Annotated in this window: 54 protein-coding genes and 6 tRNA genes (1 of these 60 cut by a window edge); 41 read left to right on the top strand and 19 right to left on the bottom strand. The window is 67.5% G+C overall.

The features are described from left to right. Positions 1-9, bottom strand: the 5' end (the start) of a protein-coding gene (gene pepF / locus DES52_RS19725; protein WP_110888546.1) for an oligoendopeptidase F. 1791 nt of this gene lie to the left of the window's left edge; the window shows 9 of its 1800 coding nt (coding positions 1-9); it begins with the start codon at positions 7-9; its stop codon lies off the left edge, out of view. Between the two features lie 24 nt (positions 10-33). On the opposite strand from pepF, the gene DES52_RS19720 reads away from it, so the two are divergent. Genes DES52_RS19720 through DES52_RS19705 form a run of 4 tightly spaced genes read left to right on the top strand, consistent with a single transcriptional unit; the run spans position 34 to position 3681 of the window. Beyond that, positions 34-915, top strand: a complete 882-nt coding sequence (locus DES52_RS19720) for a GntR family transcriptional regulator (protein ID WP_245901170.1) — start codon at positions 34-36, stop codon at positions 913-915. A 56-nt stretch (positions 916-971) separates the two neighbouring features. Continuing rightward, on the top strand, positions 972-2012 hold the full coding sequence (locus DES52_RS19715; RefSeq protein WP_110888545.1) for an SIS domain-containing protein: 1041 nt from the start codon (positions 972-974) through the stop codon (positions 2010-2012). Between the two features lies 1 nt (position 2013). After that, the gene (locus tag DES52_RS19710) at positions 2014-2874 is read left to right on the top strand and encodes a PfkB family carbohydrate kinase (protein ID WP_110888544.1); all 861 of its coding nucleotides are present in this window, start codon (positions 2014-2016) and stop codon (positions 2872-2874) included. A gap of 39 nt (positions 2875-2913) precedes the next feature. Then, positions 2914-3681 carry an ABC transporter substrate-binding protein gene (locus tag DES52_RS19705; RefSeq protein WP_110888543.1) on the top strand — a complete coding sequence of 256 codons (768 nt, stop codon included), beginning with the start codon at positions 2914-2916 and terminating at the stop codon, positions 3679-3681. 9 nt (positions 3682-3690) lie between these two features. Here the strand turns inward: DES52_RS19705 and DES52_RS19700 are convergent, their stop codons facing one another. From DES52_RS19700 to DES52_RS19675, 6 genes are read right to left on the bottom strand one after another with little or no spacing between them, the layout of a single operon-like run. Next, positions 3691-4203, bottom strand: coding sequence for an NUDIX hydrolase (locus DES52_RS19700; RefSeq protein ID WP_110888542.1), 513 nt, complete (start codon positions 4201-4203; stop codon positions 3691-3693). Between the two features lie 17 nt (positions 4204-4220). Next, on the bottom strand, positions 4221-5087 hold the full coding sequence (locus DES52_RS19695) for an ABC transporter ATP-binding protein (RefSeq protein WP_110888541.1): 867 nt from the start codon (positions 5085-5087) through the stop codon (positions 4221-4223). Next, positions 5051-6046 (bottom strand): FecCD family ABC transporter permease, encoded by a 996-nt coding sequence (locus DES52_RS19690; RefSeq protein ID WP_110888540.1) that lies wholly within the window; start codon positions 6044-6046, stop codon positions 5051-5053. The genes DES52_RS19695 and DES52_RS19690 overlap by 37 nt, the downstream gene beginning before the upstream one ends. Then, positions 6043-6969 (bottom strand): ABC transporter substrate-binding protein, encoded by a 927-nt coding sequence (locus DES52_RS19685; RefSeq protein WP_110888539.1) that lies wholly within the window; start codon positions 6967-6969, stop codon positions 6043-6045. The genes DES52_RS19690 and DES52_RS19685 overlap by 4 nt, the downstream gene beginning before the upstream one ends. A gap of 16 nt (positions 6970-6985) precedes the next feature. After that, complete coding sequence (locus tag DES52_RS19680) at positions 6986-8002, bottom strand: FecCD family ABC transporter permease (RefSeq protein ID WP_245901168.1); 1017 nt, start codon at positions 8000-8002, stop codon at positions 6986-6988. Next, on the bottom strand, positions 7999-8937 hold the full coding sequence (locus DES52_RS19675) for a sucrase ferredoxin (protein ID WP_110888538.1): 939 nt from the start codon (positions 8935-8937) through the stop codon (positions 7999-8001). The genes DES52_RS19680 and DES52_RS19675 overlap by 4 nt, the downstream gene beginning before the upstream one ends. A gap of 236 nt (positions 8938-9173) precedes the next feature. Here DES52_RS19675 and DES52_RS19670 point away from each other — a divergent pair, with 236 nt between their 5' ends. The 4 genes from DES52_RS19670 (at position 9174) to DES52_RS19655 (ending at position 12064) form a co-directional block, all read left to right on the top strand. Beyond that, the gene (locus DES52_RS19670) at positions 9174-9704 is read left to right on the top strand and encodes a sulfocyanin-like copper-binding protein (protein ID WP_110888537.1); all 531 of its coding nucleotides are present in this window, start codon (positions 9174-9176) and stop codon (positions 9702-9704) included. Between the two features lie 91 nt (positions 9705-9795). Beyond that, entirely contained in the window at positions 9796-10983 is a 1188-nt protein-coding gene (locus DES52_RS19665; RefSeq protein WP_110888536.1) for a cytochrome P450 family protein, read from the top strand. Positions 10984-10990: 7 nt separating this feature from the next. Beyond that, positions 10991-11599, top strand: coding sequence for an RNA 2'-phosphotransferase (locus DES52_RS19660; protein ID WP_342767096.1), 609 nt, complete (start codon positions 10991-10993; stop codon positions 11597-11599). A 24-nt stretch (positions 11600-11623) separates the two neighbouring features. Beyond that, positions 11624-12064, top strand: a complete 441-nt coding sequence (locus DES52_RS19655; RefSeq protein WP_110888535.1) for a hypothetical protein — start codon at positions 11624-11626, stop codon at positions 12062-12064. Between the two features lie 10 nt (positions 12065-12074). Here the strand turns inward: DES52_RS19655 and DES52_RS19650 are convergent, their stop codons facing one another. Further along, a complete protein-coding gene (locus DES52_RS19650) occupies positions 12075-13814 on the bottom strand; it encodes an AMP-binding protein (RefSeq protein ID WP_110888534.1) in 1740 nt (579 codons plus the stop codon). A gap of 128 nt (positions 13815-13942) precedes the next feature. On the opposite strand from DES52_RS19650, the gene DES52_RS19645 reads away from it, so the two are divergent. After that, positions 13943-16228 carry a PAS domain-containing protein gene (locus DES52_RS19645; RefSeq protein WP_110888533.1) on the top strand — a complete coding sequence of 762 codons (2286 nt, stop codon included), beginning with the start codon at positions 13943-13945 and terminating at the stop codon, positions 16226-16228. A 90-nt stretch (positions 16229-16318) separates the two neighbouring features. Next, entirely contained in the window at positions 16319-17659 is a 1341-nt protein-coding gene (locus DES52_RS19640; protein ID WP_110888532.1) for an MATE family efflux transporter, read from the top strand. A 24-nt stretch (positions 17660-17683) separates the two neighbouring features. Here the strand turns inward: DES52_RS19640 and trxA are convergent, their stop codons facing one another. After that, positions 17684-18112 carry a thioredoxin gene (gene trxA / locus DES52_RS19635; protein WP_110888531.1) on the bottom strand — a complete coding sequence of 143 codons (429 nt, stop codon included), beginning with the start codon at positions 18110-18112 and terminating at the stop codon, positions 17684-17686. A gap of 462 nt (positions 18113-18574) precedes the next feature. On the opposite strand from trxA, the gene DES52_RS19630 reads away from it, so the two are divergent. The 3 genes from DES52_RS19630 (at position 18575) to DES52_RS19615 (ending at position 22311) form a co-directional block, all read left to right on the top strand. Continuing rightward, on the top strand, positions 18575-20266 hold the full coding sequence (locus tag DES52_RS19630; RefSeq protein WP_110888530.1) for a tetratricopeptide repeat protein: 1692 nt from the start codon (positions 18575-18577) through the stop codon (positions 20264-20266). Positions 20267-20339: 73 nt separating this feature from the next. Then, positions 20340-21347: a helix-turn-helix transcriptional regulator gene (locus DES52_RS19625; protein WP_110888529.1), complete on the top strand. Its 1008-nt coding sequence runs from the start codon at positions 20340-20342 to the stop codon at positions 21345-21347. A 316-nt stretch (positions 21348-21663) separates the two neighbouring features. Beyond that, positions 21664-22311 (top strand): hypothetical protein, encoded by a 648-nt coding sequence (locus DES52_RS19615; protein WP_110888527.1) that lies wholly within the window; start codon positions 21664-21666, stop codon positions 22309-22311. A gap of 54 nt (positions 22312-22365) precedes the next feature. Here DES52_RS19615 and DES52_RS19610 read toward each other — a convergent pair whose 3' ends face one another. Both DES52_RS19610 and DES52_RS19605 read right to left on the bottom strand, forming a co-directional pair. Then, positions 22366-22812: a CHRD domain-containing protein gene (locus tag DES52_RS19610; protein ID WP_110888526.1), complete on the bottom strand. Its 447-nt coding sequence runs from the start codon at positions 22810-22812 to the stop codon at positions 22366-22368. Positions 22813-22823: 11 nt separating this feature from the next. Next, entirely contained in the window at positions 22824-23549 is a 726-nt protein-coding gene (locus tag DES52_RS19605) for a cupredoxin domain-containing protein (protein WP_170131182.1), read from the bottom strand. Positions 23550-23743: 194 nt separating this feature from the next. Here DES52_RS19605 and DES52_RS19600 point away from each other — a divergent pair, with 194 nt between their 5' ends. Next, positions 23744-24718, top strand: coding sequence for a GNAT family N-acetyltransferase (locus DES52_RS19600; RefSeq protein WP_170131181.1), 975 nt, complete (start codon positions 23744-23746; stop codon positions 24716-24718). A gap of 3 nt (positions 24719-24721) precedes the next feature. On the opposite strand, the gene DES52_RS19595 is transcribed toward DES52_RS19600, so the two are convergent. From DES52_RS19595 to DES52_RS19585, 3 genes are read right to left on the bottom strand one after another with little or no spacing between them, the layout of a single operon-like run. Then, on the bottom strand, positions 24722-25345 hold the full coding sequence (locus DES52_RS19595) for an NADPH-dependent F420 reductase (protein ID WP_110888523.1): 624 nt from the start codon (positions 25343-25345) through the stop codon (positions 24722-24724). Next, entirely contained in the window at positions 25342-25842 is a 501-nt protein-coding gene (locus tag DES52_RS19590; RefSeq protein ID WP_211317968.1) for a CDGSH iron-sulfur domain-containing protein, read from the bottom strand. The genes DES52_RS19595 and DES52_RS19590 overlap by 4 nt, the downstream gene beginning before the upstream one ends. Positions 25843-25860: 18 nt before the next feature. Continuing rightward, positions 25861-26067: a hypothetical protein gene (locus tag DES52_RS19585; protein WP_110888522.1), complete on the bottom strand. Its 207-nt coding sequence runs from the start codon at positions 26065-26067 to the stop codon at positions 25861-25863. A gap of 34 nt (positions 26068-26101) precedes the next feature. Between DES52_RS19585 and DES52_RS19580 the strand changes: the two genes are divergently transcribed. From DES52_RS19580 to DES52_RS19525, 12 genes are all read left to right on the top strand, one after another. After that, positions 26102-27520 (top strand): mercuric reductase, encoded by a 1419-nt coding sequence (locus DES52_RS19580; protein WP_110888521.1) that lies wholly within the window; start codon positions 26102-26104, stop codon positions 27518-27520. A gap of 61 nt (positions 27521-27581) precedes the next feature. After that, the gene (locus DES52_RS19575; protein WP_211317967.1) at positions 27582-28382 is read left to right on the top strand and encodes a glycosyltransferase family 2 protein; all 801 of its coding nucleotides are present in this window, start codon (positions 27582-27584) and stop codon (positions 28380-28382) included. 505 nt (positions 28383-28887) lie between these two features. Next, a tRNA-Asp gene (locus tag DES52_RS19565) sits at positions 28888-28962 on the top strand. A 275-nt stretch (positions 28963-29237) separates the two neighbouring features. Then, positions 29238-29309, top strand: a tRNA-Glu gene (locus DES52_RS19560). Positions 29310-29391: 82 nt separating this feature from the next. Next, positions 29392-29465 (top strand) — tRNA-Leu (locus DES52_RS19555). A gap of 4 nt (positions 29466-29469) precedes the next feature. Then, positions 29470-29543 (top strand) — tRNA-Leu (locus DES52_RS19550). A 6-nt stretch (positions 29544-29549) separates the two neighbouring features. Then, positions 29550-29672 (top strand) — tRNA-OTHER (locus DES52_RS19545). A 27-nt stretch (positions 29673-29699) separates the two neighbouring features. After that, positions 29700-29826 (top strand) — tRNA-OTHER (locus DES52_RS23180). Between the two features lie 170 nt (positions 29827-29996). Then, positions 29997-31589, top strand: a complete 1593-nt coding sequence (rsr, locus tag DES52_RS19540) for an RNA-binding protein Rsr (RefSeq protein ID WP_110888519.1) — start codon at positions 29997-29999, stop codon at positions 31587-31589. A gap of 122 nt (positions 31590-31711) precedes the next feature. Next, positions 31712-32599 (top strand): cation diffusion facilitator family transporter, encoded by an 888-nt coding sequence (locus DES52_RS19535; protein WP_110888518.1) that lies wholly within the window; start codon positions 31712-31714, stop codon positions 32597-32599. 68 nt (positions 32600-32667) lie between these two features. Then, positions 32668-34341: a sensor domain-containing diguanylate cyclase gene (locus DES52_RS19530; RefSeq protein WP_110888517.1), complete on the top strand. Its 1674-nt coding sequence runs from the start codon at positions 32668-32670 to the stop codon at positions 34339-34341. 95 nt (positions 34342-34436) lie between these two features. Then, the gene (locus tag DES52_RS19525; RefSeq protein WP_110888516.1) at positions 34437-35252 is read left to right on the top strand and encodes a polyphosphate kinase 2 family protein; all 816 of its coding nucleotides are present in this window, start codon (positions 34437-34439) and stop codon (positions 35250-35252) included. A gap of 4 nt (positions 35253-35256) precedes the next feature. Here DES52_RS19525 and DES52_RS19520 read toward each other — a convergent pair whose 3' ends face one another. Then, on the bottom strand, positions 35257-36042 hold the full coding sequence (locus DES52_RS19520) for an SDR family NAD(P)-dependent oxidoreductase (protein WP_110888515.1): 786 nt from the start codon (positions 36040-36042) through the stop codon (positions 35257-35259). A 119-nt stretch (positions 36043-36161) separates the two neighbouring features. Between DES52_RS19520 and DES52_RS19515 the strand changes: the two genes are divergently transcribed. The 6 genes from DES52_RS19515 (at position 36162) to DES52_RS19490 (ending at position 41631) form a co-directional block, all read left to right on the top strand. Next, positions 36162-37283 carry an MFS transporter gene (locus DES52_RS19515; protein ID WP_170131180.1) on the top strand — a complete coding sequence of 374 codons (1122 nt, stop codon included), beginning with the start codon at positions 36162-36164 and terminating at the stop codon, positions 37281-37283. Next, complete coding sequence (locus DES52_RS19510; RefSeq protein ID WP_110888513.1) at positions 37280-38095, top strand: DODA-type extradiol aromatic ring-opening family dioxygenase; 816 nt, start codon at positions 37280-37282, stop codon at positions 38093-38095. Before DES52_RS19515 ends, DES52_RS19510 begins: the two co-directional genes overlap by 4 nt. Continuing rightward, complete coding sequence (locus DES52_RS19505) at positions 38092-38565, top strand: GIY-YIG nuclease family protein (protein WP_146237392.1); 474 nt, start codon at positions 38092-38094, stop codon at positions 38563-38565. Before DES52_RS19510 ends, DES52_RS19505 begins: the two co-directional genes overlap by 4 nt. 69 nt (positions 38566-38634) lie before the next feature. Then, a complete protein-coding gene (locus tag DES52_RS19500; protein ID WP_110888511.1) occupies positions 38635-39267 on the top strand; it encodes an RNA ligase family protein in 633 nt (210 codons plus the stop codon). Then, entirely contained in the window at positions 39264-40517 is a 1254-nt protein-coding gene (locus tag DES52_RS19495) for an AAA family ATPase (RefSeq protein ID WP_110888510.1), read from the top strand. Before DES52_RS19500 ends, DES52_RS19495 begins: the two co-directional genes overlap by 4 nt. Continuing rightward, positions 40510-41631: an aminoglycoside phosphotransferase family protein gene (locus DES52_RS19490; protein WP_110888509.1), complete on the top strand. Its 1122-nt coding sequence runs from the start codon at positions 40510-40512 to the stop codon at positions 41629-41631. The genes DES52_RS19495 and DES52_RS19490 overlap by 8 nt, the downstream gene beginning before the upstream one ends. A 171-nt stretch (positions 41632-41802) precedes the next feature. Here DES52_RS19490 and DES52_RS19485 read toward each other — a convergent pair whose 3' ends face one another. Continuing rightward, positions 41803-42213 carry a hypothetical protein gene (locus DES52_RS19485; RefSeq protein WP_110888508.1) on the bottom strand — a complete coding sequence of 137 codons (411 nt, stop codon included), beginning with the start codon at positions 42211-42213 and terminating at the stop codon, positions 41803-41805. A gap of 368 nt (positions 42214-42581) precedes the next feature. Here DES52_RS19485 and DES52_RS19480 point away from each other — a divergent pair, with 368 nt between their 5' ends. Beyond that, positions 42582-45299 (top strand): GAF domain-containing protein, encoded by a 2718-nt coding sequence (locus DES52_RS19480; protein WP_110888507.1) that lies wholly within the window; start codon positions 42582-42584, stop codon positions 45297-45299. Positions 45300-45376: 77 nt separating this feature from the next. Here the strand turns inward: DES52_RS19480 and DES52_RS19475 are convergent, their stop codons facing one another. Together DES52_RS19475 and DES52_RS19470 are read right to left on the bottom strand one after the other, a co-directional pair. Next, positions 45377-45727, bottom strand: a complete 351-nt coding sequence (locus DES52_RS19475; protein WP_425451135.1) for a metal-sensitive transcriptional regulator — start codon at positions 45725-45727, stop codon at positions 45377-45379. Continuing rightward, positions 45727-45936: a CopZ family metallochaperone gene (locus DES52_RS19470; protein WP_110888506.1), complete on the bottom strand. Its 210-nt coding sequence runs from the start codon at positions 45934-45936 to the stop codon at positions 45727-45729. Before DES52_RS19470 ends, DES52_RS19475 begins: the two co-directional genes overlap by 1 nt. A 171-nt stretch (positions 45937-46107) precedes the next feature. Here DES52_RS19470 and DES52_RS19465 point away from each other — a divergent pair, with 171 nt between their 5' ends. After that, a complete protein-coding gene (locus tag DES52_RS19465) occupies positions 46108-48621 on the top strand; it encodes a heavy metal translocating P-type ATPase (protein WP_110888505.1) in 2514 nt (837 codons plus the stop codon). Positions 48622-48679: 58 nt separating this feature from the next. On the opposite strand, the gene DES52_RS19460 is transcribed toward DES52_RS19465, so the two are convergent. Continuing rightward, entirely contained in the window at positions 48680-49489 is an 810-nt protein-coding gene (locus DES52_RS19460; protein WP_110888504.1) for an SDR family NAD(P)-dependent oxidoreductase, read from the bottom strand. A gap of 159 nt (positions 49490-49648) precedes the next feature. On the opposite strand from DES52_RS19460, the gene DES52_RS19455 reads away from it, so the two are divergent. From DES52_RS19455 to DES52_RS19425, 7 genes are all read left to right on the top strand, one after another. Next, complete coding sequence (locus DES52_RS19455) at positions 49649-51223, top strand: ABC transporter substrate-binding protein (RefSeq protein ID WP_110888503.1); 1575 nt, start codon at positions 49649-49651, stop codon at positions 51221-51223. 58 nt (positions 51224-51281) lie between these two features. Then, entirely contained in the window at positions 51282-52220 is a 939-nt protein-coding gene (locus DES52_RS19450; protein WP_110888502.1) for an ABC transporter permease, read from the top strand. 22 nt (positions 52221-52242) lie between these two features. After that, complete coding sequence (locus tag DES52_RS19445; protein ID WP_110888501.1) at positions 52243-53097, top strand: ABC transporter permease; 855 nt, start codon at positions 52243-52245, stop codon at positions 53095-53097. Beyond that, positions 53094-54098 carry an ABC transporter ATP-binding protein gene (locus DES52_RS19440; protein ID WP_245901166.1) on the top strand — a complete coding sequence of 335 codons (1005 nt, stop codon included), beginning with the start codon at positions 53094-53096 and terminating at the stop codon, positions 54096-54098. Before DES52_RS19445 ends, DES52_RS19440 begins: the two co-directional genes overlap by 4 nt. Beyond that, complete coding sequence (locus DES52_RS19435) at positions 54095-55135, top strand: ABC transporter ATP-binding protein (protein WP_110888500.1); 1041 nt, start codon at positions 54095-54097, stop codon at positions 55133-55135. Before DES52_RS19440 ends, DES52_RS19435 begins: the two co-directional genes overlap by 4 nt. Beyond that, entirely contained in the window at positions 55135-56145 is a 1011-nt protein-coding gene (locus DES52_RS19430) for a GntR family transcriptional regulator (RefSeq protein WP_245901172.1), read from the top strand. The genes DES52_RS19435 and DES52_RS19430 overlap by 1 nt, the downstream gene beginning before the upstream one ends. Continuing rightward, positions 56135-56245, top strand: a 111-nt coding sequence (locus tag DES52_RS19425; RefSeq protein ID WP_146237391.1) for a creatininase family protein, incomplete at its 3' end; no start/stop codon positions are given. The genes DES52_RS19430 and DES52_RS19425, both read left to right, overlap by 11 nt.

The following is a 56245-nucleotide window of genomic DNA, read 5'->3' as shown; positions in this document are numbered from 1 at the left end:
GGCAGTCATGGGCCATACCGTACCATCCGCGAGATGAGCGTTCGCTGGAGTGCGCCTCGACAACGTGACGCCGTCCGGCGGGGCGGGGCGAGCGCGCGGTCCTACCAATTTCGCAAGCGGCGCGGCATGCTAGAGACGATGACGAAGCTGGACCGTTCCCCGTCCTCGTCGGCGCTCGAGTTCGCGCCTCGCTACTTGCAGGTGCAGCAGATGCTTCGCGAGATGATCGAGCGGGCCGAGTACGGACCGGGCGACAAGGTGCCGTCCGAGCGGGAACTCGCCGAGCAACTGGGCGTGAGCCGTATGACGGTCCGCAAGGCGATGGACAACCTCGTTCGCCTGGGCTTGCTGGAGCGGGACGGCACGGCGGGCACGCGGGTGAGCGCGCCGAAAGTCAGCCGCGTGCTCAACGACGACCGGCTCAACAGCATCACGCAGATGGTCGCGGCGACGGGCGGAACGGCCGGGGGACGTCTGCTGGACTTTCGCGTGGCGCCCGCTTCGAGCAAGGTCGCCGAGAAGCTGGAGGTGCCGCTTGGAAGCGCGGCCGTGGTGTTGCGCCGCTTGCGCTTGGTGAACGACGTGCCCTTCTGTCTGGAGACGAGTTACCTGCCGTCGGCCCGCGTGCCGGACTTGGCGGCCGAGGACTTGCTGGGCAACCAGTCGTTGTACGGAGTGCTGCGCGAGCGTTTCGGCATCGAGGTGGGCGTGGGCGACAGCAGCATCGCCGTGCGACCGGCGACGGGCGACGAGGCGGGCATGCTGGGCTTGGACGAGGGGCAGGCGGTGCTGCTGTACCGCTCGGTCGTGCGCGATCCCTCTGGGGTGCCGTTCGAGTACGTGAAGTCGGTGAATCATCCGCACCTCGTGGTGTTTCAAATTGGCGAGCGGGACCGTGGTGGCGCGGCACCTTGACTTTTCGGAGCTTCGAGGGCACTCTTGGTATATACCAAGAACCGCAAGGGGAACCAATGACAAGGACCACCAGCGTGACCGCCGTTCGAGCGGCCCCGATCGACCATGCCCGCATCACCGACGGCCTCGCCGAGGCCCTCCGCGTCAAGAACGAAGCCGCTCGGCTCGGCATGGCGCTCGCGCCGACCGTCGACCGCGTCTACCTCGTCGCCTGCGGCGCCCCAAACCGCGTCATGCTCGCTTTGGAGTACTGGCTCGACCAAACGCGCACCCAACTGCACGTCAAACGGTTCTTTCCCGCCGAATTCGTCACCCTCGAACCTCGGCTGGACGAGCGCACCCTCGTCATCCTCGCCTCGAAGTCCGGCACCACCCGCGAAACCGTCGACGCCGCGCGGTACCTGCAAGACAAGCCGTGCCAGACGCTCGCCGTCACGAGCACCGCCGACGCGCTCCTCGCGCGCGCCGCCAAGCGCACCTTGCTGATCGGTGACACCGAGCAGGCGCACACCGGCATCTTCATCGCCTTGCAAGCGCTCGTCGGGGGCCTCATGCACGCCCGAGACGGCTGGCCACACCTCGACGCCCTGCTGCGCTCGCTCGACGCGCTGCCCGAGGTGCTCGTCGAGGCCGCCCGCCAAAACGACGCGCGAGCGCTCGAGGACGCGCGCACGTACCAGCACGACCGCACGTTGTACCATCTCGCGTCCGGCCCCATGTTCGCCACCGCCTACGTCTTCGGCGTGTGCATGCTCATGGAGATGCAGTGGATGCACAGCATTCCCGTCGAAGCTGCCGAGTGGTTCCACGGTCCCTTCGAGATTCTCGACGCGTCCACGCCTGTCATGCTGCTCCTCGGCGAAGACCCCAGCCGTCCCCTCGCCGAGCGCGCGCTCGCCTTTTGCAAAAAGTACAGCTCGCGCCTCATGATCTACGACTCGCTCGATTACCCCATGCACGGAATCGATCCCGTGATTCGCCCGATCGTCGCGCCGTTCGTGCTGCAAGCCGCCCTCAACCGCTTCGCCGAGCACCTCTCGGAGTTGCACGGCCATCACCTCGACACCCGCCGCTACATGTGGGTCACCGAGTACTGACGTGCGCCGCCTCCTCGGACTCGGCGACAACACGGTCGACTTGTACCTCACGACCGGCCTCATGTACCCCGGCGGCAACGCCGTGAACGTGGCCGCCTTGAGCGCCCGGCTCGGCGAGACCGCCAGCTACCTCGGCGTCGTCGGGCAAGACGCGCCCGGCGACCTCGTTCTGCGCGCGCTTCGCCACGAGGGCGTGGACGTCACCCGCTGCCGCCAAGTCCCGGGAAGCACGTCGTGGTCGAAAGTCGTGCACCGAGGCACCGACCGGACGTTCACCGGCAGCGACCTCGGCGTCTCCACCCGCTGGGAACTCACCCTCGACGACTTCGACTTCGTCTCGGCCCACGACGTCACGCACGTCAGCTTGTACAGCGGCCTGAACGACCTGCTGCCCCGCATTCGGGAAGCGGCGCCGCGCTTGTCGTTCGACTTCTCGTCCGAATGGACGGACGCGCACCTCGAAGACGTCGCGCCGCTGCTCGACGTGGCCTTCTTGTCCGCCGCCGAGCACGACGAGCGCGGCTGCGTCGAGCTCGCGCGACGCGTCGAGCGCCTCGGCGCCCGCGTCGTCGTCGTCACGCGCGGAGAGCACGGCGCGCTCGCCGTCACGGGCGGCGAGCCGACCTTCGTGGCCGCCGAACCCGCCGACGTCGTCGACACGCTCGGCGCGGGCGACGCCTTCATCGCCGCGTTCCTGAACGTCTGGCTCGACAGGGGCGACCTGCCGTCCGCCTTGCGAGCCGGAGCGCGCGAAGCCGCCCGCAACTGCGCGACGCTCGGCGCCTTCGGGCACGGCACGCCCATCACCCCGGACGGCGACCTCGTCTTCGCCGAGGACCCCGGACTTCGCAACGCACGTTGACCGAGCGTCCCCGGACGTTTCGGCTTTCGAGGAGGACGTATGAACCGAACGCTTTTCCGCCTCTCGCTGGTCCTCGCCGCCGTCGCCTGTTCGAGCGCGGCGGCCCAGCCCGCGACCCTCGCCGAGATTCGCAAGACCGGAGTGCTGCGGCTCGCGACGGAAGGAAACTACCCGCCGTTCAACTACTTCAAAGGCAAGACCCTCACCGGATTCGAAGTCGACCTCGGAAACGCCATCGCCAAGCAGATGGGCCTCAAGCCACAGTGGACGACCATCGTGTTCGACAGCTTGCTCATCGGGCTGGCGCAGAACAAGTACGACCTCGTGATCGCCTCGCACGGCATCACGCCCGAGCGGCAGAAGGCCGTGAGCTTCAGCAATCCGCACTACTGCTCGGGCGGCGTCCTGGTGTCGCGTCCCGGCGGCCCGAAGACCCTCGCCGACCTCAAAGGCAAAGTCGTGACGCTTGGCGTGAACACGTCCTACCTGCAGTACGCCCAACGACTGCCGGGCTTGAAGGAAATTAAGACGCTGCCGACCACGAACGACCAACTGACGGCCGTGCTCGTGAAGCGCGCCGACACCATGGTTCTCGACCGCTTCAACGCCTTAGACGTCGTAAAGACGATGCCCGGCAAACTCCAAATCGGCGACGTCATCTTTCCCGAGCGCATCGGCATGGCGGTCGGCCTCGGCAACACCTCGCTCGTGAGCGCCGTGAACGCCGCGCTGGAGAAGTTGATGGCGGACGGAACGTACGCCAAGCTCAGCAAGGCGTACTTCGGTCAGGACGTGCGCTGCCCCTGATCGGCAGCCTCAAGCGAGAACGCGCGCCACGGCCAGCTTCAACCCGGCGTCCAAATCGTCGGGAAGCGTCCAGCGCACGAGCGGCAACACGCGGTCGGACGTGAGGCGAAAGGCGAAGCGCAGGTCGTGATGCACGTGCGCGCCCTCTTTGGAGTTCTCGGGAATGGCGTGCACGTCCACGCCGACGAGGTGCGGCGTCATGAGTGCCACGTCCGCCCGCGTGACGCCCGTCTCCTCTTGAAGTTCGCGCCACGCCGCTTCCAACACGTTCGCGTCGTCCGGCTCGACGTGCCCGCCGGGTTGAAGCGCTCGGCGAAGCTTCTCGTGCCAAATCAGGGCGACGCGCGTCGCGTCGGGAGCGAACAGCACCGCCGACGCCGTGACGTGGCCCGGTCGGGCGAACCGCGAAAACGGATCGGGCGAGCGCAGCAATCGGCGCGTCGCCAAGACGGCCGCCGCCTCGTTCGGCGTAGAGGGAGCGAACGCGTCGAGCAGGGCCCAGAGGTGCGCCGAGCGGGACATCACCCGCCCAGCATAATTCAACTCTTGGAGCGCGGCGCGGCGTCGAGGTGCGCTTTGCGGGCGATGCCGTACGGAATGACGTGCGGACGGCCCGTGTCGGGATCGGCGAGCAGGTGCGCTTCGAGGCCGAACACGTCGCGCAGCAGGTCCTTCGTCATGACGTCGCTCGGATCGCCCTGCGCGTACACTCGACCGTCGAGCACCGCCACGACCTCGTCGGAATACCTGACGGCCTGATTGAGGTCGTGCAGGACCATCACGATCGTCTTGCCTTGCTGCTCGTTGAGGCGTCGCACGAGGTGCAGCACTTCGAGTTGGTGGCTGAGGTCGAGGTACGTCGTGGGCTCGTCGAGCAGCAGGACGTCGGTTCCTTGAGCGAGGCTCATGGCGATCCACGCCCGTTGCCGCTGCCCGCCCGAAAGGGAATCGAGCGGCCGGGACGCGAAGATGCGCATGCCCGTCTGGTCGAGCGCCCACTCCACGAGGCGGCGGTCCTCGGCGGTGCGTCCGCCGAGCAGGCCTTGATGCGGATGCCGACCGAACCACGCGAGTTCCTCGACGGTGAGGCCTTCGGGCGCGCTCGGTCCTTGCGGCAGGATCGCGAGTTGCTGAGCGACCACCTTCGATGGCAGGCGGTGCACGTCGGCGCCGTTGAGCAGGACGGCTCCTCGGTCGGGAGCGAGAAGGCGCGACAGGGAGCGCAGCAACGTGGACTTTCCGCTGCCGTTCGCCCCGATGATCGTCGTGACGGCGCCTCCTCGCAAGGAGAGGTCGAGGCCTTCGAAGACGGCGCGATTGCCGTACTTGAGGCCGAGGTTGCGCGTCGCGAGTTTTGCGGTCACGTGCGTCAAGATAGCGCTCCGGAGGTGCGGCGCAGAAGCCATAAAAAGTACGGCGCGCCGACGAGGGTGGTCACGATGCCGGCCGGAAGTTCCAGCGGCGGCAGCACCGCGCGTCCGATCGTGTCGGCCACGACGACGAGCACCGCGCCGAGCAGCGCCGCCACGGGCAGAAGGCGTGCGTGCAGACCGCCGACGAGCAGTCGGGCGAGGTGAGGAGCGAGCAAGCCCACGAACCCGAGGATGCCCGCGCCCGTCACCGCCGCCGACGCCAGCCCCACGGCGACGGTGAGCGCGATTCCACGGGCGAGCCCCACGCGCGTTCCAAGAGACGTCGCGACGCTCTCGCCGAAGCTCAGGACGTCGAGGCGCCGCGCGAGCACGAAGCCCAGTGGAAGCAGGACCGCCGCCCAAGGAAGAACGCGCAGGACACGTTCGATGTCCGCGCCGTACACGGTGCCGGTGAGGAAGGCCAAGGCGCCCGCGATCCCGTCGGGCGCCCGAACGAGCACGAGTTGCTGCGCCGCGCCGAGGGCCGCGCCGACGGCCACGCCGATCAGGGCGAGGCGCACGGGCTGCACCGCGCCGCGTTCGCGCGCCAGCAAAAAGACGGCGGCGAATCCCAGCCAAGCGCCCGCGAACGCGCTCCACGGAAGCGCCCACGACGGCGCGCTCGGCAAGACCAAGAGCGTCACCGTGGCGGCGAGGCCCGCGCCCGCGCCCACGCCGACGATGTCGGGCGAGGCGAGCGGATTGCGAACGACGCCTTGCAAGATCGTGCCGCTCGCCGCGAACATCGCGCCCGCCAGGGCCGCGACGAGGACGCGCGGCAAGCGCAGCTCCACCAGGATGCGGCGGGTGAGCTCGTCGCCGCCGCCGAGCAGGACGCCGAGCACCTCGCCGGGAGGCGTGCGCACGGCGCCCAGCCCCAGCGACAGCACGCCGACGAGCAGCAAGAGGGCCGCCAAGGCGGGCACGAGGAGCAGGGCGCGCCGAGCGTTCACGGCTTGAACGCGAACTCCTTGGCGGGCGCCTTGTCTTGCAGAAGGCCCGAGTCGATGCTTTGCGCGAGCATCATCTTGAGGGCGATCGGTCCGCGCGCGCGCGTCCACAAGTCACGGTCGAACTCGTACACGCGGCCGCGCTGCACGGCGCTGATCTTCTGCCACAGGGGGTTCTTGGCCCACTCCCGCACGATCGGCTTCTCGTCGACTCCGGTGAACAAGACGAGCGTGCCCGGATTGAGGGCCACGAGGCCTTCGAGGCTCAATTCGTACTGCGTCGTCGTGCCTTGCGGCTTGACGAGGTTCTTGCGGCCGAGCTTCTCGATGAGGCTCCCGACGAACGCCTCGGTGGAGTGCACGGTGAAAGAGTTCTCGGTGGCGACGGCCATGACGGCGCCGGGCGCGCCGCGCTTCGCGAACGCCTTCGCCTTTTGCAGAAGTCGCGCCTGCTCGTCCACGATGCGCTTGGCCGCCGATTCCTTGCCGACGATGCGGCCGATGTCGAGAACTTGATTCATGATGTCGTCGTAACTGCCGCGACGACTTTGGAAGGCGGCGGTCGGCGCGATTCGGTCGAGTTGCGGATAGAGGTTGGTGTGCACGAAGGCGTCGGCGAGGATCACGTCGGGCTTCACCGCGAGGATCGCCTCCAGGTTCGGTTGGGCGCGCGAGCCGATGCTGGCCGTGCCTTTCGTGCGCGCCGCGAGGTACGGGGGAGCGCCTCGGTCACCGCCTTGCGTGCCGATCGCCGCGCCCGCCGCCTTCACGCCGAGCGCTTCGAGGGTGTCGAGGAAGCTGTACTCCAGCACGACGACGCGCTTGGCGGAAGCATTGAGGTCGAGGGTGCCGCGCTCGTGCTTCACGGTGATGGCGAAGGCGGGCGAGGCGAGCAGGGCGGCGAGCAGCAGAGGGGTCTTCTTCATGGAACACTCCGAGGAATTACTCCGCGCGCTTGAGGCGGCGGGCGAGCAGGACGAAGAAGGGCGCGCCGAACGCCCCGATGAGGATGCCGACGGGTGTCTCGGCCGGACGAGCGACGAGGCGCGCGGCGACGTCCGCCCACACGAGCAGGGCGGCGCCGAGCAGGGCGGACAGCGGCAAGAGCAAACGGTGGTCGACGCCGACGAGGCCGCGCGCGGCGTGCGGCACGACGAGGCCGACGAACCCGATCGGTCCGACGACGCTCACGGCGGCGGCGGCGAGCAACACGCCGAGCAGCGTGACGAGCAGCGTCTCTCGGGCGCTGTTCACGCCGAGGCCGCGCGCGAGGTCCTCGCCGAGCGCGAGAATGTTCACGCGCCGCGCGAGCGCGAAGGCGACGAGCAAACCGCCGAGCACCCACGGCGCCACGCTCGACACGTGCGCCCACGTACGGTTGGCGACGCTACCCGAGAGGCTGAACAGCGCGGAGGTCGCGCGCTCCTCGAACAGAATCTGCAGGGTGCGCGAGCCCGCGCCGACGAGGGACGCGACGGCCACCCCGGCGAGCGCGAGGCGCAGCGGCGTGAGGCCGACGCCGCGCGCGATGCCGAGCGCGAGCATCGCGGCGAGCAAGCCCCCCGCGAAGGCGAGCGGCACGAAGCCGGCCGCCGTGAGCCCCGGCAAGAACACCACCCCGATCAAAATGGCGAGGGCCGCGCCCGCCTCCACGCCGAGGATGCCCGGATCGGCGAGCGGATTGCGCGTCACGCCCTGCAACAGCGCGCCCGACACGCCGAGGCCCGCTCCGGCGAGGGCGGCGACGAGGGCGCGCGGCAAGCGCAGGGTCCACACGATGAGGCTTTGGGCGGAGTCGTCCGGAGCGAGCAGCAAGGCGAACGCGCGCGAGAATTCGATGTCGGTCGCGCCGAACGCGAGGGCGGCGACGAGGCCGAGCAGCAGCGAAGCGAGCGCGAGGATGAAGGCCAAGCCGCGCACGGCCGCCCTCGGACGGGCGAGGCGGCGCGCGAGGATCAAGAGCGCACCTCCAAGCGCGTGACGGCGTACTGCCGCGCCGTGACGAGGTCGGGTTTGTGGCTGCCGCCGGGCACGGTGACGGTGTGCGTGACCTCCACGCGCGCCTCGACGGCGCCGAGGGCGCCGTCGAGGCGCGCGAACGCCAAACGGACGTCGGCGCCGCGCTCGTCGGCGTGCAAGGTCTCGCCGCGCTTGGGCGTGTCGAGCCACGCCCAGCCTTCGCGCGCGAACATCTCGCGGTCCACGACTTGCCCCCACGCGTCGAGCCCCGCCCAGCCGCGCAGGTGACGCGCGACGACGCCCGGGTCGCCTTCGCGCCGCGCGATCATCTCGGCGACGCCGGGCGTGAGGCGGCCCCAGAAGCGGCCCGAAGGCAGTTCGATCATGGTAGGCGCGAAGCGGTGTCCGCCGATGTGGGCGGTGCGCCACGCGCGCGCGTGGGCGAAGCGTCCGTGCAAGGCGCGTTCGAAAGACGCGCCGAACTTGCCGCACGCGGCGTCGACGCGGCCGTGCGTGCACACGTGGAAGTCCAAGCCGGCGGTGGTCGACGTCGCGGCGGAGCTCACGTCTTGCAAGGCGGCTTCCACGAAGTCGGGAAAGGTCTGCTCGGTCGTTTGGACGTCGTGCCGAACGAATCCGGCGGCGAACGGTCCGGGGCGACGGTAATGCGTGACGTGGTAGGGCGGCAAGTCAGCGCCCGCGTCGTAAGCGAGCAGGCCGAAGCCGATCTTGGTGGTCTTGACGAAGTCGCCGAGACGTTCCCAAACGGCGCGGCGATGGTCGGACCAGCAGGTGACGTCCCGGAAATCGTCCCAGCGTCGCTGAGGCAAGGCGACGGCGAACGCGTGGTCCCAGCGCGGCGCCGTGCCGCCGAGGTCTTCTCCGGCGCGGAGGGACGCGGCGCAGCACAAGTCGAGGTGGGGGACGGTCGTCATCGTTCTTCTCTATTCCGAGCAAACTACTCGGGTTAACATAGAGCGAACGAATAGCCTTGTCAAGAAACCTCGTCCTGCACGAAAAAAACAAGAATCATTCCTGATAAGGGCCCAACGTGCACGCCCCCGACCAAAGTCGGGTGTCCGTCCCGCCCGTCGTCCGACTTTCGGACCTGGGCATAAACCGAGCGGTCGCTTACAATTCCATCAAGCTCGCACTTTCAGGAGGACCTCGTATGATCGGACGTCTCGCGCTGCCCGCCCTTCTCGTCGTCACCGCCGCCCTCGCCCAGATGCCGTCCATGCCGACGATGGCCCAAGCCGCCCCCTCCACGACCGCTCCCCTCCCGACAACGTCCGTCACGACCGACACCGCCACGAAGACCGTGAAAGTCGTGTTCGTCGCGGGACACGACACGGCGAACAACGGCTTGAACTACAACGGCGACGCCAAAGGCGAAAAGACCCTCACCGTGCCGCTCGGTTGGACGATCGAGGTCACGCTCGCCAACGGAGGCCGCATGCCGCACGACTTCGCTGTCGTGAGCGGGGCGAGCGTACCGAGCAACGTCGGCGGAGCCAAGCTCGCCTTCAAGGATGCCGCCACGCAAGTCACGATGCCCGGCATGGTCAGTCCCACCACGAAATTCGTCGCCAACCGCCCCGGTTCGTACCTCATTTTGTGCCGCGTCGGGCGTCACGCCGCCAACGGCATGTACGTCAAGCTCGTCGTCGCGAACAGCCTCAAAGAAGCAACGTACCGCTGACGCCTCGTTCGAGAAGGCGCCGACCCCCACTTGGGGGTCGGCGCCTTCTCGCGCCCGTGAATCCTGCTACCGTGCTTTTCGGAGGCTCGGCATGACCATTTCTTCGACGGCCGGTTTGTTCGACCCGACGATTCTCGACGATCCGTACGAGACGTACGCGCGGCTGCGCGAACAGCCCGGCTTGTTTTGGCAAGCGCACGCCTCGGACAGCGGCGGCATGTGGATGGCGACGCGTCACGCCGAAGTGGAGCAAGTCTTGAAAGACGCGCGCCTCACGAAGGACGCGCGCAAGGTGCGCGACGTGCCGCCCGACGTCTTGCCGAACCACATGCTCGCCACCGACCCGCCCGATCACACGCGTCTGCGCGGCCTCGTCGGTCAGGCGTTCACGCCGAGAACCGTGGAGCGCATGGAAGCTCCCATTCGCGCCATCGCGAGCACCTTGCTCGACCGCGTCGCCTCCTCGGGCCGATTGGAGTTCATGGACGACTTCGCGACGCCCTTGCCCGTCGTCGTGATCGCGCAACTCCTCGGCGTGCCGCCCGAGGACCACGACGCCTTTCGAGCGTGGAGCACGGACTTCGTGGACGGTAGCGACTTCGCGAACGCGACGCCCGAACACGCGGCGCGAGCGCAAGCCGCCATTCCCGCCCTCGCGGGCTTCTTGTCCGAGCTCGTCGCGAAGCGGCGCGCGAATCCCGCCGACGACCTCATCTCGCACCTCATCGCCGCCGAGGACGAAGGCGGCCGACTTCAACCCGGCGAGCTCATCTCGAATCTCGTCCTACTCGTGATCGCGGGGCACGAGACGACGGTGAACCTGCTCGGCAACGGATTGCTGGCCTTGCTGCGTCACCCCGAGCAACTCGCCTTCTTGCGCGCCCACCCCGACGCCTTGCCGAGCGCGATCGAGGAGATGCTGCGCTTCGACGCTCCCGTGCAACGCGCCTTGTTCCGCGCCGCGCTCGAAGACGTCGAGATCGGCGGGCAAGTCGTGCGCCGAGGCGAGCAGGTGAGCGCCGTGATCGGCGCGGGCAACCGCGATCCCCTCGTCTTTGCGCAGCCCGACTCGTTTCTCGTCACCCGCATGCCCAACCGCCACCTCAGCTTCGGGCGCGGCATCCACTTCTGCCTCGGCGCCCCTCTCGCCAAGCTCGAAGCGCGCGTCGCCTTCGAGGAGCTTGTGCGCCGCTTCGAACACCTCGAACTCGCCGCCTTCGAACGCCGTCCCAGCACGATGTTCCGAGGCCTGCGCCACTTGCACGTACGCACGAGTTGAGGGCGGCGTGAAGCGCGTACGCCACTTCACGCACGCGCCTCAGGGCTTGTTCGGCTACCCTGCGTTCATGGACGACCGCGCCCGCGTGAGGCTCAGCAAGACCCTCGCGCGCTTCCTGAGGCACGCGCCGCACGAGCTCGGCTTGACGTTGCAACTCGGCGGCTGGGTGGACGTGGAGGCCCTGCTGACCGCGCTCGGCGAGCGCGGTCAGTACGTCTCGCGAACGGACCTAGAAGAGGTCGTGCGTTCGAGCGACAAGCGCCGCTTTTCCTTCGACGCCCCGAAAGCGAGAATCCGCGCGAACCAAGGTCACAGCGTCGAAGTGGACTTGCAGCTCGCGCCGATCGAACCACCCGCCGTGCTGTACCACGGAACGAGCGCCGACAAGGTCGACGTGATTTTGCGCGAAGGCTTGCGGGCGATGCGGCGCCATCACGTGCACCTCTCGGCGGACGAGGAGACGGCGCGGCGGGTCGGCGCGCGGCATGGTCGAGCGGTCGTGCTGACGGTGGACGCGGCGAGAATGCACGCCGACGGCCGAGTCTTCTACCGCTCCGAGAACGGCGTGTGGCTCGCGGACGACGTTCCGAGCGCCTACTTGCGGCGCTCGTCTTGACAAGCGCTTGTCATACCATGAGTCATGCCCGTGTTGTTCGCGTTGATGACCGCCGCGCTCGTGCCGAGTTCGTACTGCAACGCCCGCTTCGCCTACTGCCTGACGGCGCCGTCGTTTCTCGTGGGGCAGGGCGAGTCGGACAACGGCGACGGGCAGGTGTTCCTCGATCGGCGCCGCGCCGTCAAGTTGACGGTGTGGGGCGACCTCAACGCGCTCGGTGACACGCTTGGCAAACGCTACGAGCGAGCCGCGCGCACCTCGGCGTCACGGCGCGTCACGTACAAGACGCTGCGTTCGTCGTGGTTCGTGGTGAGCGGCACCGAGGGCGGGCGGGTGTTCTACCAACGGACGATGCTCGACGCGCCCCGCAACGTCTACGCGACCTTCCTCCTGGAGTATCCGATCGGCGACAAGACGGCCGAAGCGGCGATCCGATCGTTGTCGAGCTCGTTCGTGTGGCGTTGAGGGCCGCGCTTCAAGGAGCGCGCAGCGACGGAAAGTCGGCGTCGGCGTACTCGCCGGAAGGACGATCGTTCGTGAACGTCTGCTCGCGTTGCCGAAGTTCCACGCGGCGAATCTTGCCGGAAATCGTCTTCGGCAAGTCGTGAAATTCGAGGCGACGCACGCGCTTGAACGGCGCGAGGTGCGCGCGGCAGTGCGCGAGGATCGACTCGGCGGTCTCGGCGTCCGCGTTCCAACCGGCGGCGAGGACGACGTACGCTTTGGGCACGGCGAGGCGCACGGCGTCGAACGACGGCACGACCGCCGCCTCGGCGACCGCCGCGTGCTCGATCAAGACGGACTCCAATTCGAACGGCGAGATGCGGTAGTCGGACGACTTGAAGACGTCGTCGGACCGCCCGATGTACGTGATGACTCCGCCTTCGAGGCGGCGCGCGACGTCCCCCGTGTGGTACAGCCCGTCTCGAAAGGCGTCGGCGGTCTTCTCGGAGTCACCGTGGTAGCCCACCGTGAGGCCGACGGGACGTGAATCGAGGCGCAGGCACACCTCGCCCTCTTCGCCCTCCATCCCGGTGAGCGGGTCGATCAAAACGACGTCGAAGCCGGGCAGCGGGCGACCCATGGAGCCGGGAATCATGGCTTGACCGACGGTGTTCCCGACTTGCAGCGTCGTCTCAGTCTGCCCGAAGCCGTCGCGAATGAGCACGCCCCACGCGCGCTGCACTTGCGAAATCACCTCGGGATTGAGCGGCTCGCCCGCCGCGACGACCTTGGCGGGTGGCTCGCGCAGAGCGCTCAAATCCGCTTGGATGAGCATGCGCCACACCGTGGGCGGCGCGCAAAAACTCGTGACGCCTTCACGGTCCATCTGCTCCATGAGCGAGCGGGCGTCGAAACGAGCGTAGTTGTACACGAACACGGTCGCCTCGGCGATGAAGGGCGCGAAGAAATTCGACCACGCGTGCTTCGCCCAGCCGGGCGAGGCGACGTTGAGATGCACGTCGCCCGGCTCCAGACCGATCCAGTACATCGTGCTGAGGTGGCCGACGGGGTACGACGTGTGCGTGTGCTCCACGAGCTTCGGGCGAGACGTCGTACCGGACGTGAAGTACAGCAGCAGCGTCTCGTCGCCGCGCGTCGGCTCGCGCGGCGTGTACGCGTCGGACGCGTTTCGAGCGTCCTCATAAGCGTGAACCGCCCTCGAGCCGACGAAAGCGGGCTCCGCGCCGATCAAAACGACCGTGAAGTCGCCGTCGACAGCGTCGAACTTCGCCGCGTCCTCACGCGCGACGACGACGCACGAAACGCGTCCGCGCCGAACGCGGTCGGCGAGGTCGGCCGGGGTGAGCAGGACGGTCGTCGGGATGAGCACCGCGCCGATCTTGATGCACGCCAGCATCACCTCCCACAACTCCACGCGGTTGCCGAGCATCACGAGCACGCGGTCTTCCCGGCGCACCCCGATGGACTCCAGCCAGTTGGCGACGCGTGACGAGGCGCGCGAAAGCTGCGCGTACGTGCGGCGCTCGCTTCGGCCGTCCTGCTCGGTGACGACGAGGGCCAAGCGGTCGGCGGTCTCGGGCGTCCGCGCCACGGAATCGAACCAGTCGAGAGCGAAGTTGAAGTGCTCGAAACGCGGCCACTCGAAGGCCGCGCGCGCGGCCTCCAAATCGGCGCGGTGCTTCACGAGGAGGTCGCGGGCGGCGCGGAAGCGGTCGGTAGCAGTGGAAGCGAACGGCGAGGACGTGTTCATAAAGCTCCAAGTCGGCGAGGACGAGACGCGGAGAAACCGGGGAGTGGGCTCAGCATACTCGTCTCGCGCCGCCTTCAGACGGCCTTCATGCGCCGAAGTCGAGCGGGCGCTCGCACTACCATGAGGCGATGTCTGTTCCCAGCGACGTCCGCTTCCTTTCGGCCGAAGTGTGGCGGAGCGTGTTCGACACCGTCTCCACGCCGACGTGGCTCGCGGACGACGACGGGCGGATCGTGCACGCGAACGTCGCTTTGGCCGCCCACCTCGGCCGCTTGATCGACTCGCTCGCCGGCTTCTTTCCCCTCGACGCGGCGCACGCCGACGACCGACGGGACATGTGGCCGCGCTGGGAAGCCGCGCGGCGCGAACGCCGTTCCTTCGAAGCCACGTGCCGCCTCGACGCGGGCCGCGGCCCGCGTTGGACACGCCTCGATCTTCGGCCGCTCGGCGGTGACGGCGCGCCCGCCTGGGTGGGGACGCTCGCGGACGTGCACGACGCCGTGACGGCGCGCTCGGAGGACGAGGTGCGGCGCGCTCGGGACGAATGGCGGGCGACGAGGCCGCTCGACACGCTCTTCGAGGCGTCTCCGGTCGGCATGGCCTTCCTCGACCGCGACTTGCGCTTCGTGCACGTCAACACCGCCCTCGCCGAGCTCAACGGTCTGCCCGCCCACGCGCACCTCGGACGCACGGCGATGGAGTTGCTGCCGGGCCTCGACGACGGCGCGTTCGCAGCCTTGCGGCACGTCGTCGTCTCGGGCGAGGCGCTTCGCAACGTGACGGTCGAAGGCGAGACGCCCGCCTTGCCGGGCGTGCGCCGCGCTTGGCGCGAGGACTTCTACCCGGTGCGCGGCATGGACGGCGAAGTGGCCGGCGTGGGGATCATGGCGGTCGAGATGACGCCGCAAGCGCGCGTTCAAGCGGCGCTCGTGGAAAGCGAGGCTCGCTTTCGAAGGTTGGTGGACGCCAGCCCCATCGGGATGGTGCTCGGCTTGCCCGACGGACGGATCACGCTCGCCAACGACGCGTACCTGCGCATCGTCGGGTACTCGCGCGAGGAGTTCGAGCTCGGCCTCGTGGACTGGGCGCGCCTGACGCCGCCCGAGTACCTGCCGCTCGACGTGCGGGCGTTGCGAGACGTCGAAGAGCGCGGGCACAGCGACTCGTACGAAAAGGAGTACGAGCGGCGCGACGGAACGCGCGTTCCCGTGCAGTGCACGATCGCCGCCTTCGAGGGAGACTCGGGGCAAGTGGCAGGCTACGTCGTCGACCTCACGGCGCTCAAGGAAGCCGAGCGCGCCTTGCTGGACCTCAACGCGACGCTGGAACGCCGCGTTCGCGAGCGCACGCAGCAGGCTCTGCAGTTGCAAGAGCAACTCGCGACGGTGGCGCGCAGTTTGCCGATCATCTTGTACGCCATCGACGAGCACGGACGCTTCACCTTGTCCGAAGGGCGCGGCCTCACGGACCTCGGATTGACGCCTGGCGAAGCGGTCGGGCGAAACGTCTTCGAGTTGTACGGCGCCGAGGACGGCGTCTTGGACGACGTGCGGCGCGCGCTCGCGGGCGAGGAGGTGCGTTCGCAGCAAACGGTGGGCGATCAGGTGTTCGACGTGACGTACGCGCCTAAGCTCGACGCGAGCGGACGCCCCGACGGGTTCCTCGGAGTGAGCATCAACGTCACCGACCGTGCGCGCGCCGAGCGTTCGCTCGCTCACCGCAACGAGGAGTTGCGGCGCAGCAACGAGGAGTTGGAGCGCTTCGCGTACGTCGCCAGCCACGACCTGCAAGCGCCCATTCGCGCGGTGACGAGCTTCGCGGATCTCGTCGCGCAGCGGTACAGCGCCGCGCTCGACGACCGGGGCCGCGCGTACCTCGCGCAGATCATGGAAAGCGGGCAGCACATGAAGCGCCTCGTGGACGACTTGCTGGCGTTTTCGCGTCTACACACCGAGCAGCGTCCCTTCGAGCCCGTGGCCGCCAACGACGTGTTCGACCGCGTCGCGCTTCGGTTCGCGGCGGACGTGGACGACGCGCTCGTCCACGTGACGCGCGACGACCTTCCGACGGTGCTCGCCGACGCGCCGCAATTCGATTCGCTGCTGCAAAACCTCGTGTCGAACGGGTTGAAGTACGCGCGCGAAGGCGTGACGCCGATGGTGCGGGTGTCGGCGACGCGCGACGAGGCGATGTGGCACTTTCGCGTGACCGACAACGGCATCGGCATCGAGGACAAGTACTTCGAGCGCATCTTCGTGATCTTCCAACGCCTGCACGGCCGCGAGCGCTTCGAAGGCACCGGGATCGGCCTCGCCGTGTGCAAGAAGATCGTCGAGCGGCACGGCGGGCGCTTGTGGGTGGAAAGCCGAGTCGGCGTCGGCTCCACCTTCCACTTCACCTTGCCCGCTCCGTGAGCTTCACGAGCGGCGCGCCTTCGTGGGCTACATTGCTGGGATGCTTCCGGTCGCCTTCCCTTTTCGGGCATCTTCTCGCGCGAGGCGCCCTTGAGCGCCGAGACAAACCGTGAAATCGCTCGCATCGCGCTTCCCGTCAGTCTCGAGTCGATGGTGCAACTCGTCCTCAACTTCACGAATCAAGTGGTCGTGGGAACGCTCGGCACGGCGACGATCGCGGCGGTCGGCTTGTCGAACAACGCGCTGTTCATAGGCATCGCGTGCCTCAACGTCGTCGGTTCGGGATGCGCGATCCTCGCGTCTCGGGCGCGCGGGCGAGGCGACGAGGACACTTTGGGCCGCATCGCGTTGCTGTCGGTCTTGTTCGCGGTCTTGCTGGCGTTGCTGCTGACCGTGCCGATCGCGCTGTCGGGAAGCGGCTTTCTGCGCTTCGTCGGCGCGAGCGACGAGATCGCCGGAATCGGCGGGCCGTACTTGGGTTTGTACGCCCTCGCGCTGCCGCTCGTCACGGCGAACGTCGTGATGACGTCGACGTTCCGGACGATCGGACGGGCACGCCTGCCCTTGATCGTGACCTTGAGTTCGCTGACCTTGACGCCGCTCCTCGCGTGGCTGCTCGTGACGCAGCTCGGATGGGGCGTGATCGGAGCGGCCGCCGCCATCGTCATGACGCAATCGCTGCGAACGGCGTTACTGGCGGGCTTCCTGTTCTTCAGCCGCTTCGGAATTCGCGTTCGCCTGCCGACCTTCTCGCAAGGACGCGGCGTGTTCGCCGAAATGGCGCCGCTCGTGCTGCCGTTGTTCGTCACGGAGATCGTCTTCAGCAGCGGCGTCTTTCTGTTCTCGCTGCTCGTCGGGCGCATCGGCACGGCGCAACTCGCCGCCTTCCAGATCGTGGCGACGTTCGAGAACATCTTCGTGGTGGGCGCGGTCGGCTTCAACACGGCCGCGACGATTCTCACGGGACGCGCCATCGGGCAGGCGAACGCCCGGGAAGTGTGGCGATGGTCGGGCGGGGTCTGGCGTCTCGGCGTGCTCGTCGGGCTGGGGCTGGGCGTGCTGTTCGCGGCGAGCACCTTCTTGATCGGCGCCCTCTTTCCGAACACGACTCCGGAAGTGAGGCAACTCGCGCAGTGGGGCGCGCTTTTGAACGCGCTGTTCCTCCCCGTGAAAGTGGCGAACATGATCGGCTTCGGAACGCTCGCGAGCGGTGGCGACACGCGCTACCTGCTGCTGTCGGACGTCGTGACGGTCGTGCTGGTCGGCTTGCCTTTCGCGTACCTGCTGGCCTTCCCGGCGGGCTTGGGGTTGTGGGGCGTCTTTTTGGGCCGTCTGCTCGGTGAGGAGATGGCGCGAATCGTCATGCTGGTGTGGCGTTACCGAACGGGCGCGTGGTTCAAGTTGGAGCCGCGCCCCAACCCGACCGATTGACGCGAAACTCCCGTCGGGCGCCGCTCACCCGTTCGAGCGATTCAGGCCGAGCCGATCCACCAGGGTCGGCTTGTTGACTGCGCCGACGATGCGGTCGGTGGGCTCGCCGCCTCGAAAGACGATGAGCGTCGGGATGCCTTGCACGCCGAAGCGCGCGGAGGCGCCCGGGTTTTCGTCCACGTTGACCTTCACGATTCGCAGCTTGCCCGCGTACTCACGTGCCATGTCCTCCAGCACCGGAGCGATCACTCGGCACGGTCCGCACCACGGCGCCCAGAAATCCACCAAGACGGGTACGGGCGCGCGCACGTCGGCCTCGAAGGACGCGTCGGTGCCCGCGTGCAGCCACGGCAGGGCCGCGCCGCAGCGAGCGCAGGCGGGCACTCGGGCGTCGGGCACGTTGCTCACACGATTCTTCGCTCCGCATCGTTCGCACGTCAAAATCGCGCTCATGCCTTCAAGGTAGCGAATCGAGCGAGCGTCACGGGATGTCGCGACACGGTGCCGAACGGCGCGACATGATTTGACGCCTCCGACCTCCATGCTGCGTGTCAGGAGGTGATGAGCTGGTTTGAACCCGAGGACTTCGACCTGCAGGCGTTCGGCAACCACAAATCGTAGAAGCGCGGACTCCATCCGCCAAGACTGATCCGCGCTTCGCCCCCTTCGGAGGCACCATGCAGCGTACCGCGAAAGCGGTGTGCCTGGCCTTGACGTTGTGCGCCCTCGCACTCACGTCGGTCACGCACTCCGTGTTCGGCCCTATCCATTCGAACGAAAGGCCCGCCGTCGTGGCGGGCGATGAACCGAAGCCGGCCGGCGGCTCGGGGTGAAGTCCGGCGCACATGACGACGCGGCGCGTCGTCATGTGCGCCGCGCTCGACGCTTCACGAGACGTAGACTGTCGGAGAGCTTATGAGCAAAGGCGCGAGGCGGTCGGTCGAGGCGAAGGAAGCGGTGGCGTCGGTGGAAGCGCTCGTGGAGCGCGGCGAGTTCGAGCTCGCTTACCGCACGGTGGAGGTCGCGCTTCGAGAGCCTCTCAGCGTCGTCGAGCAGCAAACGCTGCTCGACGCGGTTTCGCGCGTGCCGCTCGAGCAGCGGGCGGGCAGCGCGGCGGGCGCCCTGATCACGGCGCGGTTGCTCGGCAATACGCGGCAAGCGGCGGACGTGCTGCCCTTCACGGCGCTCGCGCGCCAAAAGCTCGGTTGGCCCGCGAGCGCGCCCGCCGCCGCCTTCGAAGCCTTCGCGCTCGTGCGCGAAGGCCGTCACGACGACGCCGTGCGTGTCGCGGACGAGGTGATCGCCGTTGTCGACGGCCTTCCGCTCGGCATCGCTTGGCGCGCGCGCGCCGAAGCGCTCGGGTGGTCGGGACGCGACGGGTGGCGTGAAGCGTTTCGCGTGGCTAGGACCCACTTGACGGGGCGCTCGCTCGGAACGTGCTGGCTGGCCGAAGGAACGCTGATGCACCGCGCCGGAGACGACGCGGGCGCGCAAGCGGCGTGGCGCGAGGCGCTGCTGCTGCTCGAACGCGATCCGCTGTACGCGGCGTGGCTGCGGCACGCGCTCGGCTTGTCGTACCTGCGGTTCGGCTTGCCGGAAGCCGAGGAGCACTTCTTGGCGTTGGAGCGCCTCTCGAAGCGCGAGGGCGCGGCGCACATGCGGGCGCGGGCGCTGTGCGGCCTGGGCACCGCGCGGCGAGTTCGGGGCGAGTGGGACCGAGCCTTGTCGAGCTACCGCGCCGCTTTGCGCGTAGCGCGCGAGGAGGACGACGTGCAGCAAGCTCGACGTAGTCTCGGGCACACTCTCCGCCTGCTGGGCAAGCCCGGCTTGGCGTTGGAAGAATTGCTGCGGGCGGCTCGGGCCATTCGGGTGGAAGCCGAGCGGGGAAAGTCGTGGGTGTACGTGGACGTCGCGGCCGCGCACCTCGCCCTCGGAAACGACGAGGCGGCGCGGGACGCCTTGGCGCACGTCGAGGACGGCAGCGAGGAAGACGCCCAACGAGGGTCGATCGTACGAGCGGAGCTCGCGCGGCGCGCGGGCGACGAGGAGGAGGCGCGCCGCGAATTGCGCAAGATTCGAACCAACATGATGTGGGCACGCGAGGAAGTCGTGCAGTTTCCGGCGCTGTTCGCGTTGATGGGAGGCGAGCGGCCCGTGCCCTTGACGCACCTTGGTGGAACGCGCGTGGAGGTGCGGGCGCTCGGAGCGCTCGAAGTGCAAGTCAACGGCCGCGTCATACCGATGCGCGCGACGGGCCGGGCCGGGGAGTTGCTCGTGGTGCTGCTGGAGAAGGGAGGGCGCGCCACGACCGAAGAGCTCACGGACGCCTTGTACCGTGACGACGCACCCGAGCGGCGCCGCGCCGGTCAGTCGTTGTGGGCCCTGGCGAAGACGTTGCGCGAAGCGCTCGGCTGGGAAGGCAGCGTGACCTTCGTGGGCGGCGCGTATCACCTCGACGAAGCGGCGCAGTGGTGGTACGACGTGCGAGAAGCCGTCGCGCGCGGCGAGCGAACCCCGGCTTTTTTGTCGGGCGTGTACAGCGCCTGGGCCGTCGAGCGGGCGCAAGAGCTCGCGTTGAGAGACGAAGCCTTGAGCGTTCCTCGTTAGATTTTGTGAGCACGTGGAAGCTTCCTCGTTTTTCTCGACAGGCACTCGACCGCTCTTCTCTACCCTGCTCGCAATGACGAACGACGCCCAACCCGAAGACCGCCCCGAACAGGAGCGCGCCACTTGGACGAAGGTGAAGCGTCTGCTCGAACTCATGGAACTCCTGCGGCTGCGCGAGCGCACGGTTCGCGAGCTCGCCGACTGGTTCGGCGTCGAGCAACGCCACATCCAACGCGACCTCCAGGACTTGCAGGAGATCGGCGCGGGCCTCGAGTACGTTCATCCGCATCGCTATCGCCTCGTCGGCACGCCCGAGAGCTTGAGGCCCGTGCAAGCCCTCGCCGTGCACGCTGCCACGCGCCTGCTGTACCACCACGCCGCCACCAAGAACAAGCAGTACCTCCTCGCCCTCGAAAAGCTCGCCCTCAGCTTGCCCAACAGCGTGCAGGACATCGCGCGGCGCTCCACGCAAGACTTCCGCCCGCAACTCGTCGACGACAGGGTCTTCGAGGCCGTCGCGAGCGCGTGGTTCGACCGCCGCGTCGTCGCTTTCGACTACGCTTCCCCGACGGGCGAAGTAGAGCACCTCGAACTCGCCGTGTACTTCGTGGAAGTGTCGCGCGACGATCTGGCGCCGTACGCGATCGGCTTCGAGCGTCTGAAGCGCGGCGAGATGCGGGCGTTCAAGCTTTCTCGCATGCGCTTCGTCACGCTGCTGACGGACACGTACGAGATTCCCCAGGATTTCGATCCTCGCGCGCACCTCACCGACGCCTGGGGAGTCGTCGGAGGACAGACGGATGTCGTGACGGTGCGTCTTCGCTTCGCGGCCGAGGCAGCTTACCGCGTGCTCGAAGGCGGCTATCCCAGCCTCACCGTCGAGCACATCGGCGCGAGCGACGGATCGATCGTCGTCTCCGTGGTCGCGAGCGTCGACGAGACGGGCTTGCCACGCGAACTGCTGCCGTGGCTTCTCGGCTGGGGTCCGCGCGTGGAAATCTTGACGCCCGAAAACGTAAGGCGGCAGTGGCTGGAAGAGATGCGCGAGACGCTTCGGCGGTACGGCGGCGAAGCGAGTTGAGGCTTGCCTGCCCGCATAGTCCTTCTGCATAAGCGAGAAGCGTGGTATCCTGAAGTCATCAGCGGCCGAAAGGCCGCTTTTCTGCTTCGCGTGACCGCCGCGTACCATCGTGAGCCCGACGGTGAGGTCGTCGGCATGAAAACGCGTCGAGACGGGCTTCGTGAAGCGGTCGAGAACGCGACCACACGCCGAAGCTAGAGCGTGAGGTTCGGTCGGGCAAGGACGAGACTTCACGAGGGGGACGGCACGTCACGGTCAAGCGTGCTAACTGGACAAGGACGAAGCCCAACGATGAGCAATCTGCTAAGGTCGTCTCATGCTCAACTCACCGCTCTCGTCGTGGTTCTACGCACAGCCGCACGGCAGCGGCTTCACATTGACGCTTCCGACCCGCCTCGCGCGCTTTCTGCACGCTGCGCAACACCACTTCGGGCTGCGCGATCCGTCGTTCACGCTGCTCGGCGTCGAGTTCGGTCCTCACCCGTTTCCAAGGTTGTGGCATCCCGGGGTGCCCGAGCGCAGCGTCATCGTGCAGCTCAGTCACCTCACGCGCGGCGCGGTGGACCTCGACTATCAGCTCGCGCACGAAGCGGTGCACCTGCTGCGTCCGCCGTTCGAGTTACGCGCGTCCGTTCTAGAGGAAGGCGTAGCGACGTGGTTCGCCACGCAGGTCGTGCGCGAAGACCACGCGTGCGCGCCGCAGCCCGACACCCTCGAGTACGCGCGCGCGCTGGAACTCGTCGCTCCCCTCCTGGACCGAGATGCGGCGGGCATCGCCCGCCTGCGCGCGCGAAACGCGAGTTTGTCCGCCGTGACCGCCGAGGACATCCTCGCCGTGTGGCCCGAGGTCGGCGAGTCCTTGGCGCACCTTCTCGCGCGTCCCTTCGAGTGCGCGGCGAGGCCGGGCGGCATGGTCGACGGCTCGTTGACGGACGGCCGAGCGAGCGCGAACAGCGACGAATGAACGGTGTCATGGGCGAGGGCCGGGAAGACGTCTTCCCGGCCCTCACTCGTCCACTCAGCCTTTCGTGGTCTTGACGGGCGCGCAGATCGGCACGACGGCAGGCGCGTCGGCGTAGTGCACGTTGATGTACGCGCCGGCGTCCCCGGCGATCTTCGCGGCCTCCGTCATGAGGGTCGTGGTGCCGTTGCCGCTCGCGTCGGACGTGAACGAGGGGAAGCCGACGGAAACGGGACCGTTCGACGCGCAAGGATCGGTGTTCGACGCGGGGCCGAACGCGTGGTAGTGCGCGATGTAAGCCTTGTTCGGCGTGAGGCCGGTCAAGACGAGGGTCGTCTGAACCATGCCGTCCGTCATGGTCGTGACGCGTGCCGAGCCGGCCGCGTTCGGATCGGCCGTCACGGGATTGTGGCGAAAGGCGAGGTTGCGCGGTTGCCCCATCATCATGCAACCGCTCAGCAAGCTCAGCAACAAGACGCTCAATCCAAGATTCCGTGTATTCATATGCGTTCCTCCTATGGTCGGCCGACCACGGTGATCGTGGCGGTCATGCCCTCGTGGTACGAGCAGTAGTACGTCACCGTACCCGCTCGGTCGAACGTGTGGCGAAAAGTGTCGCCGTTTCGAAGTTCCGCCGATTGAAACGAGCCGTCGAGCGCGACGACGTCGTGCGCCGTCGCGCCTTCGTATCGCCAGGTGACGGTCGTCCCGATCGGCACGGTCAGAGAGGACGGGCGGAAGAAGTTGTCGCCGATCGCGACCTCGACGGTCGTCGCGGCGACCGCGCCGCCGTGATCGTGCGGCGCGGCTCGGAACAAGACGGCGCACAGCGATGTCACCGAGGCGTCGCGCGCGGGGTGAATGTCGACGTACGCGCCGGCGTTTCCCTGAACGGTCGCTTCCGGAACGCGCTTCTCGACGGTCGCGCGGCCGTCCTCTCCGGCGGTGAAGGGGGCGAAGGTGACGGTGACGGGACCGTTCGAAGCACACGGCTCATCGACGAAGCCCGCAGGCAACGCGTGATAGTGCGCGACGTACTCCTCGCGAGGAGTCAGTCCGGCGAGACTTAAGGTAGTGACGCGCGTGGCAGCGTCGGCATGTTCCACACGAACTTCGCCGCGCGGCGCGTCGCTCGCGTGCGACCCGTGCTCGAACGGTACGACGATCGACGTAACGTCCTCTCCCGACACGAGGGACAAGCCGGTGAGAAGAAACAGGAATACGCCGAACCGTACCGTCATGACGTCGCCTCCGGGAACTACATGAACCGAGCAGAACAAAGAGCAGGGGTCGATCTCCATCTGATCCCCGTAGCATGAGCAGAGCGCGAGAAAGATGTGAACAACGACTTCACTCTATGGCTGATCGGCCGACCGGACCTAGGCGACTCGGCGGATTCCGCAAGTCACGCCTCCTTCGTATGCTGCCGATGATCATGCCTGTCACGCTTCCCTTCCGACTTCGCGCCTTCACGCCAGATGACTACGACGCGTTCGCGTCTCTGCACGCCACCCTCTTTCCCGAGCATCCATCCACTCCGGACGAGTGGCGCGACACCGATCGGCAAGCCGAGAGGGACGAGCGCTTGAAGCAAGGGCGTCTCGTCGCCGAGCACGACGGCACGCTGGTCGGCTTCGCCGAGTACTCGCAAAACCCCGGCATGTACCATCCGCGCCGCTTCATCCTGGCGGGCGGCGTGCTGGAAAGCGTGCGCGGACAAGGCCTGGGCCGCAAGCTGTACGACGCGTTGCTGAGCCGTCTCGAGCCGTTCGATCCTCTCAGCGTCCGAGCGCGCGCCCGAGAAGACGCCGAGCGCGCCCTGCGCTTTCTCGCCGAGCGCGGCTTCGTGGAGACGCAGCGCGCCTGGGAAGCCACGATCGATCCACGCACCTTCGACTTTTCGCCGTACGAAGGATTGGAGGCGAACCTGCGCGAGCGAGGAATCACCCTCCACGCCCTGACCGAACTGATGCACCGCGACGATTGGCGCGAGTTGATCTACGACGCGTTCTCCGACACGCGCCTCGACGTGCCGAGAAGCGAGCCTGCCACGCCCTTGTCGTTCGAGCAGTTTCGCGAGTACATCCTCGAAGACTCGATGTTCCTTCCCGACGCGTACTTCGTCGCCCTGCAAGGCGACCGCGCGGTCGGCACGAGCGACTTGTACCGCAGCGGCGCCGCCGACGGACTGTTCACGGGGTACACGGGCGTGCGGCGAGAAGCGCGCGGCCAAGGCGTCGCGCTCGCCTTGAAGTTGCGGGCGCTGCGGTACGCGCGGAATCGCGGCGCGCCGTGGGTGCGGACCGACAACGCGTCCACGAACGCTCCGATGCTCGCCGTGAACGAGAAGCTCGGCTTTCGCCGCGAACCGGCGTGGCTCAGCTTTCAAAAAGTGCTCGCCGAGACGTGAGGCTCAGCGCGCGTCGCCCAGCCGTTCGCGCGCTTCGCGCGCCGTGACGTTCTGGTTGTACAGCGGCGTGTCGGGCTGGAAGCGCGCGCTGTCGGCGAGCGTTCCGCCGTCGACGGGCGCGAAGCCGATCTCCTCGATCAAGCTCGACACGACGCGCTTGGCGTCCTCGTCGTCCGATTCCACGAAGATCGCGCGGCGTTCCTCCAGCGGCTTGGACACGTCTCCTTGCTCGGCGAGGTGCTTGAACCAGATCGTGTTGAACGCCTTCACCACCCGCGCGCCCGGAACGAGACGCGCCGTGTACTGACTTTCGGCGAGCCCCTCCAGGTCGATCGACCCGTCGCGCCCCGGATAGTAGTTCGCGGCGGTCACGAGGATTTTTCCGGCGAGTTCGTCGCTCGGCAAGTCACCGAGCCTTCCGAACGGAATCGCCTCGATCACGACGTCTCCGTGCGAGGCGGCTTCACGCACGCTGGCGGCGCGCACGTTCGGTCCGAGGGTCGCGACGAGTTCGCGCAAGGAGTCCGGACCGCGCGAGTTGGCGAGCGCGAGCTCGTGGCCGCGCGCGGCCAACAGTCGGGCGAGCGTGCTGCCGATGTGTCCCGAACCGATGATCCCGATCTTCATACGTCACCTCGTGCATTCGACGCTTCGTCGTGCGCGTCTCCTCCGTCGCTTCGCCAGCCGACCTTCGCGTGCGTGCCGTCGCAAAACGGCTTGTTTCCGGACTGCCCGCAGCGGCACAAGGCCGCCCGCGTCTCTCGCAGGGGCGTTCCCGGCACTCGAAGCTCGAAGTCGCCGCGCACGATCAAAGGACCGTCGGCGAGAGGCGTGATGCTCGTCGGGGATTCGGGAAGCTCGGTTCCTTCCTGCGACGTGAAGTGCAGCGCGCCCGTCGGGCAGCGCGTCACGACCTCCGAGACGGCGCTCGGCTCGGCGAGCCACGCCCGAATCCAAGGGCGGGCGCTCGGATCGAACACTTCGGGCAGGCCGCGCACGCACTCCGCGAAGTGAAGGCAACGTCGCGCGTCGTAGTACACCGTCACGCCGTTGCCTTCGTACGCTTTGCCGGGCGGCGTGACGGGCAAGTCAACTTCGAATTCGTGGCGCGTCGAAGGCGTCATGGCTCATGGTAGCAGCGCTCACAGCGAGAACAAGGGAGGTTGCGCCCGGAGGCAGCCGTGAATCCGCTTGGCGACCGCGCGCACCTGCCGCTTTTGCTTCGGGCGCAATCCCGCCAGCGGCGACGCGATGAACACGGCGGCGTCGACGCGCAGGGCACGCTGCAAATCGGGACGACCCGCGAGCAGTTCGTCGGCGCGCTTCAACAGCCTCGTCAAGTCGTCCACGCCGCGAGTCTAGCGCGACGTGCTTTGATAAGGCATGACTCGAGCCGCGAACGACGGGCCGCCCCGACTTTTCGACGTCGTCATCATCGGGGCGGGGCAAGCGGGCGTTCCGCTCGCGCACGACCTCGCGTCCGCCGGGCGGCGCGTGCTGCTCGTGGAGCGCAAGCACCTCGGCGGGTCGTGCGTGAACTTCGGTTGCACGCCCACGAAGGCCGCCCTCGCGTCGGCGCAAGTCGCGCACGACGCGCGCCACGCCGCCGAGTTCGGCGTGCGCGTCGGCGAAGTCCATGTGAACTTCGCCGACGTCATGGAGCGCGCGCGGCGCGTCTCGCGAGAATCGCGCCAAGGCTTGGAGGCGTCGTTCGACCCAGGCGGCGACCCCGCGTTGCTGAGAGGACACGCGCGACTCGCCGGACGCGGCGAGCATGGCGTTCTCGTCCACGTCGGCGACGAGGTCGTCGAGGCACCCGCGATCGTCCTCAACACGGGCACGCGCAGCCTCGTCCCCGACGTGGAAGGTCTGCGTGACGGGCCGTTTCTCCACGCGGGCAACTGGTTGGAGCTCGACGAGCGACCCGAGCATGTCGTGATGCTCGGCGGAGGTTACATCGGCGTGGAGATGAGCCAATTCTACCGCCGAGTGGGCGCGCGCGTGACCCTCGTGGACCGAGGCGAGCACTTGCTGGGACGCGAGGACGAGGACGTCTCGGACGCGCTGCGCGGCGCGCTGGAAAACGAAGGCGTCGAGTTCCGACTCGCGAGCCACGTCGAGCGGATCGCGCACGACGCGGGCGCCGTGCGCGTTCACGTGACGAGCGGAGACCGGCGAGACGTGCTCGACGCTTCGCACGTGTTCGTGGCGACGGGCCGCCGTCCCAACACGGACGACTTGGGCTTGGAGACGCTTGGCGTGCGAGTGAACGAACAAGGCGTGATCGAGGTGGACGAGCGACTCTCGACGAGCGAGCCGGGCGTGTGGGCCGCCGGGGACGTGCGCGGCGGTCCTATGTTCACGCACACCGCGTGGGATGACTACCGCGTGCTCGCGTCGCAGTTGACGGGCGACGGTTCGCGCACGACGCGTCGCCTCGTGCCGTACGGGGTGTTCACCGATCCGCAACTCGGGCGGGTGGGGCTCTCGGAGCGCGAGGCGCGCGACGCGGGCCGCGCGGTGCGCGTCGCGCGGTACGACTTGAACCGCAACGGCAAGGCGAACGAGTTGGGACGCCCGGACGGCTTCATCAAGCTGCTCGTGGACGCGAACGACGACCTTCTGCTCGGCGCGGCCGTCCTCGCGTCGCAAGGCGCGGAACTCGTGCACGTCTACGTCGACCTCATGAACGCCGACGCGCCTCGCGCGGTCCTCGCCAACGCCGTCCACGTCCACCCGACGCTGTCGGAAGCCGTGCAGAGCGTGGCGCGCGAGTTCGACCGGGATCCGCAGCGGTCGTGAGCGCGCGAAACGGTGGCTTTCGCGATGGTGCGGCGCGCGCCTCGCGGTTAGCGTCCTCGTCATGATGTCCCTCGACGTTCTCGTGCCGACCCGCGATCGTTCCGGCGCGCTCGCCGCGACCCTCACGAGCTTGGCGATGCAAACGGCGCGGCCGTTTCGCGTGGTGATCTCCGATCAAGGCGACGAGTCCGCCACGTCGCGCGCCGAAGTTCGCACGGCCCTGCGCGTCCTCGAGTTGCACGGCTGCCTCACCGAAGTGCACCACCACCTGCCGAGGCGAGGCATGGCCGAGCAACGCGCTTTCCTGCTTTCACGGTCGAGCGCGCCGCGCGCGCTGTTTCTCGACGACGACCTCATCCTAGAGCCGTGGGTGCTGGACGTCATGACGAACACGTTGACGCGCGAAGGGTGCGGCTTCGTCGGAAGCGCCGTCATCGGCTTGAGTTACCGCGGTGACGTGCGCCCGCATCAGCAGGCGGTCGAGCTGTGGAGCGGGCGAGTCACGCCGGAAGTCGTGCGAGTCGGCACGCCCGCGTGGGAGCGGTACAAACTGCACAACGCCGCGAACTTGCTGCACGTGCAAGAAGCGCTCGGCGCGACGCCCCTCGCGCCCGTGGCGTACAAAGTCGCGTGGGTCGGCGGCTGCGTCTTGTACGACCGCGAAAAGCTGCTGGCCGTGGGCGGCTTCGACTTTTGGCGCGACTTGCCCGAAGAACACGCGGGCGAGGACGTCCTCGCGCAGCTTCGCGTCATGGCGCGCTTCGGCGGCTGCGGCGTCATGCCTTCGGGCGCCTACCATCAAGAGCTTCCCACGACCCTGCCCAACCGCGAGGTGGACGCGCCGCGCGTCTTGCCATGGTGAGGACGATGAGCCGAAGCGCTTAGCTCGTCGATAGGCGTTTCACCGCATGCGCCGCTCGAAGGCCGACGCTAGACTCGAACGCGAGGTGATTCTCGTGACGAACAAATTCAGTATGCTCGAACTTCAGGCCCGCCCTTCGTGGCTCCCCCGCCTGACCTTCGAAAATCGTCACGATCACGACGCACGAGATTCCCGGCGAGGTTTCTCACGACCAAGTTCCCTTTGACGGCCTTGCCCGCTTCGACCGGCTCGCCGCTGAGTGAGTCGGTTCGTTCGTGGTGATCGTCGTTCCAAGGAAAAGACGCCGCGTTGTGAACGCGCAAATTCAGAGTTCACCCGCCTTTGCTTCGGGCCGAAGATCGACGGTTATTGATTGAAAATCAAAACACGTCCGTCGGTCACCCCTTGCCCGAAGCGAATTCTTTCGGCCCCTGGCTCCGCTGCCGAAGCGTCCCGCCCTTGAGGGGACCGTCGCGGATTCGAGCTTTACAGGGTGCCTTTGCGAGGCCTCGTCGTTCAACGGTCAGGACACCCGGTTGTCTCCCGGGAAACGAGGGTTCGATTCCCTTCGAGGCCGCCACGTTCGCTCGCCTTCGGGCCGAAGCATCAGGGTTATTTCACCAAGTCAGGCGCGGGAAGCGTTCCGAAGGGAACGTCGAGGGTTCGACTCCCTCCGTCGAAGCGGCGCCGTTCCCTGATTCATCCTTGCCCGTGGGATTTCGACTTCTCGCGTCGGGCCGAACGTTCACGGTTCTCTTTCCTCGGTCAAAGACGTCTCCGCGTGAGGCGTGGGGGTTCGACTCCCCGGTCGCGAGACCGCTCCGTGAACTTCACCTTGTCCGACGCTCTTCGTTCGCTGCCGTCGTCTAGCGGTCAGGACGCTCGATTCTCAGTCGGGAAACGCCGGTTCGAGTCCGGCTGGCAGTTCCTCTCGCAGGTCTCGTTCAACGCAGGACGCCCGCGTTCCGCGCGGAAGATGGAGGTGCGAACCCTTCGACCTGCTTTTTTCGCTTCGGTATCCCAATCGGCAGAGGAGTCGCGTCGAGAGCGCGATCAGTGCGGGTTCGAGTCCCGCTCGAAGCATCATGCGCCTGTATCCCAAGCGGTAGAGGAACGCGGTTCAGAGCCGCGCCAGTGCGAGTTCGAGTCTCGCTGGGCGCACTTCGTGGGGCGGTAGCTCAGTTGGTAGAGCAGGAAAACCCCTCGGCATTCCTTGCCTGTAGGGCCGACGCTCGAGGGTTACCACTTCTAATGGCCTGGTCGCCGGTTCGAATCCGGCCCGCTCCACCAAGGCCGAAAGGCCGCACGCACAACTCGGGAACGGTGGCTCAGCGGGAGAGCGTACGACCGCTTCGGCGGCTCCTCGGCTTCACTCGCCCGTTCGGGCCGACGTTCGAGGGTGATCGGGATCGTAAGGTCGTGGGTTCGAATCCCACCCGTTCCCAACGTCTCTCGGGGTGGTCGCCCATCTTGGCGGGCAGTCTTCCTTCGGCATCCTCGCCCGCTTCGGGCCGACGCTCGAAGGTTCTCGGGTTCGATTCCTGGCCTCCCCTCATTCCGGCTGTTCGCGGCACACGCGGCGCAGCCCTTAGCCCGAAAGGAGGGCCGATTTCGATGAAGAACTACCTCAACGCGATCTCCCCGAAGCGCGCCACGCAGCGCGAGAAGATGCGCGCCGACCAAGTGCGCAACAATGCGGGCGGCTACGTGTTCGCGGTGTCCGACGAGACGCGCTTCCTGCGCTTCTTGATTCTCGGGACGGAGGGCGGCACCTTCTACGCCAGCGAGCGCGCGCAGACGAAGCTCGAGACGAGCTTCGTGACGAAGTACGCCCGCGAGAACGGTCTGCGGGCCGTGCAGCTCATCGTGGACGTGGCCAACGAGAACCGCGCGCCGAAGGCCGATCCGTCGCTCCTCGCCCTCGCGGCGGTCGCGAAGCTCGGTGACTTGGAGGCCCGCAAGGCCGCGTGGAACGCCCTGCCGATCTTGGCGCGCACGGGAACGCACCTGCTGCACTTCCTCGCGTTCGCCAAGGAGTTCGGCGGGTGGGGTCGCTTGACGCGTGAAGGCATCGCCAACGTGTACCTCGGCGTCCCGATCGAGAAGTTGGCCTTGTGGGCGGTGAAGTACAAGGCGCGTGACGGCTGGACGCACGCGGACGCTTTGCGACTCGCGCACCCGAAGACCGATGACGGCCTTCGCAACGCCGTGTTCAAGTTCATGGTGGACGGCGTGCTGGAAGGCGCGTCCGACGACGCGCTTCGCGTCATCGAGGGGCATCTGCTGGCCTTGCAGGCGGCGTCCGACGCGGACGCGGCGCACCTCATGCGCGCGTACGGCCTGCCGATCGAAGCGGTACCGACGCACCTGCGCGGCCGCGAGGTGTACGAGGCGGCTTTGGAGACGAACGGCGTCACGTGGACGTTGCGCAACCTCGGGAACCTCTCGCGCGTCGGCTTGCTGAAGCTCGGCGCGTGGGACGTGATCGAGCGTGTGACGAAGCGCCTCACGAACGAGAGCGCCCTTCGCAAGGGTCGTGTCCACCCCGTCGATGTGTTGAAGGCCCTGCTGGTGTACAAGGCGGGGCGGGGCGTGAAGGGCGGCGGCGAGTGGACGGCCGTGCCGCGCGTGGTAGACGCGCTCGAAGAAGCGTTCTATCTGGCGTTCGGGGCGGTTCAGCCCGCGAACAAGCGCTTCTTGCTCGGCATCGACGTGTCGGGCTCGATGAGCTGCGGAACGGTCGCCGGGGTGCCCGGTCTCACGCCGAACGTCGCGGCGGCGGCGATGAGCATGGTCACGTACCGCACCGAACGCTCCAGCGTCGCCATGGGCTTCACGAGCACGTTCGCCGACCTCGCGTTGCGTCCCAACGACTCTCTGGACGTCGTCACGAAGAAGCTGCAGCAGCACAACTTCGGCGCGACGGACTGCGCGCTTCCCATGCTGTGGGCGACGCGCAACAAGGTGGAGGCGGACGTGTTCGTGGTGTACACGGACAACGAGACGTGGGCGGGCAAGGTCCAGCCGATCATGGCCCTTCGCGAGTACCGCCAGAAGATGGGGATCGGCGCGCGCCTCATCGTGGTCGGGATGACGGCCACGCGCTTTTCCATCGCCGACCCGACGGACGCCGGGATGCTCGACCTCGTCGGTTTCGACACGTCCGCTCCGAGGATCATGACGGAGTTCGCCGCTGGGAAGTTGTGACGAACCCCCCTCCTCTCCTCGCGCCGGGAGAGGAGGTTCGGGGGAAAGGCGGCTCATTTGGAAGTGCTAGCTTGAGAGGACGCCCGGCCGGGCGATTTCCTTTTCCTTCGAGGAGCCTTCGCTTGAACCGCACCGCTCGACTCGCACTCGGCAGCATCGTCATCGGCGTGCTCGTCCTCGCCCTCAAGTTCGCGGCGTACTTCGTCACGGGCAGCGTCGCCTTGTTCTCGGACGCGTTGGAAAGCATCATCAACGTCGTCGCGGCGGTGGCGGCGTTCGTGGCGTTGTGGGTGAGTGCGCGGCCCGCCGACACGAACCACCCGTACGGGCACACCAAGGCCGAGTACTTCTCGGCGGTCATCGAGGGCGTCTTGGTAGTGATCGCCGCGCTCGCGATCATGCGCGAGGCGTACGGCGCGTTTGCGAATCCGAAGCCGCTCGACTTGCCGCTCGCGGGCCTCCTCGTGAGCGCGGCGGCGTCACTTCTGAACGGCGTGTGGGCGACGTTGCTGGCGCGAGAAGGGCGCCTGCGGCGCTCTCCGGCGTTGACGGCGGACGGCAAGCACCTCATGGCGGACGTCGTGACGTCGGTCGGCGTGCTGGTCGGCGTGATTTTGGCGAGCGTGACGGGCGTGACGCGTCTCGACGCGGTCTTGGCGGGTCTCGTGGCTTTGAACGTGTTGTGGTCGGGTTGGGGCCTCGTGCGAGACTCGGTCAGCGGTTTGATGGACGAGGCGGCTCCGGCAGAGACGGTGCAGCGCATTCGCGAGGTGATCAGCACGCACGCCGAAGGCGCCCTCGAAGCGCACGACGTTCGCACCCGGCACGCGGGCCGCGTCACCTTCGTGGAATTCCACCTCGTCGTGCCGGGCGACATGTCCGTGCGGGCCGCGCATGATATCTGCGACCGCTTGGAGGAAGAGTTGAAGCGCGAGTTGGAGGACGCCGCCGTGACGATTCACGTGGAGCCCGAAGGCAAGATCGAGCACAAGGGCGTGCTGGTGTTGTGATGTCGACGCGAGCGGCACCACGAAGCTCTCAGAATGTGAGAGCTTTAAACGGTTAGAATCAATAATCCATGAACGAACCCATCGGGTACGAGCAACGTCGATTGGAGGCGCTGGCCCGCTACGCCATCCTCGACACGCTCCCCGAGGACGCCTTCGATCGCCTCGCCAAACTCGCGGCGGCCGTGTTCGGCGCCCCCATCGCCTTGGTGAACTTCGTGGCGGATCAATACACCTTCTCGAAAGCGTGCTACGGCATCGACGTCTCGCACCACGACCGCTCGCTGTCCTTGTGCGCGCGCACGATCGAATCGAACGCCGTCCTGACCGTCTTGGACCTTTCGAGCGATCCGCACTTCGCGGCCTTCCCGACGGTCACGCAGACGAAAGGCGTGCGGTTCTACTCGGGCGCGCCCATCAAGACGCACGACGGCTTCAACATCGGCGTCATCTGCGTGCTCGATTACGCGCCGAGGGGCAGCGTGAGCGACGTAGAGCGCGAAAGCTTGGAGCACCTCGCGGCCATAGCGTTCGACGAGTTGGAGTTACGCCGCAAGACGCTGGAGCTGCAACGCGAAGCGAGCGCGAAAGAAGCGCTCGTGCGGACGCTGCGCAGCACACAGCTCATGAGCGACACGCTGCTCGGCATCACGAGCCTCGCGCAACTCGAGTTGCCGCCCGCCGAACTCGCGTCGCACGCGCTGGAACTGCTTTCACGCGCCATCGACGTCGAATGGTGCAACCTCAGCGCGTCGCGTGACGATTCGGTGACCTTCGAGACGATCTGGGCGAGGGACGACGCCGCCGACGCGCTCACACACGCGATTCCCACGCGGCGCGGCGAGACAGGTGGAGCGTCGTGGCGTGCGGCGAACGATTCCCGGCCCTCGTTCACGTCGGCGTACGAGCAGGAACGGGGCGCTCTGCCCGAACTCGTCGAGGCGGGCTTGCAGGCCGTCGCGTGGCTGCCCCTCGGCGAGTTCGACGGAGCGCACTACGTCTTGGTGCTGGGCCGGTTGCGAGAAGCGCGGCGCTGGACGGAACGCGACCGTCAGCTGTTGGCGACGGCGACGCGGGCCATCCGCTACGCTCTGGGCGTTCGCGAGCAGACGCGCGCCGCTCGGGCGGCGTCTCGCACCGACCTTCTGACGGGCCTCGCCAACCGTCGAGCCTTGGACGAAGCCTTGGAGCAAGTCGCCGAGCGCGCGCTTCCCATCGTGGTGGCGATGCTGGACGTGGACGGACTCAAGTGCGTGAACGACACGCGCGGTCACGCGGCGGGCGACGCGTTACTGCGCATCTTCGGCTCCACCCTCGCGGCGCATCTGCCCGTGGGCGTGAGCGCCTTTCGGCTTGGCGGCGACGAGTTCGCGCTGCTGCTGCCGCTCGGCGAGGAGGACGGGCCTTCGGGGGCACGCGCGCGCGTCTTGGCGTCGATCGACCCGGCCGTCGCGACCGCGCGCACGGCGGGCTTCCCCGAGGCGGGCGTGTCGTTCGGCGTGGCCTGCTGGCCTCGAGACGCCGAGACGCTCGAAGACGTCTTGGAGCGAGCCGACGCCGCCTTGTACGAAGACAAGCGCGCCCGCAAAGCCTTCCACGCCAATAGAGATGGAGAGCGAAGCGTGGAAGGCGCCTCGAATGCCACCAACGGCGCCCCGCTCGGCGACCTCGTGTTGGACGTCGAGGCAGCAACCCTTCTCGGAAGTTCGCCGAGCGCGCTTCCCAGCCCGAAGGAAGCGGACTAGGTCGCGCGGCCCCGAAAGGACCGGCGAGGACGATGGCGGCCGAATCGCAGGAAAGCGTCAAGGCAGACGACCGCGCGTCCCCTCTACAGTGAGGCATGTCGAGCGAACGGGTGAAGCCTGACGAGCGAGCGAACTTGCGGAAACGCGATCCGAACGAGCGTGGAGCGTACGCGGGCGAAGACGGCAAGGCGAGGGCGCGCGAAGAGACGCGCGTCCTCGTCGCGCGCCTCGCCGAGTGGCAAGAACGTCTCTACGCCGAGGGACGGCAAGCCCTCCTGGTCGTACTGCAGGCGATGGACGCGGGCGGCAAGGACGGCGCCGTGAAGCACGTGATGAGCGGCGTGAACCCGGCGGGCGTGACCGTCACGAGTTTCAAGCGACCCACGGACGAGGAGGCGCGGCACGACTTCTTGTGGCGTGTGCACGCCAAGACGCCGCCACGCGGGACGATCGGCTTGTTCAACCGCTCGCACTACGAGGACGTTCTCGTGCCGCGCGTGCACGGCACGCTGGACGAGGAGGCACTTCGGCAGCGCGTGGAGGCCATTCGTGATTTCGAGCGTCACCTCGCCCGCGAAGGAACGACGATCGTGAAGTTTTTTCTGCACATCTCCAAAGAGGAGCAGCGAGAACGCCTGCAAGCCCGGGTGGACGACCCCGAGAAGCGCTGGAAGTTCCAACTCGGCGACCTTGACGAACGCGAGCGTTGGGACGACTATCAAGCGGCGTACGACGACCTCATCGGAGATACCAGCGCCGAGCACGCGCCGTGGTACGTGATTCCGGCGAACCGCAAGTGGTACCGGGACCTCGTCGTGGCGCGCGTCCTCGTCGAAACGCTGGAACGCATGAATCCACGCTTCCCGAAAGAGCCCGAGGGTGTGGACTGGGGGACGCTGCGAGTGAAGTAGGAATTCAGGATCGGTAACGCGGCGCCACCTCGCCCGACCTCGGCGAGGCAGCGAGTTGCGCCTCGAAGACGCGCGCGATGACCTCCGGGTCCGGCTGGGCGGGCACGCACACCAACTCGCCGAGATCCAAGCCTTTCAAGGACGCGTCCACGAGGTCGGGCGCCTCCATGATCATGCCGGGCGGAAGACGGTCGAGGTCGGTGCCCGACGTGTCGTGGAACTCCGTGCGAATCACGCCCGGCACGAGGAGTTGCACTTTGACGTTCGTGCCTTCGACCTCCTCGGCGAGGGCCCGCGTGAAGTTGTTGACGAACGCTTTCGTGCCGCTGTACGTGGCGTTCGTGCGAAACGGGCGCCACGACAGGCCCGACGACACGTTGACGATCGTGCCTCGGCCGCGCGCCAGCATCCCCGGCAAGGCGGCGCGCGTGAGGCGGGCGAGCGCGAGGACGTTCACGAGGATCATCTCCTCGACGGTGTCCTCGGGAAGGTCCGCGAGCGGGCGGTACACCGCGAAGCCCGCGTTGTTCACGAGGAAGTCCGTGCCGTGCACGCGCAGGTACTCCTCGACGCGGCGCACGTCGGCCGACTCGGCGAGGTCGGCGGCGAGCACGTCCGCCGTGACGCCGTGCCGCGCCGACAAGTCGCGGGCGACGTCACGCAGGCGATCTTCGCGCCGCGCGAGAAGGGTGAGGTCGAAGCCGCGCGCCGCGAGGCGGTCCGCGTATACGACGCCGATGCCCGAGGACGCGCCCGTGACGAGCGCGTGAAGCCCAGAAGTCGCGGTCATGCATCATCGTACGTCAAGGACGATTCGCTTCGTCGGAGCGCGGTAGCATCAAGCCCATGTCGTCGTCGACTCGACCGCTCACTTCTTCTTCCTCGTTCTCGCTTCCGGCGGTAGGGTCCGTGACGCTCTCGCACGCGAGCGTGGACCTTCAGACGGGCGCCCTGCCCTTGCTGCTTCCCACCTTGCTGCTCGCCCTCAACCTCAACTACGCGCTCGCGGCGGGCGTGATCGCCGCCAATCAAATCGTCATCGCGGTCGCGCAGCCGCTGTTCGGGCTGCTGGGCGACAAGAAGTCCTTCACGTGGATGGTGCCCGTCGGGCTCGCCCTCACGGGCCTCGGGATGGCGACGGTGCTGTGGATGCCGTCGTATCCGCTCGTGTTGCTCGCCGTGACTTTGAGCGGCCTCGGCTCGGCGATGTTCCACCCCGAGGGTCTCACGCGGGTGCGCGCCAATTCCGGCGAGAAGCTCGCGAGCGGCACGAGCTTGTTCTTCTCGGGCGGCAACATCGGCTTCGGGCTCGCGCCGATCGTGACGGCGCTTCTGCTCGAACGGCTCGGCAAGCCGTCGGTGCTGCTGCTGCTCGTCCCGACGGTCCTGAGCTTGCTGCTGCTGCGCTCGCAGTGGCAAGACGTGCGCCGACCCGTTTCGACGCGCAAGGTGGGCGCGGGCGGCGCGGGCCGCGTGCGCTGGGGCCTCGTGGGCTTCCTGATGCTGCTCATCACCCTGCGCGGCACGGTCACCGGGGGCCTCACGACGTTCCTTCCGCTCGGACACGACGTCCTGAACCTCTCGAAGGACGCGGCGGCGACCCTCGTGACGATCATCAGCCTCTCGGGCATCGTCGGAACGCTCGTGGGCGGTATCGTCGCCGACCGCATCGGCAAGAAGCCGCTGCTCGTCGGGTCGGCGGCCATTCTCATGCTGGCGATGCTGGCGTTCGGTCACACGGACGGCTTCGCCTTGCACCTCGGGCTGCTCGCAGTCGTGGGGCTGTGCTCCAGCGCGGCGTGGCCGACGATCGTCCTGATGATTCAAGACGCCATGCCCGGCCTCACGGGCCTCGCGTCGGGCTTGTCGCTCGGCACGGTCTACGCTGCGACGGGCCTCGGCGTGGCCGCCTTGGGAACCTTCGCCGACCGCGCGGGCATCCCGGCGACCCTCTCGCTGCTGTCGTGGCTGCCGCTCGGCGTGCTGCTCCTCACGGCGCTTTTGCCCGTCCCGAAAGAGGCGAGCGCGTGACGGGCATCGTGTTCGCGTGCGTCGCGCCGCACGGCTCGGAGATCGTGGAGGACCTCGCCGGAAGCACGCCCGAGCTCATGGCGTCGACGCGCGCGAGCTTGCAAGCGCTCGGGAAGGCCGCGCGGGCAGCGTCCCTCGACGCCATGATCGTCCTCACGCCGCACGGAACACGCGTCGAGGGGCAGTTCGCGCTCGCCGACTCGGAGCGCATGGCGGGCGAGGTGGAGTCTCACGGCGTGACGTTGACGATGGAGCGCCGCGTGGACCGCACGCTCGCGCGAAGCGTCGCGCAGGCGGCCGAGGCGGACGGGCTTCGCGTCGCCTCCTTGAACTTCGCGACGAGCGAAGGGCCTTTCTCCAACTTGCCGCTCGATTGGGGCGTCATCATTCCGCTGCACTTCATGCCGGACGTGCCCGTGGTCGTGATCAATCCGCCGCGCGGAACGGACTTGGCGCCGCATGAGCGCTTCGGCGCCGCCCTCGCCCGCGCGGCGCGCGAGTCGGGAAAGCGCGTCGGCCTCATCGCGAGTTGCGATTGGTCGCACACGCACGACGCGTCGGGACCGTACGGCTTTCACGAGGCGGCCGCGCGGCTGGACGGGGCGGTTGTCGACGCGATGAAGCGCGGCGACCTCGAAGCGCTCGCGACCTTCGACGCCACGTTCGTGGAGGACGCGAAGCCCGACGGCTTGTGGCAGACGCTCGTCCTCGCCGGAGCGATTCCGAGGGAGGCGCGGCACGTGGACGTCTTGTCGTACGAGGCGCCCACGTACTTCGGACTGCTGTGCGCTCGGGTGACGTCCACCGCGTGAGCGGGCAGATCGCGCGAACGCGCGCCGAGTTCGACGCGTGGCTGTCCACCCACCGCCCACGAAGCGCCGTGATCGCCGTGCGTGCAGAGCCGCTGGACCGCCGAGCGGTGCTCGCCCGCGTGGCGTCGCTGACAGGCGCGCAACGCGACGACGCCTACGTCACGCTTCTGCTCGAGCGCCGTCCCGTCGAGGACACGCCCGCGTTCGTGGAGGCGACGCGTGAACCCTTGCGCCGCTGGGCGACCCTCGTGGACGGTCTGCTCGCCGGAGAAGGGGCGTTCGCTCGCTGGCGCACTCGACTGCTGTTCGAAGGCAAGACGACGTCGCGCTTCGACTTGCGCCTTTACGTCGTCGGCGAAGGCGCCCTCGGCGAAGCGACGGCGGACGAGACGGTCGAGGCGTTGGCGACGTGGGCGCGCGCCGCCTTTCCGCTTCGCCTGCTGGACCCCGTCGCTCCGCCGAAACGCTGATCGTGCCTGAGCCGATGCGTGGAGGTCGGGCGGGCTTCGCGGACGCTAAAGTGCCTCGTGGAGGCTCGGATGCAACAGCGCGTGAAGTACCCTCGCACGCCTCACCTCCCGTGGTCGCCCGGCGCGAGCGCCGACGACACCCGCATGATCGACACGCGCGCCTTCGAAGGGCGCGAAGTCGTCGTGACGGAGAAGCTCGACGGCGAGAACACGACCTTGTACCGTGACGGCATGCACGCCCGCTCCATCGACGGTCGGGCCCACGCGTCACGCGACTGGGTGAAAGGCTTGCAGGGGCGCGTCGGATACCTCATTCCCGAGGGGTGGCGCGTGTGCGGCGAGAACTTGTACGCGCGGCACTCCCTGGCGTACGAGGACCTCGAAGGGTACTTCTACCTGCTGAGCGTGTGGAACGAAACGAACACCTGCCTGAGTTGGGACGAGACGCGGCTGTGGGCTGCGGAACTCGGCGTGCCGACACCGCGCGAGCTTTACCGCGGGTCCTGGAACGAGGCGCGCGTTCGGGCGTTGAGAATCGACGAGGCGACGACGGAAGGCTACGTCGTGCGAACCGCCGAAGGCTTCGCCTTCCAGGACTTCGGTCGGCGCGTGGCGAAGTGGGTACGGCGAAACCACGTGCAGACCGACGAGCACTGGATGCACGCGGCGATCGAGCCGAACAAGCTGAGGGAACCGACGTGAAGGCTTTCCTGGAGGCGTTGCGCGGTGGCGCCGAGCCGGACTTCGCCGAGTTCGCTCGTGAACTCGGAGACGTGCTGCCCCTGCTGACTGACCTGCCGCGCACGCCTCAGGACCCCGAGTGGCACGGCGAGGGCGACGTCGGCACGCACACGAACCTCGTGCTGCGCGAAGCGTACGAGCTCGCCGAGCGAGAAGGGCTGGGCCCCCGCGAGCGCTTCGTGCTCGTGCTGAGCGCGGCCCTGCACGATCTCGGCAAGCCCCTCACGACGCGAACGACCCTCGACGACGCGGGACGAGCGCGCGTCGTGTCGCCTCGACACGCGGACCGGGGGCGGTCGTACCTCGCGTACCGCCTGCCGGAACTCGGCTTGCCGTACGACGTCGTTCACGCGGTCATGGGGCTCGTCGGGCATCACCACGACCTCGGACGGACTTTGGACGTCGGCACCGAGAGCGCGTACCGCCGTCTCGCCCGGCTCGCGGACGTGCGCTTGCTGTACCTGCTGGAAGTCGCGGACGTGCGAGGACGCGTCGCGGCGGACCGCGCGTCGAAACTGGAGGACTTGGAGCTGTTCAAGCTCGGCGCGCAAGAAGTCGGCGTGTGGCGCGGCGAGGACCCTTACGCCGCTTGGAGCGAGGTGATCGACGCGCAGCTGCGCGGCTTTCCCAGCGAGTACCGCGACTTCGTGTTCGGGCAAGGCGTGCTGGACTTCGAGGCGGGCGTCATCTCGACGCCGCACGAGGCGATCGCGCGAGGGTACGCGGCGAGAAGCGGCTTTGCGCGGCTCGTCGTGACGTGCGGCCCGAGCGGGGCGGGCAAGAGCGCGTGGGTCGCCGAGACGCTGGAGGACTTCGACATCGTGTCGCTGGACGTGCTGCGCGAGGAACTCGCCGGGAAGCGCGCGGACCAGAGCTTCAACGGGCGGGTGCTGCAAGAAGCGAAGGAGCGCCTGAGAATCGCCTTGCGCGCGAAGCGGGCGGTCGTATGGGACGCGACGAACACTCGGCGGGACTTTCGCGGCATTCCGCTGCGACTCGGCTTCGAGTACGGCGCCTCGACGACCCTGGCCGTGTTCCAGCCGCCGTTGGACACGATCTTCGAGCGCAACCCGGCGCGCGCTCACGCCGTGCCCGCGCGCGTCGTCGCGAGTCAGGTGGAGAACGCCGAGTTTCCGTACGAAACCGAGGCGCACCGAACGCTCGTCCTCGACGAGTTCCTGCGCGTCGTTCGAAGGGCGCCGCGTGGCTGACTTCGCCCCGTCGGACGTCACGGTCGGCGTGCGCGCGTTGCTGAGCGACCCGGACGCCCGCGTGTCGTCCTGGCAAGCCGAGGACGTGCATTGGCGCGTCGTGAGTGAGGTGACGGACGGCTTGCGGCGCTTGCGGGGCACGGCGCTCGGAAAAGGTGGACTCGTCGCGTGGTCGCTGATCGTGAAAACCGCGCGGCCCGCCGAACCGAGCGACCAGAGTTGGCGGCGGGAAGTCGAAGCATATACGTCGGGCTTGCTGAGGACGCTGCCGGAAGTGCGTCCCGCGCGTCTGCTGCACGTCACGCGAAGCGCGCCCGACCGGATCGCCCTGTGGCTGGAGGACGTTCCCGACGAGACGCCGGAGGTGTGGCCGCTGAAGCGGCACGTCGTGACGGCGCGGCACCTCGGGCAGTTCAACGCGGCGCACGAGGTCGACGTGGTGCCCGTGTGGGCGTGGCGCGACTGGCTGGACGGCTTGCATCCCCGCCTCGCCCCGGCAGACGACGAGCGCGTGTGGAGCGCGCCGATCGTGCGCGAAGCGTTCGAGGACGCCCCGCTCGAAGCGCTCGAACGCGTGCGTGAAAGCCACGACCGCTGGCGAGTGTTGCTCGACGCGCTTCCCGTGACGCTCGTGCACCTCGACGCGGGGCGGTTCAACGTGCGCGCCGAAAGCGAGACGCGCAGCGTGCTGCTCGATTGGCAAGCGCTCGGCGTGGGACCGCTCGGAGCAGACCTCGCCATGACGCACTTTCTGAACGTGTGCCGCTTCTACGCCGATCCGTTTCGCGTGTCGGACCTCGACGTGGAGGCGTTCGAGGCGTACTGGAACGCGGTCGAGCGGCCGGGTAGTTCGTGGGAAGCCGTCCGCTTCGCGTACAGTTCTGTGATCGCGGCCCGCACGGCGCTCGTCGTGCGGCTTCTGCTGCCGCGCCTCGCGGCGGGCGACGAGCGCCTGTGGGCGTCGTGGGGGGAGAAGCGCGGCTGGTCGGCGCGTGAGGCGGTGCGGGCTTGGGGCCGAGGCATGACGAGCTTGCTGTCGCTGGCCGAGGAGGCCGACCGCCTGGCGGGGCACTTGGCGGCGCTTCCCAGAAGCCGGCCTCCCGGCACGAGCTGATGAGCGGGCATGAGCGAGACGGTGACGTGCGCGGAAGGCCGCCGTCGCTTCGCTTTCATTCACGTCACGCTCCGAGGATCTCGTGATGGCGAAGTGACGTCCAAGCCGTCGAGAGCGGGCGCGGCACCGTGAGGGCGGGCAGTGTGCCCGCCTTTCGGACGTCGTCCCGAGTCAAGAACGCGGCGCGAGGATGTCCCGAAGGCGCACGAGGAGTTCCTCTCCGCGCTCGTAGCCGGGGCGCACGAACACCATGGCGAGGTTGCTCCAATCTTGCACGGCGGCGACTTCCTGTCCGTCTTCGTCGAGCTTGAGGTGCGGGTAGGCGCCGTACTCCACGAAGCAGTCGAACTCCTTCGCCACGGCCTCGAGGGCGCGGGTGTTCTCGTCGGTCCACGTCAGGAGGTACGGCAAGGCGAAGGCGGGCTTGCCGCAGGAGCCGCCGAGGCCCACGAGGGGCAGGCCCGCGACGCTGGGAACATCGTCGCGCAAGCGGGCGCGCGCGAGGAACGCTTCGCGGTCGCGCACGCGATCACGAGAGGTCTTCATACTGGCGACGTACGGGCCGACGGTGAGTTTGGGCATGGTGAGCCTCCTTAGCAGGCGACGCGAGCAAGACGTTGGCGAAGACCGGCGGGCCTTTCGGACGGTGAGCACTCCAGGTACGGTTGCCCGCCCATCGGTTCTCGACCTCGCGCACAGGGCCACAATCGTGCGGGGTGACGCCCGACCGCGTCAGGTGCCCTGAAGGCGGACGAGGGCGAGGCGCCCTTCGTGGTGGGCAGACCGCCGAGGTCGCGGGCGTTTTGACCGTTTCTCCACGCCAATCGGCGCTCGCTCGTCGTCATGACGTGATCCTCGCACGAGTCGGCGCTTCGGGAAAGGCCGGACGCCCCTTCTTCATTTCTTCTTCATCGCATCTTTCTTTCGTCGTCAATCGGTAGCATGAAGCGATGTCGGCTTCACAACGCGACGCCGAAGCGTCCTCGCCTCTTCCAGGAGAGTACGTTCATCATCCGCACCCGACGTGGTCGACGGACCGTGACGGACGAATCACCGTCACGAATCTCGCCTTGCAGGAATTTCTCGGAGTGGCCGACACGGACATCGTCGGCAGGACGCTCGGCGAGTTCGCGCATCCCGAGGACCGCGACGCTCTGCACGACCAAGAGCGCGCGTCGTACGTCCTGCGGCTTCGTCGGTACGACGGACAGCATCGCCGAGTTCGCGTGGACGCGCGAGCGACACCGGCCGGTCGGGTGTACGCGGCCGTGGACGTCGATTGGCTCGACGAAGCCGCCGAGTCAACGCGTCGAGAAGATGCCTGCGACGCCGCGAACGGGGAAGCAGTGCTGCACGAGCAGACGGAGATCCTGTCCACGTTGATTCGCATCAACGAGACGATCTCGGCGGAATTGGACCTCGGAACGCTCGTGCAAGCCGTGACGGACGCGGGCGTGGACCTGACGGGCGCGCAGTTCGGGGCGTTCTTCTACAACGTCGTGAACGAACACCAGGAAAGTTACACCTTGTACACCCTCTCGGGCGTGCCTCGGGCCGCGTTCGAACGCTTCCCTATGCCGCGCAACACGCACGTCTTCGGCCCGACCTTCGCCGGGGAAGGTGTCGTGCGAGCGGCGGACATCACCCTCGACGCTCGCTACGGACGCAACGCGCCGTACCACGGAATGCCCGAAGGGCACTTGCCCGTTCGCAGTTACCTCGCCGTACCCGTCACGTCGCGAAGCGGACAGGTGCTCGGCGGGTTGTTCTTCGGGCACGAGGTGGCGGACGTGTTCACGGAACGCGCCGAGCAACTCGTCGTGGGGCTCGCCGCGCAGACGGCCGTGGCGCTCGACAACGCGCGCCTTTACCAGCAGTTGCAAGAAAGTCACACGCAACTCGAACGGCGCGTGGAGGAACGCACCGGGGAACTCGAAGCGCAGGCGGTGTCGCTCGACGCGTTCGCGGCCTTCACGGAGGCGGTCGGAACGCAGACGGACGTCGGGGCGCTCGCTCGGCAGGCGGTGCAGACGCTGCACACGCGCTTCGCGAGCGGGAGCGTCGGTTATTACGGCCGCGTGAACGACCGATGGGTGTTGCAGGCGTGGACGCACGACATGGACGCCGAGTTGCTGGAAACCCTGCGGGCGGGCTTGCCGCTCGACACGCCCGTCTTCGCCGTTCCCATGGAGACGCGCGAACCGATGTTCGTGGACGCGTGGGACGCCGAGCGGGAAAAGGTGGAGCGCAGCGAGGAATACTCGTCCGTCAGCAACTATCCGGTGGTGGTGAACGGCGAGGTACACGGCTTCATCGCGATCGGCTTGCGAAGCGCTCGCCGTTGGACAGCGCGGGACCAGGCGCTCGTGAGCGCCGTCGGGCGCGGCTTGGCGCTCGCCTTGGAGCGCGCCGAGCAGACCGGAAGCCTCGAAGCGCAGCGTGACGCGCTGGTGGCCCGCACGCGCGCGCTGGAGGCGTTCTCGCTCTTGACGCGCGACCTCACGGTGGAGGCCGACCCGACCGTGCTGATTCGCCGCGCGCAGGAAATCGTGATGCCGCTCGTCGGGCAGGGGTACACCTTGTACTGGCAACCGGAGGGAAACTTGTGGCGGTATCGTTCCCTCGTCGGGCCACTCGGAAATCCGCTGTTGCAGGCGGTGGTCGACGCGGGCTTGCCGCGTGGTCAGGCGGATACCCTCGACCGCGCGTGGGCGTCGCGCTCGCCCATCTTCGAGGATCATTACCGTCAAGGCGCGGACACCGATCCGGAGTTGGTGCGGCACGTGCACGCGGCGGCGATGCTTCCGGTGTTCGTCCGTGGAGAGCCGCACGGCATGATCGGCATGGGGTTGTTCGAGCAGCGGCAGTGGAACGCCATCGACAAGGCCGTGCTGGAGACGGTCGCGCGCAGCCTCGGGTTGGCGCTCGAAGGCGTCGAGAGCGCCCAGGCGCTCAAGGAACGCACGCAAGAGCTCGAGCGCAGCAACGAGGAGTTGGAGCGCTTCGCGTACGTGGCGTCACACGATCTACAAGAGCCTTTGCGCACGATCGCGAGCTTCACGGAAGTGCTCAACCGTCGTTACGCGGACGCGTTCGACGACACGGGCCGCAAGTACCTGGGGCTCGTCACGCGCGGCGCCGAGCGCCTCAAGGCGCTCATCGACGACCTCTTGGTCTTCTCGCGCCTCAATTCCGTTCATGAGCCGCACCGCCCGCTCTCGCTGGAAGAGCCGTTGCAAGAAGCCCTTCGCCACTTGCACGCCGCCGTCGAGGAGACGGGCGCGGTCGTGACGCACGATCCGCTTCCGCAAGTGACGGGAGACGTGTCGGAGTTGACGCAGCTCTTCCAGAACCTGATCGGCAACGCCGTGAAGTTCCGCCGCGACGGCGTGCGGCCCGAAGTGCACGTGGGCTTGACGCGCGACGCGGGGGCGTGGCACGTGACGGTGCGGGACAACGGAATCGGCTTCGAGCCGCAGTACACCGAGCGGGTGTTCCAGATCTTTCAGCGCTTGCACGTGCGCGAGCGTTTCGAAGGCACGGGCATGGGGTTGGCGATCGTGCGCAAGATCGTCGAGCATCACGCGGGGCGCGTGTGGGCCGAGTCCGTTCCGGGCGAAGGCAGCACCTTCCACTTCACGTTGCCGCTCGATCGCGAAGACACCTGACGGTCCACGGCGCCGCGCCTTCTCGCGACACACGAGACAAAGTCGGCTCTACGAGAGAGCCGACCACGCCGAGAACGTCAAGTGTACTTGAAGACTTCCATGAGCTCGTCGACGATTTTCTGCTCGTCGCCGCGTTCGTGCGCGGTCGCCACGTGCGCTTCGAGGTGGCCGCGCAGAACGACGGCCGCCGCGCCGTCGATGGCACCTTGGATGGCCTTGAGTTGCTTGAGGACGTCGACGCAGTAGACGTGCGGATCCTCCAGCGAGCGGCGAACGCTTTCGAGGTGACCCCTGGCGATGGCGAGCCGCCGCGCCGCCTTCTTGCGCGCATCCTCAGGCATGCAGAGGTGGTGTTCGCCGTGCGCCGTCGCGCCTTCCTCGGGGGAGGGATGCTCGGACACGTGAGAGGCGGAGGCGGCGTCGGTCATCAAGCGCTCGCGATCGTGGCTTCGTAGCCTTCTTCGACGATGGCTTCGACGAGCAGGCGAGGTTCGACGTCGCCTTGAACGACAGCCTTGCCGCTCGTAAGGTCGACTTGGGCGTCGGTCACGCCGGGCACGGACTTGAGCGCCTTCGTGACGCCCGCTTGACAGTGGCCGCACGACATGCCGGAAACTTGCAGTTCGATTCGACTCATGAATGGAACCTCCTCGCCATCCATCTTATACCCACTGGGGGTGGGTGTCAATTCTGCGGTCGATAAAAGTGCTGTAGAACGCTAAATATTCTCCCAGTCTTGCATATCCCCTCGAGAAACCGCTATAGTGAGGCCAAGAAAATCCCCCGGGAGGGGATCAGGAGGATCGAAATGTCGAAGACCATCGAGCTCGGAGTTGGCGGAATGACGTGCGCGTCGTGCGTCGCCCGTGTCGAGCGCGGTCTCAAGAAAGTCGAGGGCGTCGAGAGTGCGAGCGTGAACCTCGCGACCGAACGCGCCACCGTCACCTACGACCCGGCCGTCGTCACCACGCCGCAGATTCTGCTCGAAAAGGTAAAGGACGTCGGGTACGAGCCCGTGACGAGCACCGTGGAGTTCGGCGTGGGCGGCATGACCTGCGCGGCATGCGTCGGACGGGTGGAGCGCGCCCTCAAGAAAGTGGACGGCGTTCTCGGCGCCAGCGTGAACCTCGCGACCGAGCGCGCCACCGTCACCTTCCTGCCTTCGAGCGCCCACCTCGGCCACCTCAAGGCGGCCGTGAAGGACGCGGGCTACGAGGTGCGCGAGGCGGACGCGGGGCGAGATCGCACGGACGTCGAACGCGAGGCGAGGGCGCGCGACGTCGCCGAATTGCGCCGCTCCGTTGCCTTCAGCGCGGTCTTCGCCGTGCCGCTCGCGATTCTCGCCATGGTTCCGATGCTCGTTCCAAGCGTCGAAACCTGGCTCATGAACACCTTCGGGCACGACGTCATGACCCGGCTGAACTGGGTGATGCTCGCCCTCGCCGTGCCCGTGCAGTTCGGACCGGGCCGCCGCTTCTACCGTCTCGGCTGGAAGTCGCTGAAAGGCAAGTCGCCCGACATGAACGCCCTCGTGATGATCGGGACATCCGCCGCGTTCTTCTACTCCCTGCTCGTGACGCTCGCGCCCGGCCTCTTTCCCGAGGGTACGGCGCACGTGTACTACGAAGCTTCGGCGGTCGTCATCACGCTCATCTTGCTCGGCAAGCTCTTCGAGGCGATCGCCAAGGGCCGCAGCAGCGAGGCGATGAAAAAGCTGCTGAGCTTGCAAGCGAAGACGGCCCGCGTCGTGCGCGGCGGCGAGGAGTTGGAGATCCCGACCGACGAAGTTCTCATCGGCGACCTCGTCGCCGTTCGACCGGGTGAGAAAATCCCCGTGGACGGCGAGGTCGTGAGCGGTCACTCCTTCGTCGACGAGAGCATGATCACGGGCGAGCCCGTTCCCGTCGCCAAGGCGAACGGAGCCTCGGTCGTGGGCGGCACGATCAACCAGAACGGAACCTTCACCTTCAAGGCGACGAAGATCGGCGCCGACACGGCCCTCGCGCAGATCATCAAGCTCGTGGAGACCGCGCAGGGCAGCAAGCCGCCCATCCAGGGCCTGGCCGACAAGGTCGTCGCCGTCTTCGTTCCGGTCGTTCTCGGCATCGCCGCCCTCACCTTCCTGATCTGGTTGCTGGCGGGCGGGCAGGAAGCGCTCTCCTTCGCGCTCGTCACGACCGTCGCCGTGCTCATCATCGCTTGCCCCTGCGCGATGGGCCTCGCCACCCCGACCTCCATCATGGTCGGCACGGGCAAGGCCGCCGAACTCGGCGTGCTCTTCCGCTCGGGAAGCGCGCTCGAGGCGTTGCAAGGCGTGAGCGTCGTCGCGCTCGACAAGACGGGGACCCTCACGAAGGGCAAGCCGGAACTGACCGACCTCGTGACCACGCCCGCCTTCCACCGCACCGACGTCCTGCGTCTCGTGGCGTCCGCCGAACGACCGTCCGAGCACCCTATCGCGCGGGCGCTGGGAGACGCGGCGAAGCGCGAAGGAGTCGCCTTGACGAGTCCCGACGCGTTCGAAGCGGTGCCCGGCTACGGCCTCACGGCGCGCGTCGACGGTCACGACGTGCAAATCGGCGCCGACCGCTTCATGGCGAAGCTGGGCGTCCCGACGACGTCGTTCGAAGAGCAAGCGCGGCAGCTCGGCGACGAAGGCAAGAGTCCGCTGTACGCCGCCATCGACGGCGAGCTCGCCGCGATCCTCGCCGTGGCGGACCCGGTGAAGGACGGAAGCGCGGACGCCGTGCGCGCCCTGCACCGTCAAGGCCTGAAAGTCGCGATGATCACCGGGGACAACGCGCGGACCGCGAACGCCATCGCCCGTCAACTCGGCATCGACGAGGTGCTCGCCGAAGTCCTGCCCAGCGGCAAGAGTGACGCCGTGCAAGCCTTGCAAGCGCAAGGGCGCAAAGTCGCCTTCGTCGGCGACGGCATCAACGACGCGCCGGCCCTCGCGAGGGCGGACGTCGGCTTGGCCATCGGAACGGGAACGGACGTCGCGGTGGAGACGGCGGACGTCATCTTGATGTCGGGCGACGTGCGCGGCGTGCCGAACGCCTTCGCCCTCAGCCGCGCGACCCTTCGCAACATCAAGCTGAACTTGTTCTGGGCCTTCGCGTACAACGTCTTGCTGATTCCCGTGGCGGCGGGCGTGCTCTTTCCGACGTTCGGCTTGCTGCTTTCACCCGTCCTAGCGGCGGCCGCGATGGGCTTTTCCAGCGTCTTCGTGCTGACGAACGCGTTACGGCTGCGGTCGTTCCGCCCGCCCGTGGCTTCGGAAGGCGGAGCGGTGGCCACGGACCTGCCCGCGCCCGCTTGAGCGCGGCCCTTCGCGAAAACGCCACTCCACGCGGAGTGGCGTTTTTCGTTTCCAGAAGTCAGTCGTAGTTGAACGTCGCCGTGCAGCCGCCGTCCACGGTCATGATGGTGCCCGTCATGAACGAGGCGTCGTTCGACGCGAGGAAGACGACGGCGCGGGCGACTTCGTCGGCGTGCGCTTGGCGTCCGAGGGGTTGGCGCGCGGCGTTCGCTTCGCGTTTGGCGTTGGCGGCGCGCGACGCTTCCGGAGAAAGGCTGGCGCGCCGCCCCCCCATGTCCGTGTCGATGTAACCGGGGCAGACGGCGTTGACGCGCACGCCGCGCTTGCCGTAGTCCACGGCGAGTTGCCGCGTGAGGTTCACGACGCCCCCCTTGGAAGCGCAGTAGGCGGGAGCGTTCGGCGCGCCGATGAGTCCGAAGGTGGACGCGACGTTCACGACGGCGCCCGCCCCGTTCGCCATGAGATGCGGCAAGGCGTACTTCGCGCACAGGAAGGGTCCGCGCAAGTTGACGGCGATGACGCGGTCCCACGTCTCGAGGTCGAGGTCGTGCGCGGCCGAGGCGTCGCCGCCGATGCCCGCGTTGTTCACGAGGACGTCGAGGCGTCCGAAGCGCCGCACGCTCGCCTCGACGAGCGCCTCCACGTCGGCGGCGTTCGATACGTCGCACGCAACGAAGACGGCTTCGCCGCCGCTCTGGGTGATGGTGTCGGCGGTCGTTTCGCCGAGCGTCTGAACGTCGGCGACGACGAGGCGGGCACCTTCGGCGGCGCAAGCGAGCGCGATGGCGCGTCCGATGCCGTTCGCGGCGCCCGTGACGAGCACGACGCGACCTTCGAGGCGACGTGCCGATTGTGGAGGTTGCTGCATGGCGACAGTGTACAAGGCCCTTCGCGCGCTTCTGTCCATAAACTTGTCTAAAGGACTCGTGAGGAGAGATTGCCACGGGCGGCGCAAGGTGTTATGCTCGACCATAACAGATAGAACAGGCATAACAGAAAGGGCGTTCCCGCGCCTTGGAGGTCACGTATGAAACGACTCGTCAGGACCACGCTCGCTCTCGGCGCCGCCCTCGTTCTCTCGCAATCCCTCGCCGTCGAGCGAGGCGGAACGCTCGTGTACGGCCGCTACGCCGACTCGCTGTTCCTCGACCCCGTCTTGAACGACGCGAACCTCGACATCTGGATTCTGACGAACCTCTACGACACCTTGCTGCAACCCAGCGCCAACGGCAAAGGCGTCCAACCCGGCCTCGCCTCGTCGTACACGGTGAGCAGCGACAACAAGAGCATGAAACTGACGCTGCGCTCCGGCATCAAGTTCGCCGACGGCAGCCCCATCACCGCCGCCGACGTGAAGTGGTCGCTCGACCGCGCCCGCAAGCCCGACAACGGTGATTGGAGCGGGTCCCTCGCGTCCATCGACAACATCACCACGAGCGGCAACACCGTCACCCTCAACCTCAAGCGACCCGACCCGACCCTCGCGGCGGCCCTCGCGACCTTCAACTCGGCGATCATGTCGCAAAAGCTGTTCAACGCGGCGGCCGGCAAGAACGACGCCGAAAAGGCCAAAGCCTTCGCCGAGAAGCCCATCGGCTCCGGTCCCTTCGTCCTCAGCGAGTGGAAGAAGGGCTCGTACATGGTCATCAAGCGCAATCCGTACTACTGGAAGAAAGGCGAGGACGGCAAGGCCCTCCCGTACCTGGACGCCGTGCGCTTCGAGATCATCCCCGACGACAACACCCGCATCCTGAAACTGCAAGCCGGTGAGATCCAAGGCGCCGAGTTCATTCCGCTCGCCCGCGTGAACGAGCTCAAGGCCAACCCGAAGATCAACATGGCGCTGTTCCCGTCCACCCAAGTCAACTTCATCACCATGAACAACCGTCCCAAGCTCAAGGACGGCAGCACGAACCCTTTGAGCGACGTGCGCGTGCGCCAAGCGCTGAACTACGCCACGAACAAGGACGCCCTCATCCAGATCGTCACGTACGGAGTCGGCAAGCCCATGAATTCGTTCATGTCCTCCACGACGCCCCTGTTCGACACGTCGCAAAAAGGCTTCCCGTACAACCTCGACAAGGCCAAGGCCCTCATGGCCGCCGCCGGGTACAAGAACGGCTTCGAGGTCACGAGCATGGCGACGAGCGGCAGCGCCAACGACCTCGCGCAACTGACGGCGTTGCAGCAGATGTGGGCGCAGATCGGCGTGAAGCTCAAGATCGAGCAGCTCGACGCCGCAACGAAGACCGCCCGCTACCGCGCCAACGACTTCCAGATGCGCACGGGCGGATGGACGAACGACATCAACGACCCCAGCCAGATCACGACGTACTTCGCGATCTACGCCACCGTCGAGTCGCTGCACACGGGCTTCAAAAGCGCGGAAATCGAAAAGCTTTTCGAGCAGAGCCAATCTGAGACGAGCCGCGTGAAGCGCGCGTCCATCTACCGCCGTATCCAAACGCTCTACCACGAGGCGGCGCCCATCGTGTACCTCTACGAAACGCCGTACCCCGTCGCGCTCGCCAAGAACGTCAAGGGCTTCGTGCAAATTCCCCTCGGCAACAACATCTTCGCGGCCACGTACCTCGACAAGTGACCTGACTCGGAAGGCCGGTCCGACGGCCGTCGGACCGGCCTTCCTCTAGGAGCAACCGATGCGCGCCTCGTACGTTCTCAAACGCCTGCTGCAGATCATCCCGACGTTCATCGCCGTGCTGATCCTCGTGTTCCTGCTCGTGCGCTTGTTGCCGGGCGATCCGGCGAGCGCCATCCTCGGAGACCGCGCCACGCCTGAAATCGTAGCGCGCAAGAAGCGCGAACTCGGCCTCGACCAACCCCTCGTCGTGCAGTTCTGGATCTTCGTGCAGCACCTCGTGCGAGGCGACCTCGGCGAGAGCACCAGCCTCAAGGTGCCCGTGCTGCGCCTCGTCGGCGAGCGACTGCCCGTCACGCTCTTCTTGAGCGTGTACGCGTCCATCCTCGGGGTGGTCATGGCGGTGCCGCTCGCGATTCTCGCCGCCGTTCGCAGGAACACCTGGGTGGACGGCGTCATTCGCGGCCTGTTCCAAATCGGCTTGTCGCTGCCCGTGTTCTACGTGGCGCTGCAACTCCTGACCTTGCTCGGCGCGAAGTTGCAGTGGTTTCCCATCGGCGGGTACGGCGACTCGTTCGGCGACCGCCTCTACCACCTGTTCCTGCCCGCCCTCACGCTCGGCTTCAACCTCGCCGCGATTCTCGTGCGAACGCTGCGCAACTCCATCTTGGAGGTGCTCACGGCGGAGTACGTGGAGTTCGCGCGCTCCAAGGGGCTTCGAACGCGCGTCGTGCTGAGTCGGCACGTGCTGCGCAACGCCCTCATCTCGACCATCACGCTGCTGGGCCTCAACATCGGCGCCCTCATCGGCGGAGCCGTCATCACCGAGTCGGTGTTCGCGATTCCCGGCGTCGGCCGCCTCATGATCGACGCGATCTTCGGTCGCGACTACCCCGTCATTCAAGGGCTCACGCTCGTGTTCGCCGTGCTCGTCTCGCTGGTGTTCCTGATGACCGACCTCGTGCACGCCCGCCTCGATCCGCGCGTAGAGCACGCGTGACCTCACCGGAAGGAGGACTGCCTTGACCACCACCGCTCCCCCCGTCACCTCGGTCGCGCCTCGGCGCACGCGGCGCCGTCCCAAGCCGACCTTGATCGCGGGCTTGCTGCTGCTGCTGCCGCTCGTCATCGCGGCGGTCGCCCCGAAGCTCCTCGCGCCGTACAGCCCCACCGACTTCGACTACACCGCCATTTTGCAAGGTCCGTCCGCCAAGCACCTGTTCGGCACGGACAACTTCGGGCGCGACATCTTCAGCCGCATCATCTTCGGCGCGCAAGTCGACCTTCAAATCGCCGTGTTCACGACGCTCTTCCCCTTCGTGTTCGGCACGCTCCTCGGAGCCTTCACGGGCTTCGTCGGCAAGTGGTTCGACGCCATGATCGGACGCGTCGCGGACCTCGTCGTCGTCTTTCCGTTCCTCGTGCTCGTCATCGCGATCGTCGCGGTGCTCGGCCCGGGCCTCACGAACATGTACATCGCCGTGAGCGCCGTCGGGTGGGTGTCGTACTGGCGACTCGTGCGCGCCGAAGTCATGGCGCAAAAGGAAACGGAGTACGCGCAGGCCGCGCGGGTGCTGGGCTTCGGACCGTCCCGCGTGCTGCTGCGGCACGTCCTGCCGAACGCCGTGACGCCCGCCATCGTGTACCTCATGACCGACATGAGCCTCGGCATCCTGCTCGGCGCGTCCCTCGGGTACCTCGGTCTCGGCGCGCAACCGCCCACGCCCGAGTGGGGCGTCATGGTCGCCGACGGCAAGAACTTCATGGCGACCGCGTGGTGGATCGCCGGCTTCCCCGGCCTCGCCCTCACCCTCGCCGGAGTCGCCTTCAGCCTCATCGGCGACGGACTCGCCGACGCCTTGAGGCCCCGCTCGTGAGCGCGCCCCTCCCCTCCCCCGTTTTGCGTGTGCGTGACCTCGACGTGCGCATTCCCACGCCGCGCGGCGAGTTGCACGCGGTACGCGGCGTGAACTTCGACTTGCAGCCGGGCGAGGTGCTCGGCCTCGTCGGCGAGAGCGGCAGTGGCAAGAGCGTCACGCTACGCGCGTTGCTGCAACTGCACCGCAAGCCCGTGCGCGTGACCGGCACCATCGAGTACGGCGGGCACAACCTCGTCGGCTTGTCGGAAGCCAAGCTGCGCAACGTGCGCGGCGCGCAGATCGGCATGATCTTCCAAGAGCCCATGACGGCCCTCAATCCCGTTCTGACGATCGGCGAGCAAATTCGCGAGAATCTGCGCGAGCACCGCGGCCTCACCGGCAAGGCGGCGAACGAGCGCGCCGTGGAACTGCTCGACCTCGTCGGCATTCCGAGCGCGCGCACGCGGCTCAGCGATTACGCGCACCAATTCTCGGGCGGCATGCGGCAGCGCGCGATGATCGCGATCGCGCTCGCGTCCGAACCGCGCGTCCTGCTCGCCGACGAGCCCACGACGGCCCTCGACGTGACGATTCAAGACCAGATTCTGCGCCTGTTGCTGAAGTTGCGAGAGCAGCTCGGCATGAGCATCGTCCTCGTGACGCACGACCTCGGCGTCGTCGCGCAAACCTGCGACCGCGTCGCCGTGATGTACGCGGGCCGCCTCGTGGAAACGGCGAACGTCACGGACGTTTTCAGTGCGCCGAAGCACGCCTACACCCTCGGCTTGCTGAGAAGCTTGCCCGACAGCGGCGCGCACCGTCGTCCGCTGCAACCCATCCCCGGCTCGCCGCCCGATTTGCGGCACCTTCCGGCAGGCTGCGCCTTCGCGCCGCGCTGCGCCTTTCACACGAACGCGTGCCTGGGAAGCGAGCCGCCCCTGATCGAAATCGCGCCGAGTCGAGCGAGCGCGTGCGTTCACTACGCCAAGCTGCCGCTCGTGAACGAGGTGGTGGTATGACCGCGAACGCCGTGACGTCGAACGAGTACCTCCTCGACATTCAAGCCCTCACGAAGACCTTCCCGGTGCGGCGAAGCTTCCTGAGCCGCTGGCGCGGCGAAGCTCCGAAGGTCGTGCGGGCCTTGACGGACGTGAATTTGCAAGTGCGGCGCGGCGAGACGCTCGGCATCGTCGGGGAAAGCGGTTGCGGCAAATCCACGCTCGCGCGCTGCATCGTACGGCTGCACAAAGCGGACGCCGGCAGCATCCGCTACGACGGACGCGAAGTCCTGACGCTCGGCGCCGAGGATCTGCGCATGTACTACCGCCGCGTGCAGATGATCTTTCAAGATCCCTTCTCGTCGCTCAATCCGCGCATGACGGTCGGCCAGGTGCTGCGCGAAGTCCTCACCGTCCACAAGCTGCGCCCCAAAGAGCAGCAAGGCGAGCGGGTACGCGAACTGCTCGGATTGGTCGGCCTCTCCCCCGAGGCCGAGAACCGCCTTCCGCACGAGTTCAGCGGCGGGCAGCGTCAGCGCATCGGGATCGCGCGGGCGCTCGCCATGGAACCCGACTGCCTCGTCGCCGACGAGCTCGTCTCCGCGCTCGACGTGTCCGTGCAGGCGCAAGTCGTGAACTTGCTGCTCGAACTGCAAGAGAAGCTCGGCCTCACCGTCTTGTTCGTCGCGCACGACTTGCGGCTCGTGCGCCACATCTCGCACCGCGTCGCCGTGATGTACCTCGGGCGGGTCGTGGAGGTCGGAACGACGCAGGAGCTTTTCGAGGCGCCCGCCCATCCGTACACGCGCGCTCTGCTCGCCGCCGCGCCGCACCTCGACCCCGCGCACCGCGTGGACGCGCCCGCTGTGTCGGGCGAGTTGCCGAGTCCGCTGAACGTTCCGAGCGGCTGCCCGTTTCGCACGCGCTGCCCGTACGCCTTCGATCGCTGCGCGACCGACCGACCCGAGCTCACCGAGATTCGGCTCGGGCAAAGCGTCGCCTGCCACCTCTTCGATCCCGCCTTGCGGCCCGCCGACCAACCTGCCGAGGTGCGTTGATGCGGCCCGAGGTGGAAGCGGACATCGCGCCTTTCACGGTGGACCGCATGCTCAGCGTGCCTTTGGGCGTGCAGCTGCGCGGCCAAATCGAGTACGGCATCGCGTGCGGCGACTTGCCGCCCGGCACGCGCTTGCCGAGCGTGCGAGAGCTCGTGGGACAGACGGGCGTCGCGCACGTGACGGTCGCGCAAGTCTACAAGGACCTCGCGGCGCGCGGCCTCATCGTGACGCATCCTAGGCGCGGCACCTTCGTCGCCGATCACGGCACGGGGCGTCCCACGCGCGACTTCACCGCTTTGCGCGCCCGCATCGGCGACCTCTTGGATCACGCGGCGCGTGACGGCATCGAGCCCGAGCAGGTCGTGGAAATCTTGCAGGCGATGGTGGCGCGCGGACACACCTCCAAGGACGTCGGGGTGCACGTCGTGCTCGTCGGCGTGCTGGACGCGGCGACGCGAGGCTACACGAGCGAACTCCAGAACCTCCTGCGGCCCGAAGACCGCGTGCAAGCAGTGACGTTCACGCAACTTTCCTCGCCGAGCGTCCTCGCGGACGTTCGCGGCGCGGACGTCGTCTTGACGCTCGGGCACCGCCTCGCCGAGGCGCGCGCCGCCTTGCCGACCTTGGAGATCGTGCCGTTGCGCGTCGCCGTGTCGTTCGAGACGCGCGGCAAGCTCGCCAACCTCGCGCCCGAGACGCGCTTGGCCTTGGTCGCGACCTTCGACGACTTCCTTCCGACGTTCTTGGCGGGCGTGCATCGCTTCGCGCCGCAAGTGCTGGACGTGCGCGCCACGCACCTCGCGGGCCGAGACCTTCCCGCCATCCTCGCGTGGTGCGACGGCGCGATCTTCGCGAGCGGCGCCGACGGCATCGTCACCGCCCTGAAGCCCGGTCAGTTCGCGTTCGAGTACCGCCACGCCGTGGACGTCGACGACACGCAGCGCACCGTCCTGCCCGTGATCGCCCAGCAGCGCGCGTTACTCAGAGAAAGGAACCGTCATGAACATTGAATCGATGAACTGGATGCAAGTGGAGGCGTACTTGCAACGCGACGACCGCTGCATCCTCCCGCTCGGCAGCACCGAACAGCACGGCTACATGAGCTTGAGC

Origin of the sequence: Deinococcus yavapaiensis KR-236, from assembly GCF_003217515.1 — a bacterium.
In the GTDB taxonomy this organism is placed as follows: domain Bacteria; phylum Deinococcota; class Deinococci; order Deinococcales; family Deinococcaceae; genus Deinococcus_A; species Deinococcus_A yavapaiensis.
Note: the sequence above shows the minus strand (reverse complement) of the source record. Positions and strands in the feature narration are given on the sequence as shown.

What these genes read in the sequence shown, in the direction of transcription:
- DES52_RS19720 (WP_245901170.1), top strand. Translation starts at nt 34, where the DNA reads ATGAGCGTTCGCTGGAGTGCGCCTCGACAACGTGACGCCGTCCGGCGG.
- DES52_RS19715 (WP_110888545.1), top strand. Translation starts at nt 972, where the DNA reads ATGACAAGGACCACCAGCGTGACCGCCGTTCGAGCGGCCCCGATCGAC.
- DES52_RS19705 (WP_110888543.1), top strand. Translation starts at nt 2,914, where the DNA reads ATGAACCGAACGCTTTTCCGCCTCTCGCTGGTCCTCGCCGCCGTCGCC.
- DES52_RS19700 (WP_110888542.1), bottom strand. Translation starts at nt 4,203, where the DNA reads ATGTCCCGCTCGGCGCACCTCTGGGCCCTGCTCGACGCGTTCGCTCCC.
- DES52_RS19695 (WP_110888541.1), bottom strand. Translation starts at nt 5,087, where the DNA reads ATGGCTTCTGCGCCGCACCTCCGGAGCGCTATCTTGACGCACGTGACC.
- DES52_RS19685 (WP_110888539.1), bottom strand. Translation starts at nt 6,969, where the DNA reads ATGAAGAAGACCCCTCTGCTGCTCGCCGCCCTGCTCGCCTCGCCCGCC.
- DES52_RS19675 (WP_110888538.1), bottom strand. Translation starts at nt 8,937, where the DNA reads ATGACGACCGTCCCCCACCTCGACTTGTGCTGCGCCGCGTCCCTCCGC.
- DES52_RS19670 (WP_110888537.1), top strand. Translation starts at nt 9,174, where the DNA reads ATGATCGGACGTCTCGCGCTGCCCGCCCTTCTCGTCGTCACCGCCGCC.
- DES52_RS19665 (WP_110888536.1), top strand. Translation starts at nt 9,796, where the DNA reads ATGACCATTTCTTCGACGGCCGGTTTGTTCGACCCGACGATTCTCGAC.
- DES52_RS19655 (WP_110888535.1), top strand. Translation starts at nt 11,624, where the DNA reads ATGCCCGTGTTGTTCGCGTTGATGACCGCCGCGCTCGTGCCGAGTTCG.
- DES52_RS19650 (WP_110888534.1), bottom strand. Translation starts at nt 13,814, where the DNA reads ATGAACACGTCCTCGCCGTTCGCTTCCACTGCTACCGACCGCTTCCGC.
- DES52_RS19645 (WP_110888533.1), top strand. Translation starts at nt 13,943, where the DNA reads ATGTCTGTTCCCAGCGACGTCCGCTTCCTTTCGGCCGAAGTGTGGCGG.
- trxA (WP_110888531.1), bottom strand. Translation starts at nt 18,112, where the DNA reads ATGAGCGCGATTTTGACGTGCGAACGATGCGGAGCGAAGAATCGTGTG.
- DES52_RS19630 (WP_110888530.1), top strand. Translation starts at nt 18,575, where the DNA reads ATGAGCAAAGGCGCGAGGCGGTCGGTCGAGGCGAAGGAAGCGGTGGCG.
- DES52_RS19625 (WP_110888529.1), top strand. Translation starts at nt 20,340, where the DNA reads ATGACGAACGACGCCCAACCCGAAGACCGCCCCGAACAGGAGCGCGCC.
- DES52_RS19615 (WP_110888527.1), top strand. Translation starts at nt 21,664, where the DNA reads ATGCTCAACTCACCGCTCTCGTCGTGGTTCTACGCACAGCCGCACGGC.
- DES52_RS19610 (WP_110888526.1), bottom strand. Translation starts at nt 22,812, where the DNA reads ATGAATACACGGAATCTTGGATTGAGCGTCTTGTTGCTGAGCTTGCTG.
- DES52_RS19605 (WP_170131182.1), bottom strand. Translation starts at nt 23,549, where the DNA reads ATGACGGTACGGTTCGGCGTATTCCTGTTTCTTCTCACCGGCTTGTCC.
- DES52_RS19600 (WP_170131181.1), top strand. Translation starts at nt 23,744, where the DNA reads ATGCCTGTCACGCTTCCCTTCCGACTTCGCGCCTTCACGCCAGATGAC.
- DES52_RS19595 (WP_110888523.1), bottom strand. Translation starts at nt 25,345, where the DNA reads ATGAAGATCGGGATCATCGGTTCGGGACACATCGGCAGCACGCTCGCC.
- DES52_RS19590 (WP_211317968.1), bottom strand. Translation starts at nt 25,842, where the DNA reads ATGACGCCTTCGACGCGCCACGAATTCGAAGTTGACTTGCCCGTCACG.
- DES52_RS19580 (WP_110888521.1), top strand. Translation starts at nt 26,102, where the DNA reads ATGACTCGAGCCGCGAACGACGGGCCGCCCCGACTTTTCGACGTCGTC.
- DES52_RS19575 (WP_211317967.1), top strand. Translation starts at nt 27,582, where the DNA reads ATGATGTCCCTCGACGTTCTCGTGCCGACCCGCGATCGTTCCGGCGCG.
- rsr (WP_110888519.1), top strand. Translation starts at nt 29,997, where the DNA reads ATGAAGAACTACCTCAACGCGATCTCCCCGAAGCGCGCCACGCAGCGC.
- DES52_RS19530 (WP_110888517.1), top strand. Translation starts at nt 32,668, where the DNA reads ATGAACGAACCCATCGGGTACGAGCAACGTCGATTGGAGGCGCTGGCC.
- DES52_RS19525 (WP_110888516.1), top strand. Translation starts at nt 34,437, where the DNA reads ATGTCGAGCGAACGGGTGAAGCCTGACGAGCGAGCGAACTTGCGGAAA.
- DES52_RS19520 (WP_110888515.1), bottom strand. Translation starts at nt 36,042, where the DNA reads ATGACCGCGACTTCTGGGCTTCACGCGCTCGTCACGGGCGCGTCCTCG.
- DES52_RS19500 (WP_110888511.1), top strand. Translation starts at nt 38,635, where the DNA reads ATGCAACAGCGCGTGAAGTACCCTCGCACGCCTCACCTCCCGTGGTCG.
- DES52_RS19485 (WP_110888508.1), bottom strand. Translation starts at nt 42,213, where the DNA reads ATGCCCAAACTCACCGTCGGCCCGTACGTCGCCAGTATGAAGACCTCT.
- DES52_RS19480 (WP_110888507.1), top strand. Translation starts at nt 42,582, where the DNA reads ATGTCGGCTTCACAACGCGACGCCGAAGCGTCCTCGCCTCTTCCAGGA.
- DES52_RS19475 (WP_425451135.1), bottom strand. Translation starts at nt 45,727, where the DNA reads ATGACCGACGCCGCCTCCGCCTCTCACGTGTCCGAGCATCCCTCCCCC.
- DES52_RS19470 (WP_110888506.1), bottom strand. Translation starts at nt 45,936, where the DNA reads ATGAGTCGAATCGAACTGCAAGTTTCCGGCATGTCGTGCGGCCACTGT.
- DES52_RS19465 (WP_110888505.1), top strand. Translation starts at nt 46,108, where the DNA reads ATGTCGAAGACCATCGAGCTCGGAGTTGGCGGAATGACGTGCGCGTCG.
- DES52_RS19460 (WP_110888504.1), bottom strand. Translation starts at nt 49,489, where the DNA reads ATGCAGCAACCTCCACAATCGGCACGTCGCCTCGAAGGTCGCGTCGTG.
- DES52_RS19455 (WP_110888503.1), top strand. Translation starts at nt 49,649, where the DNA reads ATGAAACGACTCGTCAGGACCACGCTCGCTCTCGGCGCCGCCCTCGTT.
- DES52_RS19450 (WP_110888502.1), top strand. Translation starts at nt 51,282, where the DNA reads ATGCGCGCCTCGTACGTTCTCAAACGCCTGCTGCAGATCATCCCGACG.
- DES52_RS19435 (WP_110888500.1), top strand. Translation starts at nt 54,095, where the DNA reads ATGACCGCGAACGCCGTGACGTCGAACGAGTACCTCCTCGACATTCAA.
- DES52_RS19430 (WP_245901172.1), top strand. Translation starts at nt 55,135, where the DNA reads ATGCGGCCCGAGGTGGAAGCGGACATCGCGCCTTTCACGGTGGACCGC.